Here is a 57671-nt window from a genome sequence, read left to right as displayed (position 1 = left end):
TCGCTATACACCGGCTCTTCCCCTTTAAATTCTTCTGTTGATAAATGAATAGCTTTACCAAAATCTTGGGTTGTTTCATATCGTTTCAAAATCATGTGAATAAACGAACCCACTTGTTTCTCCATTTTCGTTACACGTACATTTCTAATCATGGCCAAAACTTGCTTCGGCATTAAAAACCCTATGACCAAGAATAAAAAGCCTAACAACGGGTTATTTGTCCCAAGATACATAATCAGTCCCAAAACAATTCCCATCACTACGGAAATAATAAATAATTCCGAATAAGAAATAGGAAAACCTGCTTGTAAGCAAAGTGTTTCGGTGTTATAGCGTCTCGAGTACTTGATTTTATCCTCAATAATCCCGTCTATTTTTCGTTTGATTACATTTTCACGCAATCCGCTTACGGCTTGTTTCTTTCGTTTGTTTAGCTTGTCCTCTTTACTAGACAGAACCGTCATGCTAAGAAGGGCGACCAGTAAGGCAACGCCAATTAATATCCAGTGCATACTCTTTCATCCTTTCTTTTCCTTTGTTTGTGTATGATAGTCATATCGCCCTTCATTCATGACGGAAATCCGTCGAATCATGCAGCAGCTACTTTTTCTACCCATTTCTCGACATCTTCCCATTGCACGCCTCGTCTCATCATGGTGTTTGCTTTTTCCATGGAGATTTTGTTATCCATTACGAAATCTTTCAATGCGAAATCATAATGACAAATCATTTTCAGTTCCATGCGTCGTGTCGAGAAATTGTAGCTAACTTCATGCATCATAGTCATTTTGCGTCCGACTCCTGGAATGTTATCTTGGATGCAAATATAATCCAGTGAGCTTCCGATTATACGCTCTACTACATCGATACCTAGGGCAGGCATGGCCATCAGATATTTCGTCACAAGTCGATTCACGATATTCCAAGGATTCCCACCGTGCATCGTAAAGATGGTTGAGTGCCCGGTTTCCATGCCTTCGACAGCTGCCTGGGCCTCTAATCCCCGAACCTCTCCAACCACAATATATTTTGGTTTCAGACGAAGAGCTGTAATGATTAATTGATCTAGCGGTACTGCTTGTTCAGGGTCCGAACTCTTCACTGATACCAGCTGAAGCGTATGCTCATTTTCTGGGAAAAGCTCTTGAGTATCTTCACATAGGAGCATACGTTTATTTGCTCTTGTTACGTAATAATCGAGGATGGCACGGATCGTTGTCGTTTTACCTGAACCCGTTATACCTGCATAAATGAGGTTAGATTCTCCAACAACCACTAACCCAAGCAAGTCAGCGATTTCTTCTGAGACTACTTTGTAATTAATAAGGTCATCTCGTTTAATGTGGTCTTCGGAATGCTTACGCAATGTTAACGAATAACCACTTGGTGAAACTCGAGGACTAGTCGCACATCCACGGTCTCCATACAATTCAAAATCGACAATCTTCTTATCTCCGTTGTTGATTTCCTTCCCTGCTTCTTGTAGAAAGCGAAAGAGCGTTTCGTTGTAATGTTTTTCATTCTTGAAGATATGTTCATAACGGGCATTCTCTCCGTTTCTCTCAACGAAAATAGTGTCCCATTTTATGCAATAAATATCTGAAACTCCAGGATCTTCAAAAGCCTCAGCTAATACAGAGTACCCTTTGATTTCATGCGTACACTTATGGATAAATTTATGGATCTCATTCTGTTCATAACCTCGTATGCGGAGATCTTCTTTAAATACGATATCCGAAACCAAATTTTTATAACGGTCAAATTGTTTTCGGAAGAAAGGTTTATCTTTTTCTTTTTTTTCATTTCCAATTCCTTGCTCCGACAATTCTTTCAATCGTTCTCCTAAATGTGTGCGGACGATTTCTATTGCTTCTTCTTCGTCTAGGACTCTCTTTCCAGTATTCTTGCCGCTTCTCATTCCTGCTAGTGACTTGCGAATATTATTTAGATTTTGTTCCATCTATGCTTCCCCCTTGTTTTTCGTTTGAATGAAAAAAGCCCCCGAAGGAGCCTTTATTATCCTTTGTAGAAAAGGCCTCTCTTTTTCTTCTTTTTATACTGAAGTGCTTCTGTCTCTATCTTGTCAAAATCTTTAATAGGCCAAATTTGATTCGCCACTTTCAAAATTTCATAGCGAGTTTTGAGTGTTGCGTCATCTTCATCAAGCACTACGGGCGTTCCCTCGTATAATCGATTTAAGAAGACTGGTTTTGGCAATTGCGGTATACGTGACTCTAGTTTAAAGTCAGAGTCATCAATATGTTCCGCCGTGAAGATTAAATCCTCAACCTCTGTGTTATCCTCTGGAACATAGTCTTCGTTCAGAACATAACGGACTTTGTCCAGCACACCGATTTCTCGAAGCACCTCTTTATAACGATTATTGTTTCGAATGTTATTGAAATCTAGATTTAAGATGTAATAACAAGACTTCGCCATTTGGAGCAGCGGGTACGTCGTTACATGCGACAAACTAGAATTGGTGTCCACGATTACGATGTCAAATTTCTTTGCCACCGATTCAATTAGGTAAGCATAGTGATAAGGTTTTACCTTCTCCAACTGACCGAATGACAGCTGACTGCCGACCAAAGCTTCTAGATTTTTCACTTTCGGGTATGGATGAAAACAGCTACGAATGTATTCGTCTACTTTCTCGACATCTTCTAAATCCCCAGTCAACGTTCCATTTTCATTAACGATCGTAGAGATTTTATCGATTGCTGATTTTAGATGTTTTTTTTCATCTTCTATTTGAAGCAGTGTTCCAATAGATAAATTCTGCAAATCGGCTTCAATAATGGCAACGCGTGGTTTGCGGCCATTAACTTCTATCCCGCTACTCGCAATAGCCGTAGCTATGTTAGAGGAAAGGAAGCTTTTTCCTGTCCCTGGTTTAATGGAACTAATAACAAATACGTTCTTGTAAGTGTTTTCGTCCTCGTCCTCTATCTCTTCAGGAATAACAAACTCTACTAATTTCGCAGGTTTTGTTTTTACCTGTTTGACCAAGTACTGCATCTGTTCTAGGGTTCTAGGTTCTTTAAACAAGTTGTACAAACTATTAAATGATAGTTTATCGTCATGTACGATGTCGTATATCCCGCTCATCACTAATATCCCAAGGGATTGAATACGAGATTCATCTTTTTTTTCAACAAATCCAGACAAATAAATGATTCGTAGTTGAGGAAACTCTTTTGATAGGTCTAGAATTAATTGCGTAGTCGATTCTTGCCCCGACAATCCTTCCCCTAGAAGTACTATGTCTGGTTCATGCTTCTGGATTTGTTCTTTCACTTCACTTTTATAATCCGCTCCGCCGACGACTTTAAAGCCATCAAACTTGTGTACGGAAGCATCTATTTCTTGTTGACCACTTGCTGTAATTACTCGTTTTTCCATGAAATCGGGCACGCCTTTCTAAAAAGACATGCCCGCACCTCCCTTTCTTATTCGCCTTGCGGACGATTAGTTTCAACTTCAACCGGTGCTACGAATTGTTTCTCATAATCGCCTAGGACAAATCCTAAAGTTTCATATGTTTCTGCTTCAGAGAATCTAGCAACCATGGAAATACTGCCTTTTGCTTGACGTGCTGAGATTTCTTCCGCTTGATCTAGTGTCACAGCGACTGTTAATACAGCAAGCTCTCCACCTACTCCATCTTCATCTTCTGATGTGTATCCCGATTCAGAACGGTCAACATATGGAATTCCTTCTTTTGTAACAACATTGTAGACAATTACATCTTGAAGGAATGCTTTAGAATAGATAAAATCAGACTCTTCCATCGCTAAGTCACCCTCTACCTTAGCCTTGCCGCCATCTTGATAGATTAGGTCTATCTTGTCTCCACGCTCCAAGTTTCCACCAATACCTGATTCAAGACTTACAGGAATACTCATTTTTCTATAGCGTTCAAGGTCCATTGAGTCAAATGGATCTTGTTCTCCTTCTTTGATAACGTTATCTTTATATACATACTGTCCTTTAAATACAGGAGAGCCGATAAACATACCTTTGAGGTCTTTTTTATCTGTAACAAAGTTATCCTGAACCCCTTTTGCTGGTATTTCGATTTGTGTGATGTCTGCTTCCTTGATTTCTTGATTAGCTTCCATGTCGGCTGTATACACATACACCTTCGTCGGTTCAATTTCCTTTTGTGTGTAATTCATAAAGAAAAATATTGCCCCGCCAATTAGTGCAACTTGTATGAACAAAATGGCCATACGTTTCATTTTCATCTGTTTTCCTCCTTAGTTTTATAGGTGCGTCAGCAGCGACTTAATCGGTGCCCGCATAAATGATCTGGATTGCAATATGGATGGCATGCCGTTGTAGTTATCTACAAGACACTCTTTGTTCGCGTTTGGAAAGGAGACCACTGAATTAATCTCTAGCCACTCTTTCACACGCTTTTCATCTAATTCGAACTTTTCATATTTATTGAGTATAAAAACACCCTTCAAGCCAAGATCAATACCCACTTTTGTGAGACCGCTAATTGCTTTGATCGTTTGACCAAGTACAGCTACGTCTTGCGTAGTAACAAAAAACACCTTGTGAGCGTAAGTCATAGCTTGAATAGTCGGCTCATACTTCGTATCAGATGGGACATCTAGCACTACATAGTCGTAACTTCCCTGGAATAACAAGTAGAGATATAAATCTTTGGCTAGATTGATAGGAGCAATAGATTCACGAGAAGTTTTTCCCTTTATCATGAAGCTCCCTGAGAAATACAGGCAGTCCAGTTGATCAGGAAACTTCTTGTGCACTTTTTGCATATCGCTTGGTTGTTTTTTCTCCTCTTTCAAACGTGTCACGGCATTCATTACTTCCGGCAATTCTTCTTCTAAAATCGCCATGAGTGCTGAGTCTATACCTTTGTCTAGGTGACCTAGCTCGTACCAATATCCCGTAGAAGCCAAAATCTCGTTCCATTCGACATACAGGACACGATGTTTTTTTGCTAATTCCACCGCTGTATTGAAAGCGATGGTCGTTGTACCAACACCTTCTTTAGCCCCTACGAAGGTTAGTATTTTTTGTTTGTTACCCAATATCATCGTTTTATCGTCTTCGAGTGTTCCTCTCAGACTCCAAATCTTATTGAGGAGTGGGTTCGTCTTTTCCCCTTCATGCTCTTTCTTTGGGGTTTCTTCTTTTACTTCCGGTATGGGTTCAGGAGATTTTTTTTGTGCTATTTTCTCCTTTTCTTTTTTCTTCCGTATCGGAAGAGAAGCATTTTCTTCTTTTTTCGGTATTTCTTCTGGCACTTCTTCCGGTACTTCTTCTATTAATTTTTCTACCGGTTCCTCCTGTTTTTTTGTTTCATGTGCTGGGAATACAGCTGTAGCTTCTTTTTCAACTCTCTTAGGCTCCGGTCGTTCATCGGCTTGCACATAGACAGTCGTCGTGTGCTCAATAGTCTCTCCTGGTAATGCATCTGGAGCTTCATAGAGAATCTTGTTCAGCTCTTCGTCAAAAATAGGTTTCGGTTGTAAATGTCTAACCCGAGCATAATCATTCGGATAACGCATTACCCCTATCACATCTTTAGCGTTGATCTTTTCACCGTACAACACGTCATAGATTCCATAACTAACTAAGTTAGCTAGAAGCGAATCACCCGCAGCACGATCTCCTGCAAGAAATACAATACGCACTTCAGGGAATTGTGCTCGAACCGTATGAACGATTGTTAAAATATTCTCTTTACCATCTAAATTTTCTCGGATGATTAGTATATCTGGTTTTTTTTGTGATATTCCTCGAAGTATACCTTCTCGATGAACAGTAGCTCCTACGAATTGGAATTCGGGCGTGTGCGTCTTTTCAAGAAATTCTTCTAATGGACGGTACCCAATTGCCATAAATACTTTGTTTGCATTTTTCAAGGATTTGGTTCCTCCTTCTCTTTTTCTGTATTCTATGGAAGACTCATGTCTTTCATATCTGAAAACGGACGAACAAAAGCGAAAGCCCTCTGCTAAGGAGGGCTTCTTGCTTAGATAAGGTCATCGTCGTGTGAATACGGCGAATCATTTTGATGCATGTGGCGGTAGTCTTGGTCTTGCATGTCATCAAACTTGCGGTGAGAAGATTGTTTGGAAATGTCCTCCATCGTATCTTCCTCGTCAATCACGATCTCCTCGAAAACGCCATCTTCTATTCCTGGGAGTGTATTATCGCCATTGAATTCATTCATTTCCTTCTCATCCATCAGTATTACTGGTTCTACATTCAATACGTCTTCCATTACAACTTCTTTTGGAGCCTCTTCTTTGGACATGAATGTTTCATTGAACTCTTCCACCATGGCGTCGAGCTTTTTGTTCAGCTCTTTTGGAATAAATTCTATTTCTCCCACCGCTGGTGATTTCACGGAGTTGTTTTCTATTAACACATAGGTGATTTCTCCAAAGTCCTTATAAATAAGATCACTTGGTGAGAACCTAGCTTTAAGCTCCTCGACTTCTCGGATAGATTCCGAATCGTAGTTCATCGGCTTGATTCCTTTAAGTGGATTGAACTTTTGCCTAGTTGTACCAATCTGTGTCGTTTTCTCTAATATCTCGCCAAATTGCATTGAATAGTAACGGGCATCCTCTATATTTCCACCCGGATAAAGAACAATATTACGAGCATTTGTCGATACCAATTCGATAAAGCTTTTTCCGTCACGACCGGAACCCATACCGATTAAGGCTCTATTCTGTGTCGCTAAATGAGAAGCCACGCGGTAAGAACGTCCTTGTGTTAACATGTCTGCAAATCCTGGATTCGAGTAAGTTTGAAACTCATCTATATAAAGGAAATGTGCACGTCGAGTGTTCTCATTTCCGGGTCTTCTGAATACAGAGGCTTGAAACTGTAAGATGATAAAGTACCCAAGGAATTTACCAAGGTCACGAAGGGCACCCTGAGCAGTCGAGATAGTAATAACGCCACCCTCAGCCAAGTGTTTCTCGAAATCAAGGTCGTTTTCACCGTTTTCTGGGTTTAAGACTCTTCTTAAGTACTTGTTGGAAGTGATTTTAGAAACCTGTGAACGAACTCCAGAGGTGTTGTCGTATGTTTTCGATTTTTCATTGAAGTAGTCGTTTAAGAACCAAGCAGCAATATCTGCGTTCTCTTTCGCAATTTCTGCGGTTTCTGCATTCAAACGACTAAATTCTGTTACCATTTTTCGTCCCATACCTCCTGAGTTATGGATAAGGCGAGACAATTCAATGAGTGTTGCTTTGTTTCCCATTAAGCGTTTCAGTACTTTAAGAGCATTACGAATTAAGTTTTCATTTTGATCTAAGAAGAACTGAGAGGAATCAGGACTTAGCATTTTGAATGTCGTTGCAATACTCTCAATTACCTCATCTTCTTTTCCATGTAAAGGGTTGAAGATAGGACAATTCGGCAAAATAGGATTGAAATATACTGCTTTCCTACCATAATGTTCAGCCATTGCGTAGACTTTTTCAGCCAAATCACCTTTTGGCTCAATCACCGTAATTCCGGCTGATAAATTCTGCATGTCCTGATTGATTAGCGGAATTATCGTTTGACTGGTCTTACCGGAACCTGTTGGACCAAGTACGAGCATGTGAAGGAATCGATCCTTAAATTTCCAGATGACTGGCTTCTTCGTTTCTTTATTGTTGCAAAGAACAACATCTCCCAATTCTGTCTCGGTATTGTTCTCGATTAATCCAAGTCGCTCGATGAGAGATGTATCTCTTAACATACGGAATGTCTCTTGACGCTTATCATTTTTCATGACAGCAAACGATATCATCACAATCAATACATCTACTAATATATTTAAAGAGAAAATTGCCATTCCTTTACCTGGAGTTTTCTCGTCTATCCAATTGGCAAATGTTACGCCAAAATGCGTGGTAAAGGACATAGCAAGCAATCCAATACTTGCTTGGAATAAATACATACCGAAATTCTTTTCTTTATCCTCCGCTTCGTCTTTCGTCAGTAAAAATACTGTTGTCGTGACAACAAACAAGAGCACGGTCATAACCAGTGATGAAAATCGGAATAAGTGTTGGCAAAACAAGAACACGAACTGCATGCCTACTGCTGCCACCATTAAATGTAGGCAATATGGACCTACTCTCTTTTGAAACGCTGGAACATCTATTTTTTTCATAAGTTTCTCCTTTTCTTATTGATTGATTCTTCCTAGCACATCAAACCAAAATCCAACTGTTTCATATGGTGCAGATTCATCCTTTATGATGTGATAAACCTGATAACTTCCATATTCATCATTTTTCAAGATCGCCGTGTGGTTGTAGCCGTCCATTACAAATGGAATTTCGTAAACTTCCGCTTCTCCGTAGCTTCCTCGAATGTCTTTCAATATAAGTTGCTTGTCAGAGAACGAATCGTCGTTCACTTCCAAACGAGTTACTTTTCCGATTTCGATACGTTTTTCTTCCTCTTCAAAAATTGGTAAGGCACTATCTGCATTTAAGATAGCAAGCGTTTTAGCTTCCTCGTCGACGACCATTGTTGCTGCTAACGTCAACTCTGGGATAGACAATCCTTTTGCAATGTTGGATGCCCCACCTGCAGACAATGGATGATCATGTGTCCCTTCAGTTAATTCACTCATCACACTCAGTGCATAATGCCACTTTTGTCCTTCTTCACTAAGCTCAAAGGATTCTGCATGCCCTTCGATTAATGCGTAGCCGTCGTGAAACTGAAAGTTTTGCACTAAATTAAACAGTTCTGTTCTGGTTACACTCCATTTTGCTTCGTCGAAAGAAGCGACCTCTCGTTTCACCTCTACGGTTTGATGCGTTCCCGTTTCCCACTTTTCTTCTTGCACTACTTCTTTTTCTTTTACCACGACTTTATCGTGTTCGGTTTCCGAATGTTCAATTACACTAACATCCGACTTTTTCTCCGTATCGTTCCCTATGGAATCTTGATTGGTAAACGTCACAACTAGGAAAACGATCAATAGCAAAAAGCCAATTGCGACAGCCCCGATAACGAATTTCTCGTCCTTGCTTCTTTTCTTTTTCACCTATCACACCTCATATTCGTTTTTGCATTATATTCACCAAAAGACTTTTAATCACAGAAAAAGAAGTGCATAAAAAAAACACGCTACGATCCGCGTGTTTACAACTCCTATTTTATTGAGCATCTCCTATTTCTACCTCACCCAAGATAGGAATAGTCCTTACTCCGTCTCGGAACCACATAGAGATTTCACCAGGTGTTTTCGTCAAATAATATCCGTCCGCTACCAGTTCTACCACTTCCCCTTTTGGTATCTGAAGAAGTTTTTTCATTGCGTTTCGATTAGTATCCACTTGCATCACTTCCGTTGGTGATATGATATGAATGTTTTCCCCATTCTTTTTCATTTCATAAGCGGCACTTCCAATTTCCAGAAAGTCGATAATGGCACTAGAAGTCAAGTCAATAATAACTAGTAATGATTTTTCCTTAGATGCCTCCGTTAAAATAAATAATTGATCTCCTTCGATCACCATGGATTGCACTTCACGACTCAAGAGAATGCTTTTTTCCTCATTGATTTTTGAAATAACCAGCTGCTCCCCGTACGCTATAGCCGTAACATTATTCGCAAATGCATAGGCTGAAGCTGTTGGAAAAGCGGTAATTTTTCCAGCTCTGCTGACCAAATGATTAGTTCCATCCGTGTGAGTGACCATTAATCCCGCCATGGTCTTTTTAACACCGGAAACGTCATTTGTATCATAAGCGAAGCTTTGCTCTTGAATTTCACCGTCCTTGCTCATCTGGATATGCCCGACCTTACCTTCTGTTGCAAAAGCAAAGCTTCCGTCCACTTCCGAACTAGACACGATGAATGCAGTTTTTGTTTCGATTACCTCTTTTTCTACTATTTCTTCGACAACTTCTTCCTGCACTTCTTCTTTTGTTGGTGAGACAGTTAAGACTTCTTTCAGAAATTTGTAAGTCTTCCCTGGATAAATTGGGTGCATCTCCTGACCGCCATTTACTGCTTTGACTTCACGTAACATCGTCGCGACGTCCTTATTCGGCGTAAGGGATTCTTGTATTCTCCAAGAATTATCTCCTGGAAATATAGAAATCTCTACGACTTCGTATCCTTTATGAGTAGCTTTAGCAGGGTCCACTTTCACTTCATTTTTAGGCTTCTTCTCCGTTTTCACTACTACTTTTTCCATTTTCTTTCCTACTACTTCTTGCCGTACAAGAGGTTCAATCTTTTCTTCACTCAATTTCTCTCCGTTTACAGCAGAAACGACACTAAAAACTCCAGAACCGTTATGTAGGAGTAGATAATTAGGCAAGCCTTCTTCTTGAAAAAATGAACTCATGATGGTCGGCGTCTGTAAACCATTGCTCATGCCTAAAAAGGCAGTTGGTAGGGTGCCGGTTATTAATAAAACGGCAATAATCAATTCTGGTGATTTTTTCATCAATTCTCCCCCTTTTCCTGATAGCGAACTGGCCATTTTCGGTAAGGAGTTACGTACAGATTCTCTATTTCTTGTTCATTTGCATCTATTGGCACTTCATATCGTTCGATTTTTTCATCTACTTCCGCCAAAAACATTTTTTCTTGATGAAGTCCTGTCAATTCTTGTAACTGATTGAGTTGATAGGCTTTGCGTTCGTCTCTCAACCTCCCCATCTCCCGATAAGAAAGAAAAGAGACGAATAAGAAATAGGCTCCTAGATAGTAGTAATCGAACATAAATCCAATGACAGTAATCGTCATACCAACGGAGGCAAATAACAACATTCCTTGTAACCAGAGAGCTTTTAGTATCTTTTTCTCAAATTCTTCATTTGTAATGATGAGTTGTTTTTTTCTCATTGTCTTTTTCCTCCTTCTTATTAGAATCCAAATAAGGAACTTGAACTAAAGCTGTTAATACCAGAAATAATGATTGGCACAATACCTAAGAGTAGCAATGCCGCAAATGGAGGCCCCATTGAGAACTGGGAGAAAACCATTTGTTTAATATCATTTTTTCGTTTTACATCATTTGTTTCATCTGTCAGGCTACGCATATTTCCTTCAAGAATTGTGACTGTCTCATTTTTCGCATACTCCCCGATATCTTCGAGCAGATCAAACAACTCCGAAAATCGACCGGTAGTGAACTCTCCCTTCAAATAACGCATCCCTTCAATGGGATTGCGTGCATATATTCGGTAGCCTTGTTCAAAGGTCTCGCGGTGATAGGTGTTGAGTTTCGACAAAGCGAATAATACTTCACGTACCGTTTTGTTCGATTTCAACATGAGAATGACGAACATTTGAATCATCGGTAATTCTTTATTAAAACCAACCAACTCTTTCTTTGCTTTGTTCTTCAAATGAAACTTTGGATACATTGCTAACACTAAAAACAAGAGGAATACCAGCAACGATTTTCCTGTAGATACGTCTCCAGGTCCATTTGCATTTGTCTCAATATTAAAAACAACGGAGAAAATGGTGCTTGTATATGGTATCAAGTAAATCACCACAATAGACAAAAGAATAGCTCCTATTAGTAAGGAAAAATGAAACGCCATAAAGCTTCTTACAGTAAAGCGTTTGTTAAATCGACTCATATGAAGCAACATTTTCATATGTTCTCCTTTTTTCGTCAAGTCGAGATCATCTTCCACAAACCATTTGAACGGGGCTAGAAAAGATAGTTGGTACATTATGTTAAAGAATCCACTAGGAAACCGTCTAATTGTGTGAAGCTCTTTACGATGAATAAGGTGTGCATACAGGATGATGGTAGCAATGACCAGCCATACTGCAGCAAATAAAACATAGTACATAGTGTTTTCCTCCTCTATTATATTGCTCGCTTGGATAGCACGAGATTGATAATGACTGTAAATCCGACCATAGTAATTCCTGCGATCAACATAATCATGCCCTGCACCGTTTCGAAGAAGAACTCAATAGTCCCACTCGTAAAATACAAATTGGCAAAGAACGCGATAATTGCCATACCCATCAAGATATTGTTTAAAGCCACCGTACCTTTTTTCTCGGTGATGCCTTGAGACTTCACAAGAGCCTCTTTTTCAATCATGGAAGCCATGTCTGCAAGATTTTGTACGATATCTCGCTTTTTACTTGCATCTCGATAAGAAGTTAACAAGAAGGAGAATGCATATACCCATGTATTATCAATTTCTTCTGCGAAGTCCATGATTGCTTCATCCGGATTTTCGGTCACCAACTTCCTCGATAATTCGATAAATCTGGAACGAAGTGGTTCGCGGATACTCTTGCCGGCTTCATAGATAACCGTCTTTAAATCGCCTGTCTTTGTAAGTGCTTTGATGACGTGCCTAATAGCATTTGGCAATTCCTGTTCGACATACAAATCTATCGAATCTGTTGCTAGCTCAATCGATTTCTGGGCAAACTTATGAAAAATGTACGGTACAGCTAAAGCCAATATCACTTTTCCAATGATTAAGAAGAACAAAAAGATCACTGCTTCTGCCACCAGAATTAAATGGTAGAGACGTTCTTCTTTTTTCGGATTTTGTTTAAAGAAATATAGCAACTTAATCTGTTTCCGTAGCGATTTGAAATAGGTGAATTCCTGCGTTTTACTACGCTTCTTGTTTTTCTTTCCTTTTGCTTTTGTTTCTTCGAATCGAGCCATTTCTCGTTTTTTTCGCATATCTTTCGCATTTCGTGAATACAGTAAAAGCCCAATCATTACAGAAACGAACAGGAGGAACCCAAAAAACTCGGGTCCCAGTTCGGAAGTAATCTGGAAGAAACGTTCACTTATGTTTGTCATGTTTTCCCCTCCTATAGGCCTTCCATCTCTGAATATGGAATATACTCATTAAGACGTTCCTTTAATCGTTCGCTTAATCGATGATCTGTTTGTTCGTATTGACCTTTTGTAGGGTCTTCTTTGTCTTGAACCCAATGTAAAAGTGTATTCAAGCGAGTGAACTCCCGATTGTCGTCCAGGATCATCTCACTAATTGACTTAATACGAATTTCTTTTCCAACCAAACGCATTATGACAACAATATTGATGGAATTGGCTAATTTATTTCGGATCACCATCGGATTGCCCGCACTGTCGCCCATATACATATCCACACACATGTCTAAAAATGCATAATCATCTAATGCATGGGCTGTAAACATATTCCCCTTGGTTTTCAGATTGGCTTCATGTACTTGTTTGAATTCATCCCCACGAGATTCGGGGATAATGATTCGAGAAGCTGTCGTACGTAACGCAGCTCTGACTAGTTTTTGAAAGGTAAACCCCTTCTCCTCATCCACGTTCAAGTTGATAATGTCATGCCCTTTCAAAACACGGTCTATGTCTGTCTCTGAAACAGATGCAACAACCACTTTACGCTCGGATTTAGGAGTATTAGTTAAAAGATAGTTTATTAGGGTCGTCTTACCAGTACCCATCTCTCCACCAATTCCGATGTTCGCTTTACCGACAACCAACACTTTCAACAATCGGTCAATAAAGTCATTTACTGTCCCGCTGGCTTTCATATTTTCTAAGTCAGGTACGAAATTTCCAAATTTACGAATGTTCATAACATATGACTCGGAAGCATCAGGAATAATGATATTTACACGATCTCTATTGGAACGAGTTGCTTCTACGAGTGCATGTTCGACACTATTAAGTTCTTTATTTGAGAAAGCGATGGAGCGAGAGAACACATTGGACATTTCTTCAATAGAAGAGAATTCTTTGTTGTATCGAATTTTCTCTCCTTTTTTAATGTAATAAATATCCGTATGAAAGGTAGGGTAAATAAACCCATTAACCATTATCTCTCCAACTTCTGGATTATCATCAATCTCTTGCAAAATCCCCATTCCATACAGGTGCGAATAGATATAAGTAGTGTAAGATTCGACTTGATGCTCAGACACGCCATTTTCTTTGGAAAGAATTCCGCGTATTTTGGACTCTACATAATGACGAGCGTCGGAATCAATCGTACATCTATTTAATCGGTCGGTATGTTCCTCTACTTCTAGAGAAGTACCTGCAGGATTGTCCATTTCTTCCTTGATAATCTCAATTAATCGCTCTATTTGTGTTTTTTCTTGTCGTTCTGAGCGTTTTTCTTCTGTCGTTCTTGGATCAAGACCGAATCTTGAAGCTACATCGACTTCTTCTGTCTTAATAATTTCTTCTTTTGAATCTCTGTACACCAGTCTTACATCACCATCAATGGAATCTAAAGATTGGAAGTTGTCTTCGCTCAGCAAATATTCAAATAGTTCTCGTTTGTCTTTCGTAAACGCCGTTACTGTAACCGGTGGGTAATGTGTCTCACAAGTAACATGATGGACACCACTCACTTTACCGTTATGTTTAATGGAAATAGGATTCCCTTTTATTTTCATCATTGATACCTCCGAATCATTTTAGCGTGAACATCCGCCCAGACTTGCTTGTTCTTTGATTTCTTTTTCCACTTCGAGTTGTCTAACATATCCAAATGATCGACTGTCTTTTCGTCGTATACGATAAATCCAAGTGCTTCTACTGGGACATCCGATTTACCAATACTTTCACTAACGCCACCCTTTGTAGTTGCTTGATAACGGTTGTAAACGATGCCTATTGGCTCTTCAGATGCATAGTACTGAGAGATTCGACGAAGTGCTCTGGAAACTGTTTTCGCATTGGTAAAATTGTCTTCAGTTACAAGAACTGCTCGGTCGCACATAATGAGTGTTTGAACCATTGCAGGACATGTAGGAAGCGTACGAATTGCCAAAATAACGGTGTCATAATTTTCTTTTGCACATTCTATGATTTTCTCAATATGAACTGAATCCACATGACCAGTTATGCCTGGTTGATTTGTTCCTCTCAAAACATCTATCCCGATTTGCGTTTCGGTAACTTGGGACATTAAAACCTCTCGAGCCAGCGGTTCTAGTGGGGGTATCATGCTAAATAGACCATCAAATCCATGATCTTCATCTTCTTTGACAAAAGCTTCTGCTAGATAAGGATAATCAAAGTCAAAATCAATTAACAAAACGTCCCCGTACCCTTTCTTGCTTGCTTTCTTAGATTCACACGCTAGATGTAGAGCTGTATATTTAGCTCCTCCACCCGGAACAGCTGATGCTACTGCGTAAACTTTTCCTTCCATAAACGAATGGGTACAAGAGGTTGTCTCCTGTACCCGTCACCTCCCTCTTATTTTCCAGTCTCTTCAACTGGTAGATTTGTTATAAATTCGTTAAATGACTGCATGCCAGATTTCTCTGCATCTGCCAAGGTATTGTATTCCATGACGATAATCTCACCGGACTTCGATGCTTTATAGAAAACCGCAGCTTCCTCTTCGCTCATGAGTAAATTCACTGAATCAATCACGCCCGTTTCTTTCCCTGAACTGTTAACTTTAATCGAATTTGAAGCGACTGCCTTCTTATCCAACACCATGAATAAATCGGTGTTGTCATACTCTGTCGGAATGACAGCAATGCGAACAGTATCTCCTTTATCGATTCCACGCATATCGCTTACCGATTGAACATTGATCATAAATTGCTTTTTGTCTCGGTCTTTTTCAGTAATACGCTCTTTCACAATAACTTCGTGTTCAAAAATGGTACTAGATGCAATGTTTCCTTCAATGTTTTTCGTATAGTCCAGTTTATAACTAGACAACATCGCGGTAACTGGTATTTGAATGGCCGCAATATTCTCTTTTCCAAGTTTTGTGCCTTCTGGTATATCTGTTCTGGCCACATAGACTATCCGCATATCCTCTTCTTTCATAGAGTCTTTATAAAAGTTTTGGTAGTAAAACATAGCCGCGGCCAATATGAATGTCACCGCGAGTACCGAGAAAAGTAATTTATTCGTTTTCATTCGTCATTCTCCTTTTTCTGTTAGTATCGTTCTGAATAGAACGAAGATTTGAATGTATAGCTTTCGATAGAACCTTCTAAACCTAAAACTTTTATCAATGGTTTAAGCATCTTATTGTTAGCAGGAGTTTCTACTCTCATCACCATTAGCTCCCCTGAATCTCTCGACACATATACCTCACCAGTTCCAATAGGATCGATGTCCATTGTTGGTAAGCCACTTTCGGTCACAAGAGATATTTCTATTTCATTGGAATGGTCAATAAATGAATAATTCTTGAGTGTATTTTCGAATATCTCAATGTCTCTATCCGTTAATCCTCCTTGCCTTTCAGCCATTACACTTAATGACCGTACATCTTGTTGTACATGTCCGTAAGAGATTAAAACCAAAAAGAAAGCTATAACTAGATAAGCCATAATCATCATAATGGATGCTATAAAAACCGCCTCGACAGACACATAACCGTCTTCTTCTCTCTTCCACTGTTTCAATAGAAACAAGAGAGCACCTCCCTTTTATGTTGCCTGTAGTATACATTATAAATAATTTATATACAGAGGTCAACGTTAATCTGAATCATTCGACACGATTCGCTTGGTCTATGATATGCAGGTCTTTTTGGTTCACTACCGAAATCAAACACTACTCTTTTGAAGGAACAAAAAAGCAGCCCTATGAAAGGACTGCCAGATAACAAGAGAGTCAACTATTAAATAGTGATTAGTATCTCGTTCAATTCATAACTGCATCGTGTCGTGCTTGAAGGTCAGCTTTTGCTTTCCCCTCAGACAATACATCGATAGCAGCTTGAGCTTTTGCGAAGTACGGGGCACGTTTGTATTTCTCCGCAAGAGCGACTGCATTATTAGCAGCGACAATGAGCTTTTGCATTTCGAGTTCTTTCTGCATGTCTGTGAAGAATGTAGAAAGTTTCTCGATGACTTCACTTTGAGTCGCCGTATATTTGCTTAGGGCTTCGATACTTTTAGAAGCCTTTGTCATATACGTTGAGGTTTGGCGTTCTTTCGCCACTCCAACTGCTGTGTAAGCTTCTTGAAGTGCCTTCTTAATTGTTGCATCGGTGATGGCCTCGATTTCGGCTTTTAAGTCATAGGCAAACTGCATCGCTTCGGTTACTTCGATTGCATCTAAGCGGTCTACTAGTACTTGCTTCGCTTCGCCATCTTTTAGTCCGTTCACAAGCGAACGAGCTTCTTCGATAACGAATAAATCACTAGCTGATTCAGCAATTGTAACTGAATCGGTCGCTGTTTTTAGCTTTGTTGCTTCGACTTGGTCACTAGCTCCACTGGAGAGAATGTCCAATCTATCTTGCAGAGCTGCTTTTACCTCGCTTGTAGGAAGTTTGCCGACTGCCTCCTGTGCACGCGTGAGGTACGGGTCACGCTTATAGCGTTCTGCGTAAGAAACTTGTGTCTCTGCTGCTTTCAGAAGAGCTGGATCTACTACAGGAGCCTCTGGTTTTACTGGAGCAGCATCTTGGATTGCTTTTAGTCGATTTTCCAAAGCTGTTTTATCGGTTCCTTCTTTTAGCTTCGATACAAGATCTTTCGCACTTGTTAGATACGGATCCCTTTTATGTTGCTCTGCTAACACCACATGGGCTATTGCTTCTTCTAGAAGTGCAACTTCCACTTCAGCTGCAAGTGCATCTCGAATAACTTTCATACGATTGGCAAGTTCGGTTTTCTTTGGAGAATCTTTTAGCTTGGCTATGCTATCCTTAGCCTCCGTGATGTACGGTTCACGTTTCGTCAGTTCTGCCGATTTTACTTTACTTTCAGCATCTAGAGTCAGTTTTAGTTGTTGAATTCGTTCACTCAGTTCTGTTTTGAGCGGGCCGTCTGATAGCTGATTGATGGCTTTTTCTGCTAAAGTGATATTGTAGCTCGTTTGCATTTTCTCTGCTTGAGCTACTGCATTCATCGCCTTTTGGTTAGCCTCGATTGTCGCAATACCTTCACTTAGCCTTGTTTTCGTGGGGCTTTCAGGTAATTTGGCAACTAGTTCTTTGGCACCTGCGACTTGCTCTTTTGTCGACTGGTCGTTTAACTTTTCGACAGTCTCTTGTGCTTCTTTTAACAACTCTGCACCTTCAGGAGTAACAACGATAGCATTTAACCGTTGTATAAGAGTAGTCTTCTCGGAAACGTTAGGCAATGATTCTACTAACGAACGAGCTACGTCTATATCTGCTTGTATCTTCGAGCCTTCTGCCTTTTTCACAGAAGTCGTTGCTTGGGCGATCTGAGTAGCTATAGCTTTTGCATCGTCAATTGTTTTTTGCACGATATTCAGGCGAACTGTAAGAGCTGTTTTCTCCGTGCCATCTGGCAGACTGTTCACAAGTGAACGAGATGTGTTCACATCTGCTTGAAGTTTGAATTGTTCCGCTTTTTCCACGGAAGTTGTTGCTTCTGCAAGACTCGCATCTATGTCATCTGCCTTCGTAGCCTCTACTTCTTGTTTCGTATTGTCTTTTAGTGTAGATTCCGGCAACTGAGTTACTAGCTCATCTAGTCCTGCAAGTTCACCGCTTGCGATTTTGTCCCAGATGATTTCAAGTAAACCAATGATGTCCAGTACATCCTGTATAGTATGGGCTACTTCTGATCGGTGAGAGTCGTTTAGTAATGACTTTGAATTGTTCAAGATGTCATTTAAAGCTTCACGCATAGCCAAAACATCAGCTTTCGAACCTTCACCAGTGAGCAAGTAAGCTTTCATGTCGACAAGTTCTGCCATCATTTCTTCATAAGAAGCTGTTATTCCATCGATTGTGTCTTGAACAACATTTAATCGTTCGGTCAAAGCTGTTTTCTCTTTGCTATCAGGTAAGGCGTTTACAAGAGAACGAGAAGCATCTAAGTCAGGTTGTAGTTTCGTATTCTCTGATTTTTCGACTGAAGCTATCGCCATGGCAATTAGTTCCTTAAGTTCAGCTTCCCCTCCGAAATCTACTTTGATATCTGCTAGTAATGTTGGTCTATTCTTATTTGCAATGGTCCCGTCACCAAGTTGTCCCATAGCATTATACCCCCATGCATAGACACTACCGTCCGAGGTGATAGCAAGCGAGTAACTATTTCCTGTTTTAACTTCTACCACATTCGACAGGCCAGATACTTTGGTTGGTGCGGTTTTGTTCGATGTTGTTCCGTCACCCAATTCTCCAGACGCATTATAACCCCACGCATAGACACTGCCGTCTGAGGTGATAGCTAACGAGTGCTGCCGTCCAGCTTCGACGGCTATTACCTCTGAAAGTCCGTTTATTTTTGTTGCTGTGTTTTTTTGCGTTGTCGTACCATTTCCCAGCTGTCCATAATTGTTCTCTCCCCACGAATAGACACTTCCATCTGAAGTTAGGGCGAGGGAGAAGTTGTTCCCAGCCTTGACTGAGACGACATCGGAGAGTCCGTTTACTATAGTTGGTGTGCTTCTTGGTGTTGTCTTTCCATCGCCAAGCTGTCCAGTATGATTCCATCCCCACGCATAAACACTACCATTTGACTTGAGGGCGAGGGAGTGAATCACCCCGGCTTCGACGGACACTACATCCGAGAGGTTGCTAATTCTTGTTGGAATACGTTTATTTATTTCAGTCCCATCGCCAAGTTGTCCGTGCACATTATATCCCCACCCATAGACACTTCCATCCGACAAAATAGCGAAGGAGTGCTGGTCTCCAGCTTTTATAGCCACTGCGTTTGATAAACCGTTTATTTTCGTGGGTACAGGGTTGTAGGATGTATTCATTCCGTCGCCTAATTGTCCACTATCATTATTTCCCCATGTATACACGCTGCCATCAGAGGTGATGGCTAAGGAGTGCATACCACGAGCATCAACAGCGACCACATCTGATAATCCATTCACTTTCGTTGGTATGGTTTTGTTGATTTTTGTTCCATCTCCCAACTGCCCTTTCTGGTTATTTCCCCATGAATAAACGCTTCCATCGGATGTGATAGCGAGGGAGTGGTTATACCCACTTACGATGACATCAAAAATTCCTTGTTCAATAGCAGCTTCCGCAACCTGCATATGTGATAATGACAATCCTGTTGGCCCAATTGTCGTCGCAGCTCCAGACAAAAGTAAAGAAGATGCTAAGAACGTCTTGATAAATCTACTAAATAATACATTTCGTGCTCTGTATTGCTTATTTGTTTCTTTTTTCATTTTTTTCCTCCTTGTAGTTTTTTTATTTTATGCACAGCCTAGTTAATAATTACCAAATATAACCAAGTAAGACAAAAAAAAGACCCAATTAAGGGTCTTCTTCAATTAGATTCCTGGAGTGATCAGTAACGCATCTGTAACTGCATCAACTGCAGCATTTGAAGCATCAGTACCAACTGTTACGAATTGACCGATAGCGAATACGCCTAAGCCGATAAGCAATGCTGCTACAATTACTGTTTCAACTGAGATGAACCCAGCTTTTTCACGTAATTTTGACATCATGTTTTTCATGTGTGTTTTCCTCCTATTTTTATTTTTTTTGGAACTTGCTGTTAGCGTGCCGTCACAATGACACCTGCTAGATTAGCATTAGATTCCTGGAGTGATCAGTAACGCATCTGTAACTGCATCAACTGCAGCATTTGAAGCATCTGTACCAACTGTTACGAATTGACCGATAGCGAATACGCCTAAGCCGATAAGCAATGCTGCTACGATAACCGTTTCAACTGAGATGAACCCAGCTTTTTCGCGTAGTTTAGACATCATGTTTTTCATGTGTGTTTTCCTCCTGATTTTATTTTTTTGCGAACTAGCAGTTGGTGTGTCGCCAAAAAAGGCGACTGCCAAACTAGTATTAGATTCCTGGAGTGATTAGCAACGCATCTGTAACTGCATCAACTGCAGCATTTGAAGCGTCTGTACCAACTGTTACGAATTGACCGATAGCGAATACGCCTAAACCGATCAGTAACGCTGCCACGATTACTGTTTCCACTGAGATAAACCCAGCCTTTTCACGCATTTTCTTCATGATTTGTTTCATTCGTTTGTTTCCTCCGATTTCTATTATTTTTGTTTTATTTGTGTCAAGGTGTTGACTGGAATACTCGTAAGCAACCAGTCTAGTGGAATAATTAAATTCCTGGAGTGATCAATAACGCGTCAGTTACGGCATCTACTGCTGCATTAGAAGCATCTGTACCAACTGTTACGAACTGGCTGATAGCGAATACGCCTAAACCAATTAGTAATGCTGCCACGATTACTGTTTCCACCGAAATGAAACCAGCTTTCGCTTTGAGCGATTGGATGATTTTCTTCACGTTTTTTCCCCCTTTAAATTGATAAGCCTTGCGATTCTAGCTTTCGCTGTCTCCGCCAACGCTTTTACGTAACTATCATATGCGGGTCCAAAAAATGTATTCCATTGTATCTAGTTCGCGACTCCAAAAATATGCCGAACTCCCTAGAACATCCATAAAATAAGGAATCCTACTACCATGAATGGGCCAAATGCAATCTTGTCTTTTCTGTTTTTTAATTTACAAGCGATTAAAATAAGCGATAGGAATGCTGCACAAATCATGGTAAACATCATGAATTCCCCAACACTCGAAAGCCCAATCATCAAACCGATAGATGGTGACAGTTTGACATCTCCCATTCCAAAGGCCCCTTTGGCAAAGACATATAATAGTACAAAGATGCCTAATAAGACTATCCCACCAAGGATTAACTCTTTTCCGAAAGCTGACCACAAAGATAAACAGTAGATTCCAGAAAGAACAAATGCGAAAGCTGACAATCTATTCGGGATTAGTTGGTGTTTCCAGTCGATAATGCCAATCATCAATAAATTCGCAACGAAGGGAATAAAAACTAAAACTGCCGGTCGTTGAAATAGCATGTCATAATTTACTTTTAATAGAGGGAACAGCAAAACAGTAAAAATCATAACTCCCACTAGCCACTTCCATGACACCGGATATTCCTTTCTGGTGTTCAGCCATATTCCGAACTCCAGCAGTAAGGTGATTACAATTGCAATTATTAAATACATTGTTTCCATATAGACGGGGACATGCCCCTTCCCTCCTTTTATTTTGGATGTATGCGTTCCGTGATTAGTAATTTTTTCAGTTCGTGTGTAACCTGTCCGATAACTGCAGACTCTTCACGGGTCGAGCCGTCTTCTAATGAAGTGAAAATAGCTTCTACAACAAGCATAGAACCGATTGGTGCGTCCTCTGGGACTGTGAAACTTGCAGAGTTACCAAAGCTCAACGAATGATCCCCTCCGACAAATAGCATTTTTACTTCTGCTGTTTCTTTCTCAGGATTGCTTGGTGAAACGGAAACAGAAACAGAGACATTTCCTCCACTTGCCATATGCAAGTCTGGAGAAGTAACTGGCCAGTCTTGTCTATCATAAATTGCGGGATTCACGACTTTGGATGCAGATAAACTTCCAAATGATAACGAACCAGTATATGTTTTATCCACTTTATCTCTCCACCTAAGACCGAGTCCCTGAGCTGCTCGAACCTCTATGACAGGCGGTAAAAAAATTGGCTTTGTATATGCATGTAGTCCAATAAACACCGATGGGCCTGAAGTTTGGAACTGAACACCTTCTGTTCGCACGGTTCGGCTTGTCTCGGTGGCTCTCTCATTAATAGCAACATCCTGAATAGGCATGCTGTCTAGTTGACCGGTACCCTCACCAAACTCGCTAGCAAGCAAGTTGTTTACTGAAGCTTGAGATTTATTTATATCAAGGACAATTTCTCCTTCTTTCAATTCTTCTTCATCAATTTGCCAGACCCCAGCTTTCGCCATGTTGTCCGCAACCATTTCGATCTTCGACTTAGCTGAATATGATTGTGTTATTTCAATTACTAGAAAAAGAATAATAGGCGTTAATATTGCTGCAAACAACAAAAACGGGACAGTGACATAGCCACCCTCGTTCCGTACTTTCTTAAATTTCATCATTCCACCCCTTTTTTCGTATTTCTCTGGCTATTATAGTGACAAGGCCATTAATCTATGAAAGAAAGTATGTTTAATCAATTGGAATAAAAAAAAGCCGCTCCCATTGTAGGAGCGACCGTTTATCTTATTATTTATTTTTGTTCGTTTTTTTGTTGTTCTCTCTTAAATTTCTCTGCCATTTCCATTAATTCAATCATTTCCGCATATTTTTTTTCACCAAAGTCACAATTTAATAGGTGAATTACAGTTTTTATAAATAAAGACTTCTCTTCCTCATCAATATCACGACCTTTGATGGCTAATGGAGTATTAAATAAAAGAGTTTCTACATTTATCGCAGAGTTTCCTGTTGAACCAGTTTGCTTAATGGATGAATTCCCTTCTGCTAAAGTAACAAAAGCAACTGGATCCTGGTCAAGTGCCATCGCAATCTTCTCCAACATCTCTTTTGAAGGAGTTTTTCGGTCTCCTTTTTCAATTCGATGTATGTATGAAGAGCTAATACCAGATACTTCTTGCATTTGGCGAAGGGAAAGCCCCTTACTTAATCTTAAGTTCTTAATAAGTTCTCCAATTTCTGAGTACTTTGGTTTTTCAATTCGCTTTCGTAACATTCTTGTGATTCTGTAGAATTTAGCTACGTCTTCTTCTGTTAATCCTGTTTTTTTAGAACTACGAGCTTTTTCTATCTCTTCTTCGATCATTTCAATCTTCTCTACAGTTTCAAATCCCATAGTCTCTCGTATTAAATTATCGATTCGAGAAATAGCTACGCGATTGTCTCTTTTAGACGATTCTTCTATAAATTCTAAGTACCAATCTCCAAGTCTTTTTCTTTCTTCTAATAAAATATCCATATATGCCGCAGCCTAAGCTGCTTCACCCCTTTTCTCTAATATTATTTGTTGTTTCTAAAGTTGTGTAACTATTATTTAACTATTATTTAACTCTTATCCTTACTATACCACAAAGATAGTACAAAAGAAACATTTTTGTTCAATATAGTATATATTTTTTATTTTCGTTGACTGTGGTGTACAATGGTGATATACTTAAGTTATAAATATAAGCAGAACGAAAGGGGAAAAATAATATGATTAACAAAGCTGATTCTTACCACTTAACAAGAGGAACTAAATTAATGATTGAGGAAATTGTAAAAGCAGAAACAAGAATAAATCGCTATGAAATTTGCGATCGTCTTGTTCAGAGCGTGATGGAGAAGTATCCCGGTTCAGCTTTAGACTACCAAGTTAAACGCATGAATATCGAAACTACTGGTAAAGTATTACAAGCTATCGATACTTACTTCTTCAAACACCACCGTATCGCATCTTAATCCAATTAATAATCGGAACACTGTATAGTGTTCCTTACATATTACGATAACAAATATACTATAGTCAACAAATAAATATATAGGTATACATCATGCGACCGTTTATGAGCGTACCTTCCTTCCATTCCGCATATAATACAGCGGAATTTTTTTATGGAGGGAAAGCTATGGCAAAACCATTGAATGAATTACTGCAAACACTAAAACAACAAGATGTGGATATTCTGTATATGATTTATCAATACCGGTGTCTATCACTCTTGCAAATAAAAGAACTGAAACAACAAAGACAAACATTAGATGATGCCAAAGCAACAAGGATTACAAAAACATCTTTACGATTGTTGAAAAAAGAAGAGCTTTTAAAAGAAGAAGAGTACCTTGGAGACCGCATTTGTTATTTCCTCACTCCACTCGGAATTGAAATCATACGACACTTTTTCGAGTTGCCCACGAATATCTACGACTCTAAAAGAAAAGTGGTCCGTCGTGGCTACTACTTGGCATCTGAACTCAGCATGTATCCCAAACTCATCAACCATCAAATACATTTGAATCAGTTTGTTATTGAGTATATGGCTACACAACCATCTATTCCATGGAGATATTATGACGAAAAGTATGTCTCGCAATACACAAGTATTCGACCAGATGGAATGATTTCCTTTGCCGACATTGATCTCTTTTTAGAGATGGATATGGGAACGGAATCCCGAAAACAACTGTGCGATAAGTGGGAAAACTATCGTAACTTCTTAAATTCGCAAGAATATGCATTTAGAGAAAAGCGAATCGTGGTATTTTTCATCTGCGAAAATGTGGTTCGTACAAAAGAACGTGTTGCTCTGGTTAAGCACACGATTTATGAACGGCTTTTAGATAAGATGGAAGCGGATTTTGACATAATGGTTGGTTCCAAAGAAGACTTATTGGCATACTTAACCAATGTTCTCATTCCATCCTTCACTAGAAACGACCTGAACGCTCGAAAAATAGAGCATTTCCTTTCCGTAAAACACAAATTTGTAACCTCGGATGGAGACAGATTGTCCAGACTCTTTCCCGATGCGGATTATAGATGGTATATCCGTAAATTAGATGAGGAGCAGAAAATTTTAGTTAAAGAAGGTAGAATACAAGAGTTCTTAGTAGACGATTATGAGGGTGCTCCTGTCAGTATAGTGGCAAAAGTTTCCTATTGGGAAAAGAATACTCTTTACTTCCAGAACCGATTCAAACGGAAGATAGGCTATATTATAGTTGCTGAATCTGAACAGCAAATTAGAGACGATCTACGCATGATTGATATGCACACGCAAGAAAACATATTCTTCACCACAATTCACAGAATGGAACATCTCTCTTTCCACAGAGCTCTTTTTCAGTTTGACTTACTCGGAAATTTGTACTCTTTCGAAAATGCTGGATTAGAACGACGGGTGTTTGAGCCACACACCTTTGAATAACCGAGCCCATTTTGGGCTCTTTTTTGTATTGCATCTAAAAAACAACTTCGACAATGACGAGCACCTTGCTACCTTAAGGACTACTATCCGTAATAATTTATTCATTGCTTTTCATAAAAGGTGTCTTTTCAGTACCTTTATTTTTTTAGGAAGATTATTTTACTTTCGTGCTGTTGGAGGAAATACTATGTAACATTACGGTATATAGGTTATTGGCTCACTATGTCGGAATATTCCGTTTTTATATTATGTTGTTTAGTTATATATAAATTCTAAGTTTTTTTTAATTTTCTATTGTTCAGCAAGACTCTTTGCGATTGCGGGAATAAACTGTGACGTGATTGTATATAGGTTATTGGTTCATTATGTCGGAATATTCAGTCAACAAGTACTCCGTTCGGGATACTTTGTGTTTTTTCTAAAGTATCCCGAATATATATAATGTCATCGTTCTGGTTGCGAGGTATCCAGAGAAGCTAACGTCTAAAATACGAGAGGATATAAAAAGCACTCCGCTATACAGCAGAATGCTCATTACCAGGATTACCTATTCTTTTTTCTCTAATTCCAATAGGAGTGTGCCGTTTTTCCGAAGGGTAATCTGGTAATCTACTAATAGGTTTACTTCGATTCCTTCCTCCATGTACTGCTCAATATATTCCGTCACTTCAAACCAACTGCGAATTTCCTTTTTATTGTTAAGTAAACTTGCCCCTTGACCTTCCTTATTGAAACCTATTACTAATTTGGTCTGTCCTTTATCCGTATCGTAACCAAATCGAATTCCTGTGACCTTTTCTTCTTGAATGTATTCTTTCAAGCTCTTGGAAAGTATTACGGTATAGGCAATTCCTTCGGTTTTCTTGCGTCTGCTCTTAAATCTTATTGTCATATTACTCGTATCTGCTTTGTCTACTAACCATTTCATCTACTAATCACCTCTCCATGATAGATATTTTAGCATAAATATATCCAAAATCGAGAATATTCCTCTATATTTCGACAATTTAGCAATAGATATAAAAAAAAAGAGGCTTTTGGCCTCTCTCATGCTGATTCTTTTTCTTCGTATTCCATTTCATATATCTCTAGCAACTCTTCATACGTAAGCGAGCTATTAGTAGTCGAAATTTTCGTTCCGATAGATAGTTCCTCTGCATATCCAATGATTTGCGATGCAATCGACTCTGCTCTTTCTGCAATTTCATCTTGGTCTGATATTCTGGATGTCTTATCCATCTGAGCAGCAATGCCATTTACTCGGTCATTCGATAGAATATTCTTTTGCTTGATCCGTTTAGCCGCATCCTGAAGAGCTGTTTTCGATTTTTGTGTAACCGAATTTCCTCTTTCAATAGTCGACAACACAGCAGATACCTGTTGGAAACCATCATTCAAACAAGAAGCAATAATTTCGTACATCGTGGTAACCGATTCTCCTTGCATGCCTTGGGCAATTGTTTCTTTGATATCATCCTCAAACATATCCAAATTCTCCATTACTGGAAAAGGTTTAACTTCTAAGTCCATGTAGAAGGATTCTTTGTATTCTTCTCGTGATGGGATTTTCGCAAGAATAGATGTGACGACTATCTCTTGGTCAACCGCGTTCAAGTCGTCTAAACTGGCACGAAGCGACTTTTCAAATTGCTTCATTAAGCTTTCCCATTGAACAACTATTCTGTCTCTCGTTTCAAAATACCGCTTTTTATGTTCCTCAAATTTTCTCAAGAAGGTTTTGTACGTTTCAATCGGCATATATTTATCATCAAATCCAATACATGCACGACGTCTAGCTGTACGAACACTGGATTCTGCATTTCCAAGCTCTTTATCTAGCGTGTCTGGAATAAAATTGATCTTCCCTAGCTTTACATGGTCTGCAAAGAATTTTTGTGTTTCCTCATTTTTATCTGTTAGATTAACCCCGTAAACTTTAGGATTTACTTCGATATGTGAGCGACGGCGTCCCACCGTTTCACTCACTACTAGTCCCGTTTTTTGTATGAATTTAGAAAGGTCTTCCATGCTGCTGATGTGACCTTTCCCCTTCAATTCATCAATCAATTCTTTTGTTTTATCTTTTGAATAGTGCATGCTCATATGGCATCCTCCTTTTTATAGGCGTGTTTCCACGCCTCGAACCCTTTAATTATCAAATGTTTTTAGATAGACTTTCTTTTGGAAGAGTTTCGCAAACTCTTGCCCTTCAGAAGACTTACTGCTCAAATGTTCGAAATGCCCCAGTTGCAAATTAAGGTTCCAGATGATGCCAAACATCACAGCTTCTTTAGATCTTGCTGTATGGAGGTCTCCCCAGTCACTTCTTCCATGAGCAGAACCAATACAATGCTCAAGCAACAACTTTTTCTCAGGTGGCATATCAACTTTTATAAGTTCTTCCAAGACCACTTTCATCGTAAGATAAAGTTCTTCGAAAAATTCGCCTGTTTTAGTCCGTGAAACACGACTGTTTTTAATCTCATACGCAAATGCTTTGCCCACAGGCTCTAGGATGGCAACAGTCTTTAGCAAGTCTCTACTAACTCCATGACCATCTTCGTTTATCACTTCGGATACACTATCGATTAAGCGAAGCAACCGTACAACAGATACAATAATTCCCCCTGTGTACGAAAATCCGCTCATGAGAGTTGCTGGTGAACTGAAATAAAGATTGTTCACATCCGAACGAGATAGCACATTTAACACCAACTGTTTCAGCGAATCATCGGTGATTGCTTGTACATGTTCATTAAGTTGATGTTTCAACTTAATTAATGTATCTTTCTCCAGACCCACCTCTGGCAATTTCTCTATGCGAAACTTTACAATGTCAATATTCTGATGTTCTACTCCAAGAGAAATTTTCCCTTCTATAGATACAAACATACCTTCCTCTAACTGCTCCACATCTTTATAAACTGGATGGTTGTTCCATACAAAAGAAGCAAGCGTTCCGGTAGAATCAGTAAACTGTAAAAACCAGTATTTTTCACTCTTCCGGTTCTCTTTTTCTTCCTTCTTAGTTACATAAGCCTGAATAACACCCAGTTCGTTGTCCGTAGATTCATTAATCTTTTTAACAGCGTTCATAAGAACTCCTCCTTTTTAATTCGGTTACCTTCCTAACTAGACGCAAAGATTGACGTCCCTCCTTTTGATTTAAACTGTTCTATTCTAGTTGTTTTCTTCCTAATTCATTCCGTTTAAATATCGTTCCCCCATTTATTATGATTCGTTCGACCAAAACGAGTAATAATACATAGCCCAAGTGTGTAAAATAAAATTGACAACAGTCAACCAGAATAAAATAAAGTGAGGAAAGAGGTGAAGTAATGCGGATACTGGTAATTGACGATGCTTATGCGATGCGTAACCTCATACAAAGGTGTGTAAAGCAGGCAGGTTACAATATACCGCTAGAGGCCAAGTCTTCGCACGAAGGAATTCAAATTCTGGAAGCAAAGAAACCGGACCTCGTTCTCCTTGATCTGAAGCTAGAAGGAAATGACAGTTTTGAATTTCTAGAGTACATCAGGACACTGAGTAACCCACCGGTTATCTTCGGATTAAATGGTTCTAATCAACCAGAAATATCCGAGCGTGCCATGGAACATGGCGTGAAGTTAGTCGTCCGCAAACCGTTTCAACCTAGATTCTTGACCGATCGGATCGATGAGCTTGCTGAAGAGCTTGCAGAGAAGCCAACAGAGATAGTCTCAACAGAAACAATTGACTCAACTGAAAAAATAAAGGAGCCACAGCTATTCGCTGCGGAGGTACCCCTTGTACAAGATGATGCTGAAGATGACTTTTTTAATCAGAAAGTAACAGTTATGGCTTCTCCAAAAGAAGAGCCCGACAGTATCATTCGAGTGAAATCTGACCGGGATCAATTAGTTTTTGAAAGAGACTACGAACAAATGCCTATTTCGAAAGAACTTGAGCTTCTGCCAGTAAATGAATTGGAACCTGAATCAGAAGTCGATGTTGCACAAGTAGTAAATTTTTTTCATGAAGAGGCAGCAGAAATACAGGAGGATCCTGTTCTAAAGCCAGAAGTTTGGAGACCGCGTATACGCCCTCCCAACAACTCTAGTTTGGAAGAGTCTCCAACATTAACACCATCATCACTAAACCCGGAGTACACAGAGGAAGTGTATTTCATCAATAAAGAGGAAGATGCACAAGAGACCAAAGAGTCCTTCTTCTCCCTCATCAAAAAATTTTTCAATAGAAAACAGGAGGAAATAAAATGAAAAACCAAAAAGCATTCGAAAAAGCGATGGAAGAAAAGAAAGTTATGAAAGGAACTATCAAGTTAGTTCAGTTCGACAAAGAGTTAAACACAGATATCCTAGGTATGGATTTAGACGGTGTGAAAGCTGTTATCGTTCGTGAAGAAGTAGATGTGGATCTTAATTGGCGTTCGCTTGTTAACTTCCTTGGTCGCGAAGTTCACTACACAATTAAGAGCATCGACCTAGAAAACGGTATCGTTTATTGCTCTCGTAAAGAAGCACAACAATTGACGAAAGACGGTGTTGTAAAACGCTTAGAAGAAGGCGAAGTAGCAAACGGTCAAATCATTAATATTCTGAAATACGGAGCATATGTGGAAATTGATGGCGTAACTGGATTACTGAAAAACCAAGATTTCGCAGATGACTACACAGCTATTGGCGATGTGAAGAAAATTGGTGAAAAAATCAACATTCGCCTTCGCAAAGTTTCTGAAAGCGGACGTTTACTGTTCGAAGCGGTGGAAAAGCATAGCAGCCCGACGATCATGGGTATCGATATGTTCGAACGTGACCAAATCGTATTTGGAATGATTCGAAACGTGAAACCTTGGGGAGTATTCGTGCGTATTGCACCAAATTTAGATGCTCTTTGCTCCATTCCTCCAACTGGTGAAATCGAAGAAGGTATGAAAGTATCTTTCCGAATCACTCAAGTAGATGAAGAACAAGGTCGCGTACGCGGAAAAATCTTACGTGTCTTGTCTTAATCCTAAAGAGGGGAGCTTTGCTCTCCTTTTTCTTATACCTAAAATCAGAGAGGAGTCAAACAAGTGAGTTTCTTATTAAAAACAGACAAACACGAAACTATACCAGCAGATCTGCGACAAACATTTGAAAACAAATTTACCTTAAGTGTGGGTCGTAACGAAATTGTCAAAATGAAAAACACAGATGTCATTAAAGACCGTGATCTAGATGTTGCCAAGTTCTTATTTCAAATGACTTTCGCAACGGCTCGACAAATTCATATGGCTTTAGCTGACAAATCATCGAGTGGAAACATTCAAGCTCGTTTAGAAAAACTGGTGAGGTATCGCATTCTAAACAAATTCATGCTTTCTTCTTTTGAAGAGGAAAAGGTTCATCCAGAAGCACAGGAGTTTTATTGCCTTGACTTAGGCGGACGATATCTACTTGCTCATTATTCCAATCAAGATACAACAGATTGGGTATCTACGGTCAATATGAAATCCTCTGAGCTAATTTCCAAGACCTTAGCCGTTACAGAGTTTTACGTCCAGCTAAAACGAAGCATTCCAGAAAAAATCATATCTTTTAAAGCTGAACCCGAATTGCGTATGGGGAAAAAGAATATCGTCCCTTCCTTTGAATTAACACTTGATGTGGGCGGATTACCTAAATGCTTTTTAGGAGAAGTCGTAAGAGAATATGATTTCCCTTCCCAGTTTAGAGATAAAGCTGCGAAACTAGAATCAATATTGGTAACCCGAGCGTGGAAAAAGTATTATTACCAATCGGATACTCCACCAGTATTGTTTGTTCTATGTGATGGAGACAGAACCGCATTCGATGCAGGGAAATTGATACAAGAGACAACAGAGATGCGTTCGTATCGACTTACGACAGATGAACGCATGTCTACCATTCCTCTGTATGAATTGGGAGCATTCCTTCGCTATGAGGCTGAAGAACCTGATGAAAAAAAATTGAGAGAAATCAAAGCAGTTACCTTCCGACCATGAAGAATGATTCGTTTGGTGAAATGTTGCGAACGACTCGTGTGGCAGAGCAGATGACTTTAAAAGAGTTGTCTGTAGCCACAGGACTATCCTCTTCTTACATCTCTCGCATGGAAAGGGACCAACGCACCCCTTCTGTCGAAAGTCTAAGACTAATAGCAGGCTCCCTGCCATTGTCCTTATCTCAACTTTTACAAGCAACGGGCCATGAAATCCCTGATGTACCATTTATAGAGCTTTCGGACATGTTAAAAAAAGAGATGGTGCTTCATGGGAAAAAGGCACCTAAAGATTTAACGGATGCCTTAAAAAAACAATTGAATCGCTATACAAAAAAGGACCTGACATAATGCCGGGTCCTTTTGCTATTGGTAGAAGTTTAGGATCACTAGCGTTACAAACAATCCGAAACCTCCGAGTATTGCCGTAGTGACAAAGAGCACCAGAATATCTTTTAAAACAGCTTGTCTTTCATAAGGATTATCTCCAGTGTTAGACAGCTTCATCATTAACATGATGAATATCAATATGGAAGTTAATAGACCAAAAGCAAGGACGAATGCCAAGAATTTTTGCCAATCCTCATACAAATTAAACCAAGCTTCATCTACATTCTTCGGATCATCATACTGAATCCTGTCTGCTCCTCCTCCTAGACCTATGTCTTCTTGTTGGGCATAAGTCACAGTTGGAGAGACAAACAACAACAACAAACACATGAAAAGGAAAACGCCAACCGCATTCCATTTATTTTTCATTTTTTTACTCCTTTCTACTTATTCGCTGCTCTATCATATGTATTTTGTATGGCTTCGATTCTTCAATATTCGACGCATTGTTTTATTTCTACTGCATAAGATGGTGTAGACGTAAAAAATAGGAAAGTCAAAACTTTGATAAAAAAGGAGCGTTTCATATGAAAGGGAAATTAATCGTTTTAGAATCTGGTGTAGATGGTGCAGGAAAAGAGACGCAAGCGAAATTACTGGAGAAATCACTCATAAATGCGGGCGTTAAAACAAGGAGAATCAGCTTTCCAGCATACGAATCCCCTTCTTCTGCATTAGTACGCATGTATTTGAATGGTTCGTTCGGACTTGATCCAGAAGCTATCAACCCTTATGCTGCTTCTACGTTTTATTCGGTAGACAGATTGGGAAGCTACTTGTCAGATTGGAAAAAGGATTTGGAAGATGGTGTAGTCATTATTCTTGATCGTTATACATCGAGCAATATGATTTACCAAGGTGCTAAGTTGTCGGGAGAGGAACGTCGTACCTATTTATCTTGGTTGGACCACCATGAACATGAGATATGTGGGCTACCAAGACCCGACCTTATGTTGTTTCTTGATGTAGAACCTGAGGTGTCTAAAAAACTTAGAGAAGGACGTACATTAAAAGTTGGAGGAGAACGAGATATTCATGAAGAAAATGATAGTTACATGCGGACTACCTGTTTAGCAGGACGAGAAGCAGCGTCAACATTCGATTGGAAAGTAATCGCATGCGATAACGGAAGCACTATGTACGATATAGATGTTATTCAGCAAAAGATTTATCAAGAAGCGTTGACTTTGTTGCATACCTAACAGAAGGACCTTGCCTAACGGCCGGGTCCTTTGTCAATTTTATTTGACAATATAGGGTCTACCAGTTATGATAAGAACAATAGATAAGATTTATGGGAGGTTTTTGGATGACTAATGAAAAGTCCCCGTTAGTGGAAGGTCAAATATTAGAAGGCATTTGGGAAATAGAAAAACTGGGTTTAGTTTTAGATAAAGAAGAAGATGTAATCGATAATAAAATCATGGATATCCTCGACGACAAACGAATGATATTGTCAACTTTGGCCAAGAAAACAGGGTTGTCCCGACAACTAGTAAATACAATTGTAACTGGCAAGTCGAAACCTGGTATAGACGCTGCACTCAAGATATCGTATGTTTTAGGTGAGCCAGTGGAGAAACTCTTTTCCTTGACTGATTCAGCATGGCTAACTCCTTTGAAATCAGACTCAGACACATCCTTATACTTATCAATGGTCGATAATGAAGTGCTTCCATATCATGAAAGAACTTTACGAATCAAAGCGGACAAAATGGAGTATTTCAATCCAGGGACTAGAAAAAAGTTTACAAAAAAAGAAATAGAACGCTCCATGAAGTCTTATGTGGAAGAGCGAATAGAATCACGACATGAGCAAATTCTTAAAGAACATCCCGGTATGGGGTGGAATCAAGCGAAAAGCGTAGCTGGTAAGCAGCTGAAGCAAGAATTCATGGAAGACTACGAGTTATTATTTAGACAAATTATGATACCAGTAGAAAAGGATTGACGAGGAGTTGAGAAGAAATGGAGAGATTATTGACAGCTATCAAAGATACTCGCTGTATAAAACGAATTCAGAAAAGGACGAAATCTTCTAAAAGTTTTTTTTCTGTATTAGTTCATAATCTCTTGTTCTCTCCTTTAGCATCTAACCGATTAATCCGTCGAATTATCGCCTGGCAACTTGCTTTTTTATTGCTAATCCCCTTCGCTTTCCTAGTTCGGAAGGGAATTGAATGCATCATTCGCCTACTTTTTTAATAGAGTAGGCTTTAATTTTGCCTCTAATTGCGTATGATAGAACGATTTCATACAAAAGGAGGCTGCAATAATGAGATACAACACACATTTAATGGGTGGAGTGGCTACGGCTGCCGCTTTATATGCCATTGCTCCAGAAGCTACAGTGGAAGTGGGACTTGCAATGACTGCAGGTACTTTAATTGGTTCCCTGTTTCCTGATATTGATCATAAAGGAAGCTTTATTGGGAAAAGACTCAAACTTCTGAGCTTTCTTGTTCGGATGACAACTGGACATCGCGGAGCAACCCATGCACCTATTCTACTAGCTGCATTGTCCATTGCCCTACTCTTTGTTGGCAATTTATTTGGATTTGGACAAATGTGGCTATTCGGTATCATCGGGTTCTTCTGTGGAGCGATCAGTCATGTGCTCCTAGATGCCCTCACACCTGCTGGAGTTCCACTGATGTATCCATTTTCAAAAGAATCGACGAATTTTGCGAAAATTAAGACTGGTAGTTTCGGAGAGACATTGTTCGGATTCGCTCTCATGCTCTGTATCGTGGTCGCACTCGGTTCTTATTGGTTGCCAATTTAAAAGGTTCGGAGTCCTTCGGGGCTCTTTTTTTTATGAAAACCCTTGTCCTGCATAGGATAGAACAAGAAAAAAATAATTGGAGAGCTTTTTGGCTCAATATTAGAAAAGGAGTGTTCACATGACTGCTATTTGGAAAAGAAAAAGGACCGAGGATTTATCGAAATTAAAAGCGGATAAAGAATTGGCTCGATTGTCGGACAATGTACTACAGGTGCTTGCATCCCGAGGATTCAGAGATGCACAATCAGCTAAAGCTGTTCTGTACGGAGAATTGTCGGATCTGCACGACCCATCATTATTAAAAGATGCGGATAAAGCTGTGAAGTATTTAATGCAATGGATCAAGGAAGGTCGTGTATTTTTAGTTTATGGTGATTATGACGCTGATGGTGTTACTTCAGCAACTATCATGACTTCTCTATTACGTGGGGCAGGAGCTCGAGTTGATTATTGGGCAAACGATCGTTTTGCTCATGGATACACGATAACCCCTGACAGTATTGATGCGATGCTACTAAAACATCCAGAGACGGAAGTTATAGTGACTGTTGATAATGGAATATCTGGCCATGCAGGAATTGCTCACGCGATGAAACTTGGATTAGAGGTAATTATTACGGATCACCATGATGTAGGAGAGACGATTCCAGAATGTGTTGCGGTCGTAAACCCACATCAAAAAGATTGTCCATACCCATTCAAAGGATTGTGTGGGGCATCCGTAGCTTTTAAGCTCATGCATTTATTGTACTTCCGTATGGGGCTTCCTATTGAGCACGTGTACGACACCTTGGACTTAGTTGCTTTAGGAACTGTGGCGGATGTTATGCCGCAGCTCGATGAGAACCGTATTATGATTCGAAAAGGATTTGAAAAGGCGATGAGAGGAGACCGAAAAGCATTCTCCATACTTCGTGAAGTCTTAGCTCCAAAAACTATTGATGCTCGTAGTGTGTTTGGATTTAGTTATGGGCCGGCCATTAACTCCATTGGTCGTTTGGACGGTGATCCATCCATTGCTATCGAACTGTTTCTAACCGATGACGAGACTCGTATGAAAGAGATTGCCACGTACTTGAAGACGCGTAACGAAGACCGCTCCGCACTCACTCGAGAGCTATGTGAAGTAGCTATCGAAATGGTCGAAAAAGTTGGCGTAAAACATATGAATGTGGTGTATTCACCAGATTTTCACGAAGGTCTTACCGGCCTTATTGCTAGTCGTTTAAAAGAACGATATAATCGACCATTCTTTGTTTTTACGGATGCAAAAGGTAATACATTAAAAGGTTCAGGACGAGGAATTGAAGGATTTCATCTGAAGAGAGCGATGGATAAATGCCCAGAAACACTAGTCGGATACGGCGGACATGCAAAAGCTGCTGGTGCATCCACCACGCTTGCTCTCATAGATTCATTCGCGGAGAAAATGAACAAATTCGCTGAAGAGGAATTGACTGAAGAAGATTTTCAGAAAGTCATTACAGTAGAAATACCGTTAACTCCTGAAGGTTTGACGCTAGACTTTATCGAGGATTTACGTGTTTTAGAGCCATTTGGCGAAGCGTTTCCCCCACCCGTCATCGGACTTATGGCTTTTCAAGTAAGAAGTGAATTCCGAATGGGTAGCGAGAAGCAACATGCGAAGCTAAAAGGAGACAGTCTGGACGTAATCATTTGGAATGATGGCAACTTGTATGATGAACTGGGAAGACCTGCCGTCATAAAAGCAATCGGAAATCCGGATATCAATGATTACATGGGAAAACGATCAGTACAATTTAAAGCAGATGCCGAAAATGTACGGTCTGCAGGTTGATAACAGGAGCAGAAATGCTCCTTTTTTATTTGCTTAATAATTGCGATAAAAAAAATAGACCATTCATAAATGATGGTCTGTCAAACTCTATTCCTCTATTTATTCAATTGCCGAAATATTAATGGTTTTGCCAGATTCTAACATAATTTGGAATGTTTTTTGAGTCAACCATCCATAAGATTCGTTTGTCGTGTTTCTCGTGAATTTCATAGGAACTTCATTGAGCAGATAAATTGCGTCTAATCCTAATTCTAAGTAATTGTTTTGTTCTTTTTCATCAAAATGGAGCTCAATGCCATTACCAATCATTAGCTCTACTACTACAGTTCCTTTGTATAAAGTTTTCATATGGTCCATCACAGTTAAATCCGCTTTAAAACCAGCAGTGTTGACTTCATTAAACATTTTTATTAGTTCCTCATTGTTGTCCTTCTCAAATTGATTTAGTTTTCTTTGTTTTTTCATTTCCTACACTCCTTTTTCTTTTGTTTGTCATCTAAATCAATTATAAATAGTTTCCTTCTGTTAAACGAGTTGCGTTTTGGAATTTCGTGTAATAGTAAACACCTTTTATTAAATATTCTTTGTTAACGTCAAATCGCATTTCTTAACTATGTTAAATGCAACATGTTGATTCTTTGGTTCAGAACCTTGGAAGCCCGGCCAATATGCAACATAACCATTACGGTAAAGCCATTCAATCACTTCAGTTGCTTCTTGATTTGTTGACTTTATGATTCCTATAACTTGATGAAAACCTAACTGTTTAGCAATGCCTTCTAATTCCCCCAAAATGAAAGAACCTGCCCCATTGCCTTGATGTTCTTTGTCGACAGCCACGGATATTTCGAAGTCATCTTCTTCTTTGTGTACCCAGCCAAAACCTATGATTCTTTTATGTTCATCTATAAGTTTCCACCATTCCTGAAAAAGAGTTTCACCGTACTTCAAATCGCCCATATCAAATGTTCCTTCCTTTGCCTCCCCTACTATCCTTTCCTTTTCATGGTCCCATAGGGCGTTTTTTTCATTTATCAATTCCATAAAACCTCTCCGTTCTGTATGGGGTAATTTTATTCACTATTCGCTATCCATATTCATGGCAAACCATAAAAACGACCCACCCTTTTAGGCAGATCGTTTGTTGTTTAATTGTAATACATGTTTGTATCGTCTGTTATGTAGTTAGGTGTTTTGCTGTCGTTTACATACACCTTCACATAAACGTGTTTAAGCGATGGGTTCATATCGGATACTGTTTTCTTTAAAGATTGTACGAATTCATGATAATTTTCCACGGAAATATTCTTTCCATCGGTGTAAGCTTTCACGCTAAGTGTTATGCCTCCATCTTTCGCAGAGTTTTCGTATACATCGTAACGGAAGCGATCTAACTCAAAACCGTGAAGCCCAAGAGCTTTCTTGTTTTTGAAGCCGCTGACCCCGTCTTCCGCTGGTGTAGATGGCTTAACCGGAACAACTGCTCCTGGTTTGCCTCCCTGTGCACGATGCATGAATACAGCGAAATGCTGACGTTCTAGTTTTTCTTGTGGGAGGTACTTTCCGCCGTTTCCAGTGGTAATTCCGTTAGTGTACATAGCCAATACATACTCCTCAGACCAATGGCCCTCAACATCCGAAAGATTCTTTGTTCCTTTTGCTTCTAATTCATAAGCGTTTGTAAGTACTTTAGCCATCTGTCCACGAGTTAATGAATCAGATACTCCGAAAGTGCCATCTCCTTTACCATCTACAATTCCTGCTTGATAAACAGCTTGTATTTCATCATGATATTGGTGATTTGTTGGAACATCTTTAAATGCAACAGCTGCTCTTTCTAACTCAAAGTTTTCTGAACGAGAAAGCATTGCCGCCATTTGGCCACGCGTGATCGAGTCGTTTGGTTTAAATGTGCCATCTGGATATCCGTTAATTACACCTGCGTCTGCCATTTCAACAACAATATCATGCGTCCAAAGTGTACTTGGTACATCTTTAAAGCTTTTTGCTTGTGCACTTGCTGCATTAGGTACGGCTAATGCTAATATGGTTAAGATTCCTACACCTATTTTAGTAGTTCTGTTCTTCATATCTCCAACCTCCAATGTTTGAATTAAATATTTTACACGTTATCTTACTTCTTATTATACACATAGATTCCCATTTTGTCAATTATATTTTACTTATTTCAACTGACTATTTGCTTCTTGATGACATGTTTCGATATAATCATAAATAACTAGTTAGTTTTGGAGGTGTTTGATATGCAAGAAGTTCCAATGATTGTTCGAAAAGATATAGAAGATTATCTGCATGCTAATGTTCCAGCCATGAAGCGTCGTATATATACCCAAGTCATGCGAAACGAATTTCCTGATGAACAAGTGTTGATAGACTTTTTATTAGAAGAACGAATAGGTATACACGATGGCAATGGTTTGGATATGGTTGGGATGAGAAAAACTCATTTTAATAAGCGTCAAATAATGAAACGCGACTGGTATAAGAAATTATTAGCAGAAATAGAGAAGGGTAATAACCCCGTTGCTATGGAGTTTAATACAATGGATGCATTAATTACAGCAAACGATCTAGACTCAGGTTACGTAGGCGTAGAAGATGAAGATGAGTACATAGCAAAGCGAATGGATGCTGTCGAAAAATGGATCGCGGATAAAACGCAACATATTACGGATTATCCATTTTTATTCTATAAGCCTACTCGTTCAGTTAAAAATGCTTTTCTTAATGATTTATCTTTTCTTATTAGCAAATACATATTGGATAAATACGGGCCAACGGGAAACATATATCAGGAAATTGAGCACAATCCAAGTCTTGTAAGTACACCTGCATTCAGTGAGCGTAGCTCCAGTGAAGTTATGATACCTTCAGAAAATCCCGGTCTATTAACAGGCGAATACACCTCATGGAATAAAAATGTTACGATACGCACGCTTGTGGATTTAAAAGATGGCGATGAATTAATGGTGCCTTCTTGGAATCCAGATACGGTTGACATGAAAATTATCCGCCACATTTTAAGACAAAAAACGTCTTCATTCTATTTAGATAGAAAAATTTCCTTCCCAATAGGACCGCTAGTTAAAGACGTTTACGGATCTAGGGCCGGAAGGCATTATGAAGAAGCCCAAAAACGTCTATTTAAAATTAAAATGATGAGTTTTATGATGAAAGTTAGAAGACGTGAGCCAGGTTCTAAAGGGACCGACTTATCTTGGTCGTTCCTCGATTCCGTTTCTATTGATAAAGATGCTCTCATCGCTCAAGTGGTAGTGAATGAAGCAGCATTTGAACAATTGATAAATGAGGATACTATTCGTATTTACCATCGAGAGATTGATAGCTTACGAATTGAGTTTTCGCAATTGTTGGTGCATTTGATGCAAAAAGAAAGACTTCGTATTTATGTAGAAGGAGATAACTCAGAGGGCTATTATGGATTAGTCGATTTCTTCTCCACTCAAATTAGGATTGATGAAAAATCACCCAAAGATGCAATGAACAAAATAGAAGACAGCTTAAAAGAATTTTGTAAGCTAGAAATAATTATTAGTAGTTACACTAGACAAAAAGATGGCTTCTTGGTGAAATTTAAAGAATTCTCCGATGCTGAAGTCGTCGATTATAAGCTCTCTACCTCCAATTCTACTGGAATAGATAATACAGGGACAAAGAATCTTGAGCAGGCATAACATAATTTGACAATATACAACAATAAAACAAACACTTTTGTTCTCTTCCGAACCTAGGTGTTTGTTTTTTTTAACTCTTAATGGATTAAAGAAAGAATACAAAGAAACTTTCTTTACCTTTTTGCGTCACCTAAGCTCTTACTTTAACATTTATTATTATACAAGATAATTTCTTTACTTTTTTGCGTCATTTACTCTGTTTTCTTTGCCTTTTTGCGTCACACAAGACTATTTCTTTGTTTTATTGCGTCACTCCACCTCTTATCTTCACCTTTTTTGCTTCATCCAAGACAGTTTCTTTACTTTTTTGCGTCACTCACTCTGTTTTCTTTACCTTTTTGCGTCACACAAGATATTTTCTTTACTTTTTTGCGTCATTCTAACTGTTTTCTTTACCTTTCTGCGTCAGTCAAAGCGGTTTCTTTACTTTTTTGCGTCACTTTCTTAATTTTCTTTACCTTTCTGCGTCACACAAGATAATTTCTTTACTTTTTTGCGTCACTTTCTTAATTTTCTTTACCTTTCTGCGTCAGTCAAAGCAGTTTCTTTACTTTTTTGCGTCTCCAAGCTAGTTATCTTTACTTTTTTGCGTCTTAAAATGATTTTTCTTTACCTTTTTGCGTCTCAAAGTTAGTTATCTTTACTTTTCTTCGTCACTAAATCCATTTTCTTTACCTTTTTGCGTCACACCTTCTACTTTCTTTACTTTTTTGCGTCAGAGAATAAAAAATATAATTGTTTGAATTCGACAAAAATTGCTAACAAAACTTCTATTTCTTTACTTTTTTGCGTCAGTAAAGACCGTTTCTTTACTTATCTGCGTATAAATGAACTATTTCTTTACCTTTTTGCGTCGGAAATAACTTTTTCTTTACTTTTCTGCGTCAAAAAAAAACTAAAAAAAATTTTCGCACTATGTTATTGTTGACTTTCTATCATTTCTTTACTTTTTTGCGTCACCATAGAAACGTTGATTTATTAAGGTTCCTATGAAAATCTTTACTTTTTTGCGTACGAAATTAAAGCTTTTCTGTATACAAAATTTGTGATATGATGACATCAATCGACAAAAACACAAAAAAAAACCAACCGTGTATCGAGCACGATTGGTCGTCTGGTTGGGAATCTAATCTGAATGTGTTATCGAAAAGAAAAACGGAAGTATCGATAGTTGTTGTGTTGACTTGGACATCAACGCAAACACGCTTCACAAAAAGAAAGATTTACCTATCAAATTCTTCTTTTATTATACCGTTTATCCTTTCCTGACGCAATAGAGAGATTCCCTTCCAAAGCTAGAATTGGAAAGGGGTTTTTAGTCATGAAAATCGTTGAAGTTTCATTACCTACTAATCACATTAAAGCAAAAGAGTTTGCAAGAATCGATCGTTCCTTCTTGCAACGTATCATACATGGTTTTGAAAGACGTGTCCTTTCGGGCGTATCAAAAGAGTGCCGATTTAGCGAAGACAATATACCTGGGATGTCCTTAGAACAACGGACATCTTTTTGCCGTGCTTATAATTGCTCTGAAAATGATCAACATGCATTTTATCGTACGGAAAAAGTATCCTTGACACAGTCCCAAATATTAATGATGGTTGGTTTTCACTTCTTAGATGTGAAGCCAGTACAATTAAGCAGATTTGTTGATCCCGAAATAACGACAAAACCTGCAGCTATTGCAAAAATGAAAGAAGCTAATCCCAACATGTCTGAATCCGAAGCACAAGCTAAAGCTACCTACCTAGAACATTTTTCCGTAGGTTTGATTCGTAATATTCGTACAGTAGAGCTTGCGGACTTTTTCAGCATGGATGTAAGAACGATTACGCGTAATCTGTTAAGATTACAAGATATTGGCTTTATCGAACTTACAAAAGTAGATCGTGGAGTGTGGCAAATTGTTTTGACTACATACTATAGCAAGGAGCAAGGTTATTTAAAAATGAGCAGCGAACATCTAAGCAAATTAAGTTCAATGAAAGATGTTAACGCTCTTCGTTTGTCTTTACGCTTATATGAAACATATGACCGCTATGAACTTGTGAGAAAAAGCAGAAATGAATCACATATCAATGTGCCTTTAGCCGATCTTGTAGCAGATTTGCCAAAATATATACGTAAAAGTAATCGTCTGGTAAACAAGTTGTTTGATAAATCGGATGAGATTTTTACTTTAAGCCGTATATCAAATCATATAGAAGTAGATATCAATGAACGTTTCCATGCAAAAGCTCAAGAGGCTATTGTCTATCAAGAAAACGATTTAGCGATTCAAGCAGTGGTAGAAGAATTATCTTTGCCAGTCTACAAGCAAAGAGACTTCAGCAGCTTGGCTTCTTTATCTATGGAATTTGGTCTAGACTTAACAGAGGGTGCACTTCGTATGTGGTCTTATCGCATGAGAAGAGAAGCTGAGCTAAATGAAGATGAAATTGCTAAACCTATCTCTAATATTGGTGGGTATATCCGTTCGATTATTGTCACCATGTCTATTCATTCCAACTCAGAGCGAGTTGCTTAAGTAATTATTTTTTTAAAAAAATGAATATTTATCCCTGCCTGCATCAACCCTATCGGTGACGGGCTATTTGTCATGGAATTTTTTTTTGGTTTGATTGAATGTACCATTCTTCCTCCCCTATTCATTCTTGTATCACTAAATGAATAACTGAGTATGACCTCCATATACCTATTCCATCTCCTGCTCCAGTTATCTTTATAACCATAGTTATCCACATTCCTAATGTATTCCTTACTCTTAAATGTTATCAAACTCAGTAATTTCAAACAAAAAACCTCATTTTTATATTAATTTCCCACCACTTATCCACATGTGGACAAGTTTCCATGTTTTAGGTGCATAAAACTTTCTTTTTCTTCCCTTTAATTTACCACTTAATACCGGAATCTTACCTCAACCGCCATTAATTTATCCGATAGCTACTCCTCTTTATCCAAAGTGTTGCTGTTTTTTTACCAAGTGAGCAGTCTGTTTTACCAAAATACATACTATCGACAATCAAATTTTGTCAATCCCTTTCGTATCAAGGCTTTCAATTGTATTTCAGTCTCTCTAATATCTGTTTTAATTTTTAATTTAATCTTTAAATTAATACTTGAATAATATATGTCTTTAAATGCTCTCGAGAAAAAGACAATAATATTATTATTTTCATTAGTAGTGTCAATCTAAGCGAATAGATTCTCTCAACTGCAATATAATACAAAAACGCAAAAAAGGGAGAGGTCGCATTTGAGCAAGAAGATATTCGTATTAGACACAAGTATTCCTGTTTATGATTTCGAGTGTTTAAGCCAATTTGGAGAGAACACGGTCATCCTACCTGCTATTCTTATTGAAGAAATTAATAAACTCAAAGATGAACATTCTGACCGGGGTTACGCAGCGTCTCAATTTACGAAAATTCTAGAAAATCTTTCGAAATCTGGCTCATTAGAAGAAGGTGTTCAATATGGGAAAACCCTCGTAAAAGTGAGTAATCACCAAAACATAGAACGTCTAAAAAGCTGGTTCTCTTACAATGAAAATGACTATAAAATCATTTCCTGTGCGATGCATCATGAAGGAACACTCGTAAGTCGAGACAGAATGCTTCGTGTCATGGCGAGTATGTTCGTAACCGCAGAGGACTACCATGCCGACATTATTAAAACGAAAGAGTTGTACAAAGGCTACCGATACATTGCGGTCCCTGAGCCTATGATTGGGCATCTTTTCACAAGTGGTCTAGCGAATGCCTATGAATTGTATCCAAATGAGTTTGCTATTTTAGTAAACGAATCAAATCCTGCACATACAGCTATTGGAGTGATGAAAGGAAACAGAATCCTTCCTTTAGATAGAATGCTACAAGCACTCTTAAAAGAGTCTGGACTTAAACTCCGAATTGAACCACTGAATTTGGAACAGAAAATGTATCTTTATTTACTTCTGGATCCTGACATATTGGCAGTAAGTGCCATGGGCCCAAGCGGCAAAGGGAAAACACTACAAGCGGTAGATGTCGGTTTAGCGAGTGTAGAAGGTGGTAAAAAACATCAATTACTTTACACTAAGTCCATTATTCCTACTGACAAAAAAGAAGATTTAGGCTTCTTCCCAGGTGATATGAATGAGAAAATTGCTAACCATATCAAACCTCTTTATAACTCAATTGAGCATCTCTATAAAAAAGAGTTGCGTAGCAAAGGGTTGATGCTTGCCGATAAAATATTATCTATGCGAGAAAAAGAAATTATAGATGCACTTCCTCTCGCTTTATTGAGAGGCACGAGTATAGATGAAAGGTTCATTATATTAGATGAGGGTCAAAACACTTCTAATCGAATGATGAAAACTTTCTTAACAAGACCCACGGATGCCTCAAAGTCTATTGTAATGGGTGATATTGAACAAATTGACGACCCACATTTAACCAAGCACAATAATGGGTTATCCAATATGATTGAACGAGGAAAAACCGAAGATTACATCGGGCATATTACGATGGATATTTCTCCGGACTCACGTAGAGGAAAAGTGGCAACCTTTGGTTCGACGAAGATGTAACAATCTACAAGATTACTAACAGAAAGGAGGAAAACAAATGCGACACAAAGATTTAAAAAGCCTATGGAGAAGATGGATGATTGCTGGGTTCGCAGTAATGATGGTTATTTCCCCCGTCACGGCATCTGCAAATACAGGAGATGCAGTTTCTTCAGAAAAAACTTCCCTATCGGCTGAGAACAACCTAGAGGGCATTGAGGACATCTTAGATAAACTTGAAGAAGCTACCGATACGTTCGAAGGGGAAATCCCGAAAAAGGACGATTCAACAAATGTCCTAGTTCCTGAAGAAGAAGAAGAAGAAGAGTTACCGTCTCCAGAAATCATAGCTCCTATTGTAGATGACGAAAACAATGACAAAGAGAATGTAGAGGAGGAAGAAATAGAACCAAAACCAGATCCTTCTGCAGATTTTGTACCCATCGTTTTCTCAAAGTATGATGAGTACATTAAACACATTCAATTAATGAAGGAAGCATTTCTTGCAAACCCTAATCAAGAAACAGGTCTAGCATATGTGGAAGCTGTACATTCCCTTCCGACTGTAAAAGGAAATGATCCAAAAGTTATCAATCAAATAGACTTACCGAAAGACATGATGGTTCAGTTTAAACAATTGAGTGGAGAAGCATATGATGTTGTAATCGAAAGATACGCTATGTTAATCCTTGCTCGCTTCGAGAATAAAGAGGATTTAAATGATGCAACTCTCGTCAAAGAAGCCATCTCAATGATTAAAGACAAAGCTGTTCAGGCAGCACTAATGAAACGATATACAAACTTAATCGGAGAATTCGAAATCATTGGTCCTGGTCATGGTAATCATGGAGACAAGCCTGTAGATGCTGTACCAGACGACTACGATGTCATTGACAACGGAAAGGACCCAAATGTTGGAGAAACGATTGGAGGCGGTTCAGGAGGCTCTAATGGGGGTAAATTGCCACCAGGTGCTATTAAGAATCCAGATGGTACTGTAACCTTCCCTTCTCTTGGAGGCGGAAGCACGCGTGTGGAAAGTAAGTACAAAATGGAAGGTAACCGTTGTGTGAAGATTGATAAGCATTACAAAGGTAAGAAGTTGATTAAGACAATCACTTCTAAACCGAAAGACGGCGAGAAAGGCTTATGTTGGAGCGGTGAAGGAACTGAGAGATTCTCTGGTTCTAAATCCAAACCTGCAAATGTGTATAACCCTTACGATGCAAAAGAGCGTTTGGAACAGTACAAAAAAGAACGTGCGTTGATTGAGAAAGAAAGAGAAAAGCTCGCTCTCGAAAACAACGAAATTTTATATACGTTCAACCGCTTTGCAGAAATCCCTTATTATAACGCAACCGGCGTGAAGGTGAAGGATCTCAATGCAATTACGTATGATGAAGCACATGACATATTTAAAGCAATGAGCGTAGATGGAAACGGTCAGTTTGTGGAAGAAGAAGCAAGAGGACTAGCCTTAGTACAAGGTCAAGTCATCTCCATTGAACAAGCTAAATTCCCAATGAGTTTTGTGCAGTTAGAAGAACAGTTCTTGAACACGACATTTGACCTTCGAACAGGAATAGAGGAAAAAGAAAGTGGTCATGGAATGCTTGTTATACATGCTAGTGAGGTAGAAACGGATAGCATCAATATCAAAGGTAAACTCGTCCAGTTCGACCAGCCAATTGTAGTGAAGCGTGAAATTGCCCTAATGCCAGCTGAGCAAGTTGCAACATCTCTAGGTGGAACATTTGTGGAAGTAGACAATGGTTTCTATGTCGATATTGATGGCATGAGAATTGAGTATCAAGACGGTCAAGCGTTTGCATTATATAGAGGACAAAAGATCGAGTTGTACTCTGGGCCATATCAAGATGAAAATGGCGTGTGGATGGCACCAATCAACGCTTTAATAAAAGCCGGTGATCACCTGATGAGATTTGAAAATGGAAAGGCAACAATCGAACGCAGATAAATAGTAACCGGAAGAGCAAGCAATTGTATATGGTGATCTACCTAACCTTTACTTGCTTATCTTGTTACATTATGAAAATGTACACTACTAATTAATTTAGTAACGTACATTTTTTTATTTTGTTGGCTGTGTTATAGATTTTTTTGATTAATATCGTTTTTTTAAATTTGGAAATTTATTATTGTAAATTTTGTTCCAAATTTTCAAGGCACTTGGGTAACAATTATTAATCGAAGGTACTCTACAACTCGAAAACATTTCGCCAAAGACTTCATGTATCACTACCGCTAATTTTTCAACAGATATAGTTGGTAAAAGTGATACAATGCGACGTATTTCTGGTTCATATTCATCCTCAGATGTGTAAGGTAAAAGGTACATAGGGTCCCAATCATTAATTACTTCTTTTACAATTTGGTAGTGGTTCATATTATCACTCTTTCAAAATGTATTTTTAGTGATTTATGTTACGCCCTTTATTAACTAAACCTGTCTCTAACTCAGCATAATCGACACCAATTAGTACCTCTATTTTTTTCCAGAAAACAGCAACTTATAGTTCAAACAGAAAAAGGCTCAACTCCTTCTTGAAGTAAAGCACCAGTTTGTATATAAGGAATCTAATGTAGAATGTTACTTTCGTAAGTATGTTAGTTGGAACAAGAACAGATACCGCTTATTAAGCAAGTCCGTCCGTTTGTTGAACTCATTAAAATAGCTTTTACAATAACTGCATAAGATTAGAAATCACAAAATAAGTTAAGAGACCTGCTATAAAGTACAAAATATTTTTCTTCATAAGTTCGATTCTCCTTTCTCAACTTAGCTCACTTGTTGAACACAAGTTAAGCAAACCCATAAACTAAGCACCCGATAGTACAAGAAGACTTTTTGATAAATCCACTACTCAAGTTTAAAATTCATTATGCTTCTTCCCTCAACCAATTTTCCATCTTTCCATATGAATTCGAAAGCATATTGATTTCCAATCATTTCTTCATCAACTGCAATTGTTAAAGGTGTATTTTCAGGAGACTTTTGTTTTCTACTCACTTCTTTTGAATCATATTCATCGCTATTATCTACGTGTATTAAATGAATTTCTGTTGGTTGCGGTTTTAATGTACTCCAATCAATTTGAATTTTATCACCAACTTCAACATCTCCGCTATGGATGCTAGGGTAGTTGTAATGAATGAATTCATCACAGTTATTCCAACATACTTCTCCATACGAGAAATCAAACAGATATTTCATTTTCCCCTCAGAAGACAAAAGGGAAATTTCAGGTGTAACAAGATCCTTAAAAGCTGGAAGGAATTTTTCTTCATTTCCAACAGTACTTTTTTCAGTCTGTATTTTTTTAGTATTCTCTTTAGATACTCGAGTTGGATCTTCCTTCTTTTGAGACTCTTGGATATCATTGTTACACGCGATTAAAACTACTGATAATAACAGAAAAATTAATAGTAATGCTAGTTTTTTCATTTCGCACCCCTTCATGAAGTAAAGCACCCGTTAGTGGAAAATGTATTCTCTTTTATTACAATTTAAATCTAAGAAAACAACAACTTGATTATCCACTTCCCCACCAACACAAATGGATAAAGCATTGCACCTACTAAGTCAACAAATAAATCAGCCCTATCCCACGTTTTTTGTCTTTCATTATATCTCTTTCATATCGAGTTGCTTCATCCTCATTTGTGAATCTCTTATCGCCAACATGATAAAATACATCATTCTCATTCTTCTGATTTTCCATTTGATTCCCCCCTTATTTTTGATAAAATACTTATTTATTAGAATACGTTTAAGTCGAATCGAGGTTCCACTTTTAAATAAATATTCTACTTGTTTGTTAAAACTAACCTGCTGCTTTAGTTCAATAAGAAAAAGGCTTTACTCCTTCTTTAAGTAAAGCACCCGTTAGTTGAAGAAGAAACTCAGTACTGGCGGTAAGAATAAAAGACTAATTGCAGTGAAAATAAGTATTTTAGAAATCAATTTCGGTAGTTTTTCTCTATCTTTTCCTTTATTCATTCCGCTAAATTGCAATTTGTTTTTATATAGCACCAAAAACAGAATAAGAATAGAGACATAAGGCATTCCACCATATCTTTCATCAATATCAATGCCAATCTCTAAATATATACTTCCCCAAAGAATTACCCATATGATACTAACAAATACGAATATAACTAAAATTAGTGTTGACTCTAGAAAGATTTTCATTGCACTCTCCTAATTTATATCTAATTAGTTTTACCCTTTATTTCACTAACCTACCCTTTTAGTTCAATAAGAAAAAAGGCTTACCCGTAAAGCCCCGTTAGCTGAATATGAAAAACTATATATTTATTTTAGCTATGCACTTTATTTTGATTTCTATCAATCAATCGTTGTATCACTAAAAAGACTAGCGTAATGTAAAGGGGAATCGAAATAAGATAAATCATCACATTCAATATAGTCAAATCCCTAATCATTGAATACTCTCCCCATTCTAAAAGAACACGCCATAACAGACCAATGGAGTTAAATAAAAATGCATAGAAAATCATCACTAGAGGACGTTTTTCATATAGACCAAATAACATGTAAGCAATATAAAAATAGACAACGAGCATTCCTATATATATTGGGATAAATTGGACAAATTTTATTGGAAATAATAGCCCGCCAAGCAATACCATCCAAATTAAAGTAAACGTAAATATCTTTTTTCTATTTCTATTTATCCGTTCAAAATCTATTGTATTCACTTTCTCCACCCCATTTTAAGTATGAATATTTCATTTATTGAACTAAACTGTTACGTTTGGGCAAGAAAAAAGTGCCACCCCCAGACTTGAAGTAAAGCACCCCTATTGTTCTATAATTTACATATATTAACTTATTCAACACAATCTCAAAAAAACCTTCTTCTTAAACTAAACTGCTACTTTAGTTTAATAAGAATAAAGTTTCTATACCAATTACTACTGAATGAATAAATAAGATAGCCATAACAACCCATAAAGTATATTTAGAAAAATACTTAAGTCTATTATTTTCAAATGTTTTATTTAGCAAGTAAAAAAAGCCGATTACCCAAATACCATTTTGAAAAAAAGTAGAAATTATGATTTCTGACGTCGTAAAGAACCTTAAAATATAAAATGAGTCCAATGAAATCCCTCCCATATCTGATAATATATTACCACAATTAACCAATGTGTTTCTTAAACTAACTTGCTTCGTTAGTTCAATAAAAAAATGGCTTTACTCCTTCTTGAAGTAAAGCACCCGTTAGTTCAATACGTACCACAAAGGAAAAGCTATTAAAACCAGTATAATCACACTTTTGATTTTATTCTTATTCCACAGATTTATTGCTGATAAGAATCCTCCTAAAGCAAAAAAACCAATCCCAATTAACTCCATGATCCTAATGGCGAATAAAGACCCTAAATGTGCAAAGAAAGTACCCATTACAATAAACCCAATTGTTAAAATAAAACGGCATGACCTAAAATCATTGATTGCTGATTTTTTATCATCAGTATTCATTTTAAAATAACGTCTAACAACCATAAAAGCTGGTAATCCCCAAATAATTATAAACGGAATCAGAGAATCAGTATCCATATTAAATATCCATGCCTCCTTTCCACAGTTAGGTAAATTACTCTTCAACGAAACTGCGGCATTAGGTTCAATAAGAAAAAAGGCTTTACTCCTTCTTGAAGTAAAGCACCCGTTAGTTTAGTAAGAAAACAGATAGATATAAGCAATTAGTACGGAAATCCCTATTAATATCATAGTAAAACACTTAAAGGTATTTTCCTCTCCTTTTATCAGACCTACTACCCAAATTACAAACCAACCAAATAGTGCCAAAGCGATTCCCAAATCACGTAAGACTTTTATGTCAGATGCTGCAACAGAGCCTGTAAGATATACAAGCACACCAATAAAACTAGGTGTAATACCTAAAATAGATAAAGGATTTCTCCACTCTTTTATAAGCTCTATCTGTTTCTCTTTCTCCATTTTTCTGAAGGAATTCCAAGAACCCAGACTAGGTATTGTCCATATAAGCACTATATATATAACTTGAATTAGACTCAATCCATCACCTTTCCTGTCGCCTCGAATTTCATACACAAAATGCCAGATTGTTGAACACGTGTTAAACAACACTTTTCAACTAATCTACTCCTTTACTTTAATACGTTTGAAGTAAATAGAAGTTCCAATATTAAACAAATTTAACATTATGATTTTTCGAAAATGCATTTTGCTTATTCATCTAAACTGCGACTTTAGTTTAAGTGAATACTTTCACAAACTATGAAATTCAAACATCCTCTATATCCTCCCATAAATAGATTTCGATTACCTCGATTGCTTTGTCTGATTGGCATTCTTTATTGAGTTAGAGTATACCTCTTTATCTCTATCTGCTTTTCTTCTGTTGCGTACATGTACCGATGCTGTTTGGGAATTAACCTTTCGGAGTTCCATATGTTCTTTGACTTCGTAATAATAATCACCTATCTTCATAAATCGGTCTTGATAATATTGAAAGAAAAGATAGGTTATATAAAGGAAGAGAGCTATTAGGAATCCTAAGGGGTTATTCAGTTTTTCTGCCCAAATCATGTCTATTTCTTTAGGAGTAGCAGGAGTAGCTGATTCGATTGATAAAAGTAAAAAGGCGTATCCTCCTATTCGAAGAAAAGCACCTAGTACTAATATGTCTCGAAAAAGATAGATATTCTTTAAGAAATTAAGATTGTAACTTTCCCTGAAAAAGGCTGTTGTGATAGAAAACTTTGCCAATGGAATAAATAGGACTCGATGGACGATAGCGAAAATCATGAATCCTATGTCCAAGCTGACAAAAATCGGCAAGTATTCAAAACCTAATACTCCGAAGGCAAACCAAAATATATGTGTAACAAGAATAAGCATTACTATTGAAAAACTAGTTTTTGTCTGTTTCCACGTTGGATAATTATTTCTCAACGTACTTTTCATTGTATTTCGTGTCATTTTTTATCGCGGGAGAAACGTATATGCTTCACTCGCTTTCCACCTCACTATATTATGTTTTTGTATAAACAAAACAGGCGACAGAATACTCTGACGCCCTCTTCTACTAATTATACTATTTGATTTGCTTCCAGTTTGCATCGTACTTCACGCCTGCTTTACCAATCATTACAGTGGTTTGTCCACCTGTATCCCAAACTTCTACGGACCGATTTCCTATTTTAAATGGTTTGTCCCATTTGGTTTTGTCGCCTTTAATTTTCCCCGCTTCCACCACATTGTATAGTTCAGGCACACCATAGAATGTTAAAGTTTCTTTTAAAATGTACGGAATCTTATTTTCGTTAGATGCTTTTGTGTTGTATTTAAATGATGGAATCGTAATTGAAACTTCAAAATCTTGAGATGATTTCTTTGTTAGGAAAATTCCGAAATTATAATTACCATCTATATCAAACGATGCAGAAGAAGAAGATACTTCTGAATAACCAAGTTTCTTTTCAAGAGTTAGAGCATCTTTTTCTATGTTTTTACTTGTACGAGTATCTCCGATGCTTGGGGCTACCCAATTGCTAGGGTATGGGAATCGACTGTCTTGCTTAACTCCTGCTAATGCGGGCTTAGGAGCTTCTGTCTTTGGAGGAGTCACATTGGTTGCTTGTCCTGTTTTCACTGGCTTAGACCCTACATAGACATCCCAACCTCCGTCAGATCGTTTAGTAGCCTCTACTGCAATATCTAATACATCTGTAAAAGACTTATGAGGAACTAAGAAATGATTATTGGATAAGTAAGGTCCTTTTTGAACCGGTACTTTGATACTAGAAATAACTTTTGTCTCATAAGGAAGAATCGTATTCATCGAAGAACCCTTTAAGATAACTGAACTTCCAATACGGTACAGATATTGTTCATTGGCTTTGTCAAAAACCATTACATTGTTTGAGTCTATTTTTTCCACTTTCAATCCAAGAGCTTTTGCTGTACTCACAAGTGGAATGTAAACCGATTTGTATTCTGCATTGTAATTCATTAAAGAGACATCTGCTCCACTAAGCTGCTTGCCGTTTACGAATAAGCGATTAGCTTCGCTAGCTTTATCCTCCGGTGTTATTTGTGCAATTGTTACGATCAATAATAGAGCCATTATTCCTATAAGCCATTTCTTCATGTTCATATTCCCCTCTCTTATCTTTATCTGTTACTAATAGTATAGCATAAAAATGGTTATTTGTCAAATATTATTTACAGAAAACAAAAAGCCTCCGGAGAGGCTCTTGTTATTAATGCGTGATATGTGTGTTCATATCGTCAACATTATCTGCTGTCACTTCAATGGTTACTGTCGCGTAATCACACAGCATTAAGGACGTTGCAGGTTTCTGTGTCGACCCATACCATTCAGGTGTATCGAAACGCATCTGATAAGTGCCAGTCTTCACATTTTTATCTATCAACATCTCATGAACATTCACACCCGCCGTTTTCACAAGCGGCATATAGAATGTTTTAGTATTGTTATCCAGTCCACCAGTAGATTCTGAAACACCTAGTATTACGGTTGCTTTTCCTCCTGCCACTTTACTAAACGGATGCTCCATGAACATCTGAGAAGGACTAGCTTGAAGGCCATGATCCGGATTAACAGTTCTCAAGTCATACACGTAGCTATGGCTTACACCATTTGATAACGTGAAGCTTGTAGAATAAGACCATGATTCTGGTCTGTTTGATAACAAATTGGAGCGATACTCAGCAAACACTTTCATTTCAAAGCCATATCCTGCTTGTACTTTCGCAGTCCCGTTTTTAACATCTTTCCAACCACCAACAGTTTCTTTGCTTCTGATTAGAATCTTCGAGAGATTATAGCTTTCAAAGTGATCACGAATGTCCAAAAATGTGTTTGTGTAGGTAGTTTTTATGCCCATGTCTGGGTAGTACTCATAAACTGGACGTTCACAATCGTAAGGAGAAGGGATGTAGGTCCCGCTTTTTGAATCGTATTCGTACTCGTAGCAAGTAGCTGCTTCGTATCCGACGATTCGGCTATTCTGGAATTCGTATGCTTCACCTTTCCAGTCATAGATTGTATATTTAGTCGTCCATTCATTTAACGTGTGTCTCATATCGCAACGCTTGATAGCGTCGTTCTTAGTGACTTTCAGATATCCTTCAGCAATGTTGTCATTGTATGGATTTGTTAATCCTGGAACATACTCAACCGGATTTCTCGGTGCCGGGTTCGCTTCTACACTAAAGGTATGTGTACCTTGCGTATATGTTCTGGAAGGAACGCTGAAACTCAACTGCACTTTTTGATTTGGTGGTAAAGTTGCATTGAATTGACCAATCACACTATTACCAAGCTTCACTGTATACAAGACATTGTACGATTTAGTGGAGTTTGTTTCTAATTGTGATTTGAACGAAAGCTGAACAGATTCGCTTGCAGAAGTATTTCCATCTACAGGCATCCGAATCGCATTTGGACTGACTTCTAGGTCGTAAGCGGAGATGTTGAGTAATCCTCTCCATTCCTTCGAATATGGTCCATCGTTCGTATAGTCTGTCGATTGTTTGAGTACTCTGTGTTTATTAGCAATCTGCCATGTTACCTTCATGTATGGCTGAGTTGGTGTGTAATCCATCTCGACAATGGCTATATCCCCTTGTTTTTTCAATACAGTCTTGGTAGCAATTTGCTCGAGGTTTAACGTGCGTACCCCGTCTGTTAAGCTGAGGTCTAGAGATGCAAATGGATTTAGTGGGTTGTTCGAGCCAACCTCTTTTTCTCCGAATGCTTTGTTTATATAGAAGCGTAACTTATACGTTTCTCCAGCTACTACATCGTCCACTTTCTTCCCGCCTTGTAGCAAGTCTACATTGACGCTGACCCCAATATCGTCTGTTTGAACAGGCATGATAAATTCTACTTCATCATCACTTGTATCAAAGTTGTCTCCGATAATATAGTGAGCAAGTGGAATCGTCGCCCGAAACTTCATAAACTCTCCAGCTGTTTCTGGGACTTTGACAATCCAAGAAGAAGCCTCTCCTCCGTCTGATACCATTTTGTCATACTTCGCTGCATGACCATAACCGATCTTATCGCTATCCGATCTCGCTGCACCCTTTTGAGCCATTGCAGAGTTCGCTTGCATGTCGAACACGTTAGGAATCGCAACCTTGTTATCATAAGAATAATAGGTGTTTAGTCCAAGTGGTGTGAACATAGTAGACTTGCCTACTAGTCCTGTTTCCGTCATGTTCTTCACGGATGCTTCAATACGGTATTCACTTCCTGCTTTCACTGCTTTTTTATGCTTCGTAAATTTACTTGTAAGATTTTTGTTGTCTGTTGCGTTTCTAGTGAATGAAGCAACTAGTTCTCCAGTTTCATTATCAAACACCTTATAGCTTGTCAGACGTAAGTTTGCCATTTTAGGGCTTGAAAACTCTAAATTGATGTAATAAATCTTTTTACCATACTGATGGAAACCAACTACAATTCCTGTAGACCAGTCTGGATTATTTTGTAGGTTGAAAATTTCAGACCAGTATTTCGCATCTTCATCTAATGTTTTTCCAGTTCTACGGAAATTAGGGTTGTTCGTGAAGAAATACTTTTTAAACCATGCAATTTTTTGGCTTTCATTCGAATCGTAATGAGAAGCTTTAGCCATTTCATGACTCTTCGTTGCGTCATTGGTGCTTGGATCTACAATCCAATTTCTATCACTATAATCGCTATCAGCCGGGGGTGGATAATCGGCAGGGAAATAAGGATTATGAACAGAATTTCCTTCTGCCGAATACCCAAGATATCTCCATTCATAGTTCTTTCCTACATAGTTGTAGGTTGTTCCACCTTTGTTGTAAGCAACCCCTATTTGTGTTGTACCAGTGTTATCTCCTTGATACACTCCTGGTTTTCCAAGTTTGGGTTCTTGTCTTCCTTTTTTCAAATTCCAACTGAAATTCTTATTTACGAAATAGGCATTGGAATCATCGCCATATTCATTTGTTCGGTTTTCTACTATTTGCCATCTATCTTTATCCTGATTGCTAGGGCTCATTGCCTCTGGTGGCACAGGTGAATACCAACTAAATATACTACGATGTATTTCCAGATAGAATAGTTTGCTACTTGGATAGGATGAATGCCCATTAAAGGAAATTGCAAAAGGTGGCAAATTCGATGGCCTTGTAACAGTGACTGTGCCGTCTTTTCCTGTCCAGTGTTTGGTGGTTCCCGCTGCTGCTGCTGGTGTTACTTGGAAAAACGCTGTAATGACCATTAGTGCCATGAATAACCATAGAACTCTACCCGCGAGCTTTTTCATATACATTTTAATCTTCCTCCTTTACTTATAACTGTTTACTTCTGTTATATGCAGAGGAGGAGTGTTTAATAGAAAAAACTGCGTCGAATGGAAAAAAGACCTTGGATAGTAAAACTAGTCCAGGTCTTCAGGTAAATTATTATCGATAATATCGAATGCGGCTCGTATAGCGTAATTGATAAAGTCACTGCGTTGCCTAGATAACCCAAGCCAATCATCTAGTCGATGCTTGAGGTCCGCATCTAATTTTAAGCTTGTAGAAATACGCCTTTTAGGTACTTTCGGTTCGAAATTCCTAAGTTTATCAAAGGTGTGTATACCCTCTTGGGTTATAGTAGCAAAATTTTCAGGGTTGAAGAAAGATTCTGATGCAAATTGCGTTGCTCTACCTTTTGTTGATTCTTTTGCTTCTATTTCATTAATAACCTTATGTTTTTCCATGGTTATGCTCAAACCCCCACCGTCTCCTTCTGTACGACCCGTGTTTTTAATTCTTCATAGAAGTCTTCAAAAGGCTTCACCGCTTCATTAAGTTCTTTATTCTCCATAAAACCATAGATCGGGATTCGACCAACTTTTGCTTTACGGGTAATAATGGTTTTGAATACAGCGTTGGGATATTCTTCTCTGATTTTCTCATTGAAGTATTTAGAGTCCCCGCGTCTTACGTCATTCAGTGTCCGCAGAATTCCCACCATTTCTACATTCCAAGGACTTGTCTGTCTCGCCATGTCTATCGTTAGAAAGAAATTCTCAATAGCGGAGTGACAAAATTTGGAGCTCTCGTACATCGTGATAACGTAATCGCTTGCATAGAGTGCATTCGTTGTCTGCTCAGACAGTGCTGGGGGTGTATCTATCAATATATAGTCGTAGTGATCACGCACCTTGGATAATACCGTGTCTAAGTGTGCAAAGGGAGAACCTGTTGGTCTTTTTGTTTGAACCACGCGTTTTTCATGGGAGAAGTCGGTGTATTTCCCTGTGTATAACCATCTCGATAATAAAGAAAGGAAGTTGTTCGCTGGTAACAAATGCAATTTCTCATCTATAATCCGTATTTTGTTTCCTAGATCCTTATGGACAATAGCTTCGTATACGGAGCTGCCAATAAACTCATTAGCTTCAACTCCACTTAACATCTCACTGACATTTCCCTGCATATCCATATCTACAACCAGTACCTTTTTTCCTTCTCTAGCCATCAAGTATGCCAAAATACCAGTGGTGGTAGTTTTGGATACTCCGCCTTTTTGAAGACCAAGCGTAATAACAATACCCATTGCGAAATTCACTCCTTCTTTCGAATTTCACCAAATATATCACGCCT

The 57671-nt window shown here is 38.4% G+C and carries 57 protein-coding genes (1 of these 57 running past the window's edge); 14 read left to right on the top strand and 43 right to left on the bottom strand.

Going from position 1 to position 57671, the window contains the following annotated elements:
- The 23 genes from MKX39_RS21680 to MKX39_RS21570 form a co-directional block, all read right to left on the bottom strand.
- On the bottom strand, nt 1-512 hold the 5' portion of the coding sequence (locus MKX39_RS21680) for a type II secretion system F family protein (protein WP_340771937.1). It extends 421 nt beyond the left edge of the window; the window shows 512 of its 933 coding nt (coding positions 1-512); the start codon lies at nt 510-512; its stop codon lies beyond the left edge, outside the window.
- 77 nt (nt 513-589) lie between these two features.
- Complete coding sequence (locus MKX39_RS21675; protein WP_340771935.1) at nt 590-1960, bottom strand: ATPase, T2SS/T4P/T4SS family; 1371 nt, start codon at nt 1958-1960, stop codon at nt 590-592.
- A gap of 56 nt (nt 1961-2016) precedes the next feature.
- Nucleotides 2017-3405, bottom strand: a complete 1389-nt coding sequence (locus MKX39_RS21670; RefSeq protein WP_340765414.1) for an ATPase — start codon at nt 3403-3405, stop codon at nt 2017-2019.
- A 47-nt stretch (nt 3406-3452) separates the two neighbouring features.
- Nucleotides 3453-4250, bottom strand: a complete 798-nt coding sequence (cpaB, locus tag MKX39_RS21665; RefSeq protein WP_340765411.1) for a Flp pilus assembly protein CpaB — start codon at nt 4248-4250, stop codon at nt 3453-3455.
- Between the two features lie 18 nt (nt 4251-4268).
- Nucleotides 4269-5906, bottom strand: a complete 1638-nt coding sequence (locus tag MKX39_RS21660; RefSeq protein WP_340771933.1) for a hypothetical protein — start codon at nt 5904-5906, stop codon at nt 4269-4271.
- A gap of 110 nt (nt 5907-6016) precedes the next feature.
- Nucleotides 6017-8167 (bottom strand): type IV secretory system conjugative DNA transfer family protein, encoded by a 2151-nt coding sequence (locus tag MKX39_RS21655; RefSeq protein ID WP_340771931.1) that lies wholly within the window; start codon nt 8165-8167, stop codon nt 6017-6019.
- A 15-nt stretch (nt 8168-8182) separates the two neighbouring features.
- Nucleotides 8183-9055 carry a hypothetical protein gene (locus MKX39_RS21650; RefSeq protein ID WP_340765406.1) on the bottom strand — a complete coding sequence of 291 codons (873 nt, stop codon included), beginning with the start codon at nt 9053-9055 and terminating at the stop codon, nt 8183-8185.
- A 112-nt stretch (nt 9056-9167) separates the two neighbouring features.
- Nucleotides 9168-10469: a hypothetical protein gene (locus MKX39_RS21645; protein ID WP_340771927.1), complete on the bottom strand. Its 1302-nt coding sequence runs from the start codon at nt 10467-10469 to the stop codon at nt 9168-9170.
- Entirely contained in the window at nt 10469-10870 is a 402-nt protein-coding gene (locus MKX39_RS21640; protein WP_340765402.1) for a hypothetical protein, read from the bottom strand. Before MKX39_RS21640 ends, MKX39_RS21645 begins: the two co-directional genes overlap by 1 nt.
- A 20-nt stretch (nt 10871-10890) precedes the next feature.
- Nucleotides 10891-11835 (bottom strand): hypothetical protein, encoded by a 945-nt coding sequence (locus tag MKX39_RS21635; protein WP_340765400.1) that lies wholly within the window; start codon nt 11833-11835, stop codon nt 10891-10893.
- Between the two features lie 17 nt (nt 11836-11852).
- Nucleotides 11853-12821: a type II secretion system F family protein gene (locus MKX39_RS21630; RefSeq protein WP_340765398.1), complete on the bottom strand. Its 969-nt coding sequence runs from the start codon at nt 12819-12821 to the stop codon at nt 11853-11855.
- Between the two features lie 11 nt (nt 12822-12832).
- The gene (locus tag MKX39_RS21625) at nt 12833-14425 is read right to left on the bottom strand and encodes an ATPase, T2SS/T4P/T4SS family (RefSeq protein ID WP_340765396.1); all 1593 of its coding nucleotides are present in this window, start codon (nt 14423-14425) and stop codon (nt 12833-12835) included.
- Nucleotides 14422-15183, bottom strand: a complete 762-nt coding sequence (locus tag MKX39_RS21620; protein ID WP_340765394.1) for a hypothetical protein — start codon at nt 15181-15183, stop codon at nt 14422-14424. The genes MKX39_RS21625 and MKX39_RS21620 overlap by 4 nt, the downstream gene beginning before the upstream one ends.
- A gap of 47 nt (nt 15184-15230) precedes the next feature.
- On the bottom strand, nt 15231-15911 hold the full coding sequence (locus MKX39_RS21615; RefSeq protein WP_340765392.1) for an SAF domain-containing protein: 681 nt from the start codon (nt 15909-15911) through the stop codon (nt 15231-15233).
- A 20-nt stretch (nt 15912-15931) separates the two neighbouring features.
- The gene (locus tag MKX39_RS21610; protein WP_340771925.1) at nt 15932-16414 is read right to left on the bottom strand and encodes a TadE/TadG family type IV pilus assembly protein; all 483 of its coding nucleotides are present in this window, start codon (nt 16412-16414) and stop codon (nt 15932-15934) included.
- A gap of 232 nt (nt 16415-16646) precedes the next feature.
- Nucleotides 16647-20120, bottom strand: coding sequence for an RCC1 domain-containing protein (locus tag MKX39_RS21605; protein WP_340771921.1), 3474 nt, complete (start codon nt 20118-20120; stop codon nt 16647-16649).
- Nucleotides 20121-20225: 105 nt separating this feature from the next.
- Nucleotides 20226-20414 (bottom strand): hypothetical protein, encoded by a 189-nt coding sequence (locus MKX39_RS21600; protein WP_340765387.1) that lies wholly within the window; start codon nt 20412-20414, stop codon nt 20226-20228.
- Between the two features lie 78 nt (nt 20415-20492).
- Nucleotides 20493-20681, bottom strand: a complete 189-nt coding sequence (locus tag MKX39_RS21595) for a hypothetical protein (protein WP_340765387.1) — start codon at nt 20679-20681, stop codon at nt 20493-20495.
- Between the two features lie 79 nt (nt 20682-20760).
- On the bottom strand, nt 20761-20949 hold the full coding sequence (locus MKX39_RS21590) for a hypothetical protein (protein ID WP_340765384.1): 189 nt from the start codon (nt 20947-20949) through the stop codon (nt 20761-20763).
- Between the two features lie 91 nt (nt 20950-21040).
- Nucleotides 21041-21229, bottom strand: coding sequence for a hypothetical protein (locus tag MKX39_RS21585; RefSeq protein ID WP_340765382.1), 189 nt, complete (start codon nt 21227-21229; stop codon nt 21041-21043).
- A 143-nt stretch (nt 21230-21372) separates the two neighbouring features.
- Nucleotides 21373-21975, bottom strand: coding sequence for an A24 family peptidase (locus tag MKX39_RS21580; protein ID WP_340765379.1), 603 nt, complete (start codon nt 21973-21975; stop codon nt 21373-21375).
- A gap of 29 nt (nt 21976-22004) precedes the next feature.
- Entirely contained in the window at nt 22005-22901 is an 897-nt protein-coding gene (locus MKX39_RS21575) for a hypothetical protein (protein WP_340771919.1), read from the bottom strand.
- A gap of 131 nt (nt 22902-23032) precedes the next feature.
- Nucleotides 23033-23758, bottom strand: a complete 726-nt coding sequence (locus MKX39_RS21570; RefSeq protein WP_340765376.1) for a helix-turn-helix domain-containing protein — start codon at nt 23756-23758, stop codon at nt 23033-23035.
- 236 nt (nt 23759-23994) lie between these two features.
- On the opposite strand from MKX39_RS21570, the gene MKX39_RS21565 reads away from it, so the two are divergent.
- The gene (locus MKX39_RS21565; protein WP_340765374.1) at nt 23995-24240 is read left to right on the top strand and encodes a hypothetical protein; all 246 of its coding nucleotides are present in this window, start codon (nt 23995-23997) and stop codon (nt 24238-24240) included.
- Nucleotides 24241-24407: 167 nt separating this feature from the next.
- Nucleotides 24408-25706, top strand: coding sequence for a replication-relaxation family protein (locus MKX39_RS21560; protein WP_340765371.1), 1299 nt, complete (start codon nt 24408-24410; stop codon nt 25704-25706).
- A 547-nt stretch (nt 25707-26253) separates the two neighbouring features.
- Here MKX39_RS21560 and MKX39_RS21555 read toward each other — a convergent pair.
- The 3 genes from MKX39_RS21555 to MKX39_RS21545 form a co-directional block, all read right to left on the bottom strand.
- Nucleotides 26254-26634 carry a hypothetical protein gene (locus MKX39_RS21555; protein ID WP_340765369.1) on the bottom strand — a complete coding sequence of 127 codons (381 nt, stop codon included), beginning with the start codon at nt 26632-26634 and terminating at the stop codon, nt 26254-26256.
- Between the two features lie 119 nt (nt 26635-26753).
- Nucleotides 26754-27809 carry a hypothetical protein gene (locus MKX39_RS21550; RefSeq protein ID WP_340765367.1) on the bottom strand — a complete coding sequence of 352 codons (1056 nt, stop codon included), beginning with the start codon at nt 27807-27809 and terminating at the stop codon, nt 26754-26756.
- A 45-nt stretch (nt 27810-27854) separates the two neighbouring features.
- Complete coding sequence (locus MKX39_RS21545; RefSeq protein WP_340765366.1) at nt 27855-28802, bottom strand: OB-fold nucleic acid binding domain-containing protein; 948 nt, start codon at nt 28800-28802, stop codon at nt 27855-27857.
- 242 nt (nt 28803-29044) lie between these two features.
- Here MKX39_RS21545 and MKX39_RS21540 point away from each other — a divergent pair, with 242 nt between their 5' ends.
- From MKX39_RS21540 to MKX39_RS21525, 4 genes are all read left to right on the top strand, one after another.
- On the top strand, nt 29045-29968 hold the full coding sequence (locus MKX39_RS21540; protein ID WP_340771916.1) for a response regulator: 924 nt from the start codon (nt 29045-29047) through the stop codon (nt 29966-29968).
- Nucleotides 29965-30720, top strand: coding sequence for a S1 RNA-binding domain-containing protein (locus tag MKX39_RS21535; RefSeq protein ID WP_340765363.1), 756 nt, complete (start codon nt 29965-29967; stop codon nt 30718-30720). The genes MKX39_RS21540 and MKX39_RS21535 overlap by 4 nt, the downstream gene beginning before the upstream one ends.
- A gap of 63 nt (nt 30721-30783) precedes the next feature.
- Nucleotides 30784-31716, top strand: a complete 933-nt coding sequence (locus MKX39_RS21530; RefSeq protein WP_340765361.1) for a replication-relaxation family protein — start codon at nt 30784-30786, stop codon at nt 31714-31716.
- Nucleotides 31713-32063: a helix-turn-helix domain-containing protein gene (locus MKX39_RS21525; protein ID WP_340765359.1), complete on the top strand. Its 351-nt coding sequence runs from the start codon at nt 31713-31715 to the stop codon at nt 32061-32063. Before MKX39_RS21530 ends, MKX39_RS21525 begins: the two co-directional genes overlap by 4 nt.
- Nucleotides 32064-32078: 15 nt before the next feature.
- Here MKX39_RS21525 and MKX39_RS21520 read toward each other — a convergent pair whose 3' ends face one another.
- Entirely contained in the window at nt 32079-32471 is a 393-nt protein-coding gene (locus MKX39_RS21520) for a hypothetical protein (protein WP_340771914.1), read from the bottom strand.
- A 158-nt stretch (nt 32472-32629) separates the two neighbouring features.
- Between MKX39_RS21520 and MKX39_RS21515 the strand changes: the two genes are divergently transcribed.
- From MKX39_RS21515 to recJ, 4 genes are all read left to right on the top strand, one after another.
- On the top strand, nt 32630-33304 hold the full coding sequence (locus MKX39_RS21515) for a dTMP kinase (protein ID WP_340771912.1): 675 nt from the start codon (nt 32630-32632) through the stop codon (nt 33302-33304).
- A 107-nt stretch (nt 33305-33411) separates the two neighbouring features.
- Nucleotides 33412-34053 carry a helix-turn-helix transcriptional regulator gene (locus MKX39_RS21510; RefSeq protein WP_340765354.1) on the top strand — a complete coding sequence of 214 codons (642 nt, stop codon included), beginning with the start codon at nt 33412-33414 and terminating at the stop codon, nt 34051-34053.
- Nucleotides 34054-34377: 324 nt separating this feature from the next.
- The gene (locus MKX39_RS21505; RefSeq protein ID WP_340765353.1) at nt 34378-34887 is read left to right on the top strand and encodes a metal-dependent hydrolase; all 510 of its coding nucleotides are present in this window, start codon (nt 34378-34380) and stop codon (nt 34885-34887) included.
- A gap of 118 nt (nt 34888-35005) precedes the next feature.
- The gene (gene recJ / locus MKX39_RS21500) at nt 35006-36706 is read left to right on the top strand and encodes a single-stranded-DNA-specific exonuclease RecJ (RefSeq protein WP_340765350.1); all 1701 of its coding nucleotides are present in this window, start codon (nt 35006-35008) and stop codon (nt 36704-36706) included.
- Nucleotides 36707-36805: 99 nt separating this feature from the next.
- Here recJ and MKX39_RS21495 read toward each other — a convergent pair whose 3' ends face one another.
- From MKX39_RS21495 to MKX39_RS21485, 3 genes are all read right to left on the bottom strand, one after another.
- Nucleotides 36806-37171, bottom strand: coding sequence for a hypothetical protein (locus tag MKX39_RS21495; protein WP_340771910.1), 366 nt, complete (start codon nt 37169-37171; stop codon nt 36806-36808).
- Nucleotides 37172-37279: 108 nt separating this feature from the next.
- Complete coding sequence (locus tag MKX39_RS21490; RefSeq protein WP_340765346.1) at nt 37280-37750, bottom strand: GNAT family N-acetyltransferase; 471 nt, start codon at nt 37748-37750, stop codon at nt 37280-37282.
- 104 nt (nt 37751-37854) lie between these two features.
- Nucleotides 37855-38796, bottom strand: coding sequence for an S-layer homology domain-containing protein (locus MKX39_RS21485; protein ID WP_340771907.1), 942 nt, complete (start codon nt 38794-38796; stop codon nt 37855-37857).
- Between the two features lie 174 nt (nt 38797-38970).
- Here MKX39_RS21485 and MKX39_RS21480 point away from each other — a divergent pair, with 174 nt between their 5' ends.
- From MKX39_RS21480 to MKX39_RS21465, 4 genes are all read left to right on the top strand, one after another.
- The gene (locus tag MKX39_RS21480; protein ID WP_340765342.1) at nt 38971-40422 is read left to right on the top strand and encodes a hypothetical protein; all 1452 of its coding nucleotides are present in this window, start codon (nt 38971-38973) and stop codon (nt 40420-40422) included.
- A 1321-nt stretch (nt 40423-41743) separates the two neighbouring features.
- Nucleotides 41744-42949 carry a hypothetical protein gene (locus MKX39_RS21475; RefSeq protein ID WP_340765340.1) on the top strand — a complete coding sequence of 402 codons (1206 nt, stop codon included), beginning with the start codon at nt 41744-41746 and terminating at the stop codon, nt 42947-42949.
- 732 nt (nt 42950-43681) lie between these two features.
- Nucleotides 43682-44998, top strand: coding sequence for a PhoH family protein (locus MKX39_RS21470; RefSeq protein WP_340771904.1), 1317 nt, complete (start codon nt 43682-43684; stop codon nt 44996-44998).
- A gap of 37 nt (nt 44999-45035) precedes the next feature.
- On the top strand, nt 45036-46955 hold the full coding sequence (locus MKX39_RS21465; RefSeq protein ID WP_340771902.1) for a hypothetical protein: 1920 nt from the start codon (nt 45036-45038) through the stop codon (nt 46953-46955).
- A 147-nt stretch (nt 46956-47102) separates the two neighbouring features.
- On the opposite strand, the gene MKX39_RS21460 is transcribed toward MKX39_RS21465, so the two are convergent.
- The 13 genes from MKX39_RS21460 to MKX39_RS21400 form a co-directional block, all read right to left on the bottom strand.
- Nucleotides 47103-47384, bottom strand: coding sequence for a hypothetical protein (locus tag MKX39_RS21460; RefSeq protein ID WP_340771899.1), 282 nt, complete (start codon nt 47382-47384; stop codon nt 47103-47105).
- Between the two features lie 474 nt (nt 47385-47858).
- Nucleotides 47859-48443 (bottom strand): hypothetical protein, encoded by a 585-nt coding sequence (locus MKX39_RS21455; protein WP_340771896.1) that lies wholly within the window; start codon nt 48441-48443, stop codon nt 47859-47861.
- 133 nt (nt 48444-48576) lie between these two features.
- Nucleotides 48577-48720, bottom strand: coding sequence for a hypothetical protein (locus MKX39_RS21450; protein ID WP_340771894.1), 144 nt, complete (start codon nt 48718-48720; stop codon nt 48577-48579).
- A gap of 164 nt (nt 48721-48884) precedes the next feature.
- On the bottom strand, nt 48885-49190 hold the full coding sequence (locus MKX39_RS21445; protein WP_340765331.1) for a hypothetical protein: 306 nt from the start codon (nt 49188-49190) through the stop codon (nt 48885-48887).
- 128 nt (nt 49191-49318) lie between these two features.
- Complete coding sequence (locus MKX39_RS21440; protein ID WP_340765329.1) at nt 49319-49720, bottom strand: hypothetical protein; 402 nt, start codon at nt 49718-49720, stop codon at nt 49319-49321.
- A 181-nt stretch (nt 49721-49901) separates the two neighbouring features.
- Nucleotides 49902-50126 (bottom strand): hypothetical protein, encoded by a 225-nt coding sequence (locus tag MKX39_RS21435; protein ID WP_340765327.1) that lies wholly within the window; start codon nt 50124-50126, stop codon nt 49902-49904.
- Nucleotides 50127-50246: 120 nt separating this feature from the next.
- Nucleotides 50247-50585 (bottom strand): hypothetical protein, encoded by a 339-nt coding sequence (locus MKX39_RS21430; protein ID WP_340765325.1) that lies wholly within the window; start codon nt 50583-50585, stop codon nt 50247-50249.
- A gap of 117 nt (nt 50586-50702) precedes the next feature.
- Nucleotides 50703-50990: a hypothetical protein gene (locus tag MKX39_RS21425; protein ID WP_340765323.1), complete on the bottom strand. Its 288-nt coding sequence runs from the start codon at nt 50988-50990 to the stop codon at nt 50703-50705.
- A gap of 345 nt (nt 50991-51335) precedes the next feature.
- The gene (locus MKX39_RS21420; protein WP_340771892.1) at nt 51336-51980 is read right to left on the bottom strand and encodes a hypothetical protein; all 645 of its coding nucleotides are present in this window, start codon (nt 51978-51980) and stop codon (nt 51336-51338) included.
- 130 nt (nt 51981-52110) lie between these two features.
- A complete protein-coding gene (locus MKX39_RS21415; protein WP_340765320.1) occupies nt 52111-53166 on the bottom strand; it encodes a hypothetical protein in 1056 nt (351 codons plus the stop codon).
- A 112-nt stretch (nt 53167-53278) separates the two neighbouring features.
- Nucleotides 53279-56347 carry an Athe_2463 domain-containing protein gene (locus MKX39_RS21410; RefSeq protein WP_340771890.1) on the bottom strand — a complete coding sequence of 1023 codons (3069 nt, stop codon included), beginning with the start codon at nt 56345-56347 and terminating at the stop codon, nt 53279-53281.
- A 108-nt stretch (nt 56348-56455) separates the two neighbouring features.
- Complete coding sequence (locus MKX39_RS21405) at nt 56456-56782, bottom strand: hypothetical protein (RefSeq protein WP_340771887.1); 327 nt, start codon at nt 56780-56782, stop codon at nt 56456-56458.
- Between the two features lie 8 nt (nt 56783-56790).
- Nucleotides 56791-57624 carry a ParA family protein gene (locus tag MKX39_RS21400; protein WP_340765314.1) on the bottom strand — a complete coding sequence of 278 codons (834 nt, stop codon included), beginning with the start codon at nt 57622-57624 and terminating at the stop codon, nt 56791-56793.
- Nucleotides 57625-57671: the final 47 nt, after the last annotated feature.

Source organism: Psychrobacillus sp. FSL K6-1464, assembly GCF_038003145.1.
GTDB classification, from domain to species: Bacteria; Bacillota; Bacilli; order Bacillales_A; family Planococcaceae; genus Psychrobacillus; species Psychrobacillus psychrotolerans.
This window is presented reverse-complemented; position numbering and strand designations above follow the sequence as displayed.

Coding starts and splice junctions, on each gene's coding strand:
- MKX39_RS21675 (WP_340771935.1), bottom strand. CDS start 1,960: ATGGAACAAAATCTAAATAATATTCGCAAGTCACTAGCAGGAATGAGA.
- MKX39_RS21670 (WP_340765414.1), bottom strand. CDS start 3,405: ATGGAAAAACGAGTAATTACAGCAAGTGGTCAACAAGAAATAGATGCT.
- cpaB (WP_340765411.1), bottom strand. CDS start 4,250: ATGAAAATGAAACGTATGGCCATTTTGTTCATACAAGTTGCACTAATT.
- MKX39_RS21655 (WP_340771931.1), bottom strand. CDS start 8,167: ATGAAAAAAATAGATGTTCCAGCGTTTCAAAAGAGAGTAGGTCCATAT.
- MKX39_RS21645 (WP_340771927.1), bottom strand. CDS start 10,469: ATGAAAAAATCACCAGAATTGATTATTGCCGTTTTATTAATAACCGGC.
- MKX39_RS21640 (WP_340765402.1), bottom strand. CDS start 10,870: ATGAGAAAAAAACAACTCATCATTACAAATGAAGAATTTGAGAAAAAG.
- MKX39_RS21635 (WP_340765400.1), bottom strand. CDS start 11,835: ATGTACTATGTTTTATTTGCTGCAGTATGGCTGGTCATTGCTACCATC.
- MKX39_RS21630 (WP_340765398.1), bottom strand. CDS start 12,821: ATGACAAACATAAGTGAACGTTTCTTCCAGATTACTTCCGAACTGGGA.
- MKX39_RS21625 (WP_340765396.1), bottom strand. CDS start 14,425: ATGATGAAAATAAAAGGGAATCCTATTTCCATTAAACATAACGGTAAA.
- MKX39_RS21620 (WP_340765394.1), bottom strand. CDS start 15,183: ATGGAAGGAAAAGTTTACGCAGTAGCATCAGCTGTTCCGGGTGGAGGA.
- MKX39_RS21615 (WP_340765392.1), bottom strand. CDS start 15,911: ATGAAAACGAATAAATTACTTTTCTCGGTACTCGCGGTGACATTCATA.
- MKX39_RS21605 (WP_340771921.1), bottom strand. CDS start 20,120: ATGAAAAAAGAAACAAATAAGCAATACAGAGCACGAAATGTATTATTT.
- MKX39_RS21600 (WP_340765387.1), bottom strand. CDS start 20,414: ATGAAAAACATGATGTCAAAATTACGTGAAAAAGCTGGGTTCATCTCA.
- MKX39_RS21595 (WP_340765387.1), bottom strand. CDS start 20,681: ATGAAAAACATGATGTCTAAACTACGCGAAAAAGCTGGGTTCATCTCA.
- MKX39_RS21590 (WP_340765384.1), bottom strand. CDS start 20,949: ATGAAACAAATCATGAAGAAAATGCGTGAAAAGGCTGGGTTTATCTCA.
- MKX39_RS21580 (WP_340765379.1), bottom strand. CDS start 21,975: ATGGAAACAATGTATTTAATAATTGCAATTGTAATCACCTTACTGCTG.
- MKX39_RS21575 (WP_340771919.1), bottom strand. CDS start 22,901: ATGATGAAATTTAAGAAAGTACGGAACGAGGGTGGCTATGTCACTGTC.
- MKX39_RS21570 (WP_340765376.1), bottom strand. CDS start 23,758: ATGGATATTTTATTAGAAGAAAGAAAAAGACTTGGAGATTGGTACTTA.
- MKX39_RS21565 (WP_340765374.1), top strand. CDS start 23,995: ATGATTAACAAAGCTGATTCTTACCACTTAACAAGAGGAACTAAATTA.
- MKX39_RS21560 (WP_340765371.1), top strand. CDS start 24,408: ATGGCAAAACCATTGAATGAATTACTGCAAACACTAAAACAACAAGAT.
- MKX39_RS21555 (WP_340765369.1), bottom strand. CDS start 26,634: ATGAAATGGTTAGTAGACAAAGCAGATACGAGTAATATGACAATAAGA.
- MKX39_RS21550 (WP_340765367.1), bottom strand. CDS start 27,809: ATGAGCATGCACTATTCAAAAGATAAAACAAAAGAATTGATTGATGAA.
- MKX39_RS21545 (WP_340765366.1), bottom strand. CDS start 28,802: ATGAACGCTGTTAAAAAGATTAATGAATCTACGGACAACGAACTGGGT.
- MKX39_RS21540 (WP_340771916.1), top strand. CDS start 29,045: ATGCGGATACTGGTAATTGACGATGCTTATGCGATGCGTAACCTCATA.
- MKX39_RS21535 (WP_340765363.1), top strand. CDS start 29,965: ATGAAAAACCAAAAAGCATTCGAAAAAGCGATGGAAGAAAAGAAAGTT.
- MKX39_RS21525 (WP_340765359.1), top strand. CDS start 31,713: ATGAAGAATGATTCGTTTGGTGAAATGTTGCGAACGACTCGTGTGGCA.
- MKX39_RS21520 (WP_340771914.1), bottom strand. CDS start 32,471: ATGAAAAATAAATGGAATGCGGTTGGCGTTTTCCTTTTCATGTGTTTG.
- MKX39_RS21515 (WP_340771912.1), top strand. CDS start 32,630: ATGAAAGGGAAATTAATCGTTTTAGAATCTGGTGTAGATGGTGCAGGA.
- MKX39_RS21510 (WP_340765354.1), top strand. CDS start 33,412: ATGACTAATGAAAAGTCCCCGTTAGTGGAAGGTCAAATATTAGAAGGC.
- MKX39_RS21505 (WP_340765353.1), top strand. CDS start 34,378: ATGAGATACAACACACATTTAATGGGTGGAGTGGCTACGGCTGCCGCT.
- recJ (WP_340765350.1), top strand. CDS start 35,006: ATGACTGCTATTTGGAAAAGAAAAAGGACCGAGGATTTATCGAAATTA.
- MKX39_RS21495 (WP_340771910.1), bottom strand. CDS start 37,171: ATGAAAAAACAAAGAAAACTAAATCAATTTGAGAAGGACAACAATGAG.
- MKX39_RS21490 (WP_340765346.1), bottom strand. CDS start 37,750: ATGGAATTGATAAATGAAAAAAACGCCCTATGGGACCATGAAAAGGAA.
- MKX39_RS21485 (WP_340771907.1), bottom strand. CDS start 38,796: ATGAAGAACAGAACTACTAAAATAGGTGTAGGAATCTTAACCATATTA.
- MKX39_RS21480 (WP_340765342.1), top strand. CDS start 38,971: ATGCAAGAAGTTCCAATGATTGTTCGAAAAGATATAGAAGATTATCTG.
- MKX39_RS21475 (WP_340765340.1), top strand. CDS start 41,744: ATGAAAATCGTTGAAGTTTCATTACCTACTAATCACATTAAAGCAAAA.
- MKX39_RS21465 (WP_340771902.1), top strand. CDS start 45,036: ATGCGACACAAAGATTTAAAAAGCCTATGGAGAAGATGGATGATTGCT.
- MKX39_RS21460 (WP_340771899.1), bottom strand. CDS start 47,384: ATGAACCACTACCAAATTGTAAAAGAAGTAATTAATGATTGGGACCCT.
- MKX39_RS21455 (WP_340771896.1), bottom strand. CDS start 48,443: ATGAAAAAACTAGCATTACTATTAATTTTTCTGTTATTATCAGTAGTT.
- MKX39_RS21450 (WP_340771894.1), bottom strand. CDS start 48,720: ATGGAAAATCAGAAGAATGAGAATGATGTATTTTATCATGTTGGCGAT.
- MKX39_RS21445 (WP_340765331.1), bottom strand. CDS start 49,190: ATGAAAATCTTTCTAGAGTCAACACTAATTTTAGTTATATTCGTATTT.
- MKX39_RS21430 (WP_340765325.1), bottom strand. CDS start 50,585: ATGGATACTGATTCTCTGATTCCGTTTATAATTATTTGGGGATTACCA.
- MKX39_RS21425 (WP_340765323.1), bottom strand. CDS start 50,990: ATGGAGAAAGAGAAACAGATAGAGCTTATAAAAGAGTGGAGAAATCCT.
- MKX39_RS21420 (WP_340771892.1), bottom strand. CDS start 51,980: ATGAAAAGTACGTTGAGAAATAATTATCCAACGTGGAAACAGACAAAA.
- MKX39_RS21415 (WP_340765320.1), bottom strand. CDS start 53,166: ATGAAGAAATGGCTTATAGGAATAATGGCTCTATTATTGATCGTAACA.
- MKX39_RS21410 (WP_340771890.1), bottom strand. CDS start 56,347: ATGTATATGAAAAAGCTCGCGGGTAGAGTTCTATGGTTATTCATGGCA.
- MKX39_RS21405 (WP_340771887.1), bottom strand. CDS start 56,782: ATGGAAAAACATAAGGTTATTAATGAAATAGAAGCAAAAGAATCAACA.
- MKX39_RS21400 (WP_340765314.1), bottom strand. CDS start 57,624: ATGGGTATTGTTATTACGCTTGGTCTTCAAAAAGGCGGAGTATCCAAA.